Below are 57671 nucleotides of genomic sequence, written 5' to 3'. Positions count from 1 at the left end.
GGTACGTCGCAAAAGATCAGAGTTTTGTTCAACAGCCGTGAGCTTTCGGACGGAGCCTATACGATTGACGGCAAAACGTATGTGCCGATCCGCGAACTCGGCGGTATGGTCACTTACAATGATGATACAAAGACGGTCAAGTTCAACAAACCGAATGTGCACATTTTTTTATTCAAGGGGGATACCCCTTTTGGCAATGTAAATGTAGGGAAGCTGAAGTTTAATGTATTCTGCCAGATCGACAGCCTGACGACCGATATCAGTTCCATCAAGGTGGCGATTACCGCCCCTGACGGTTCCGTGAAGTCCATTCAATCCCAGGAAATTGGGAAAGACCAGAAGGATAATTTCTGGTTCCGGACCTCGGATTTCACTTATGAATTTCAAACGGCGGGAAAATATTCGGTCGGCTTTTATATGAAGGCCGCGGGAGACGACGATTATACGCTGATCTCGCAAAAAGTGATAACAGCCATAAATTAACCTGACTGAAAGGCCAGATCCGCACAGGGGAGCCCCACGTTGTTTAAATTGACCTCTATGTTGGAAAATGTTACGATACCATGGTAACGAAAGGCTGTTTAACAAATGACCGAAAGTAGGTAGAATCCATGAGCGATCACAATCATGTACACGGTGAGCATTGCGATCATGATCACGACCACGAACATGAAGAGTTCGTGTTAACTTTGACTGACGAAGAAGGCAACGACGTGGAAATGGTGCTGGTAGAAACGTTTGACGTAGGTGAAAACGTTTATGCCCTTTTGCTGGAACGCAACAACCCTGAAGCGGACGGCATCATCCTGCGCCTTGAAGAACAGGACGAAGAAATGGTCCTGACCAACATTGAAGACGAAGAAGAATGGGCACGCGTGGAAGAAGCTTACAACGAGCTTGTAGCCTCGCAGGACTAAGTTCATAATCGGTCGGGTTAACCCAACCAAGAAGAAAGGCTCCCCGGTCCGGGGAGCCTTTTTATATGGCAACTGCTTTCGCTTGATCTGCTGCTTTCGCCGGATCAGAAAATCGGGTCAGCTTCAATAATAACCTTCACGTTATTGATATAACGATCCTCCGGTCCTTTAACCGGCAAACCTACCTCTACGTGATCCACGATGTAATCGATATTTTCCTGGGTGATGACTTCGCCCGGCAGCAAAATCGGAATGCCCGGCGGGTAGACGTAAATGAATTCGGCAATGATGCGTCCGGCCGATTCTTTAAAGGGAATGACTTCCGTATCGGCATAAAAGGCATCGCGCGGAATGAGGGAGAGCTGCGGAATTTCCGGCGTTTTGACAACCAGCTCTTTGACTTCGCCTTTCTGATGGTAGGTTTCCGAGAGGTCCCGCAGCGCACGGAGCAGGGTGTCGATGGTTTCGCGCGAATCCCCCGTAGTTACCAGGCACAAAATGTTGTACATGTCCGAAAGCTCAACTTCAACGTTGTAATGTTCCCGGAGCCAGTTTTCCGTTTCATACCCCGTAATGCCAAGGTGGCGCACATGAATGGTCACTTTCGTCAGGTCCATTTCATAAGCTGCTTCGCTGCCTAAAATTTCTTTGCCGAACGAATATAGGCCGTCGATTTTGTTGACCTCGTCTCTGAGATAACCGGCCAGTCCAATGGCGTCAGTCAGCAAATCGTGGCCTTTCAGGGCCAGATTGCGCCGTGCCGCATCCAGGGAAGCCAGCAAAGGATAAGAAGTGGACGTCGTGGTCAGCATGCTGATGATCGTTTGCACGCGCTGCGGGTTGATCAAGCCGTTTCTGGCGTTAAGATTCAGCACGGAGCTCTGCGTCATGGAACCGCCCAGCTTGTGCACGCTTGTAGCGGCCATATCCGCGCCCGCCTGCATGGCGGAAACAGGGAGCTCCTCATGGAAATGAATATGCACTCCGTGCGCCTCGTCGACCAGCACCGGGATGCTGTGGTTGTGCGCGAGCTCGACGATTTCTTCCAGATGGGCGACTACCCCGAAATAGGTAGGATTGATGACGAGAACGGCTTTGGCGTCCGGATGGCGCTTGAGCGCCCGGGCGACCGATGAAGTCGTGATGCCGTGGTCAATGCCCAGGTTGTGGTCTTGAGCAGGCGAAACGAATACCGGTTTGGCGCCTGCAAAAATAATAGCGGACATAACGGATTTATGAATGTTCCGCGGCACAATGATTTTGTCGCCGGGAGAACATACCGACATGATCATCGTCATGATGGCACTGCTTGTCCCCTGTACGGAGAAAAAAGTATGCGTCGCGCCAAAGGCGTCGGCGGCGAGCTTTTGGGCTTCTTCGATTACACCCGTAGGCTGATGAAGGTCATCCAGGGGAGCGATGTTGATCAAGTCGATGGACAAGGCGTTATCGCCGATAAATTCACGGAATTCTTCGTCCATTCCAAGTCCTGTTTTGTGGCCCGGAATGTGAAATTGTACGGGCTTGCCGGCCGCATGGGCTTTCAATGCGGTGAAGAGCGGCGTGCGGTTGTGATCCATTATTGGCCGTCACTGCCTTTCTGAAATGAAATATAAACAAAGTTGAGTATAACAAAAAGAGTAGGGAATGCAAGGCCTAAGCTTGACTCCCTTTTTATGCCGGCCGCGGTTTTCCAAAAATAGGGGTTAAAATCCCTTGGCCGGGGGGCAGAATGATAATAAGGAAGGGCTTTTCATTTTACGCAGGCGGGAGTTGGACAGAAGATGCATATGAAGGTCAAAGGTTTGGGAAAAAAGGTTCTGACACCGACATTCATTTGTTTATGGCTGATTATGTTCCTGATCGAAGTCGTTAAAAGCGCACTTCTGGTCACTATTTTGCCCGTTTATATGGGAAGCGTGCTCGGGTTGTCGGCGTTTGCCATCGGGGTGTCCCTTTCGCTGCAATATATAGGAGACAATTTTTTTCGCAGTCCGGCGGGGTGGCTGGTCGAACGGATTGGCTTCCGGTTTACCATGCTGTCCGGGCTTGTCCTTTCTTTGGGCGCCGTGGGATTGATCGCCTGGGGGAGAGATGCGGTAATCATTGGCCTGGGCTGCACGCTGCTGGGGGTAGGAACAGCTCCTCTATGGCCGTGCGTCCTGATGGGAATTACGGAAATGACGCAGGGCAAACAGAATTTCAGCACGGCTATGGGCGTTATCCAGATGTCCACGCTGGGCGGAACCGGCGTTGGCCCCGTGGTCATTAACCTGTTTATCCGCAAATCTTACGGGCAAGTGTTCTGGATTTTGCTCGGCTGTCTTGCGGCGGCCCTGCTGCTGGCGTTTCTTCTTCCCGGCATCAGCCGGGAACGGAGACGGAAAGCGGAAGCCGGATTCGCTTCGGCCCCTCCTTCCCGGGAGTCACAATCCCTGTTGTCCGGAGGGATTCGCGGACTGGGGACCAATCTCAGACAAACCTTTGCGGAAATCCGAAACCATCTGCATGTCAGCAGGCTGCTTTATCCCGCTTTGTTTCTCCAGTCCTTTGCGGTCGGGCTGCTTACGCCGATCGTTACGCTTTATATTCGGACGGTGCTGATGCTTTCTCCGGCCATGTTCAGCGCGCTGCTGGTTACCGGCGGAGCGGTAACGGTGCTGGGCTTGATTCCGGTCGGCAGGCTGGCGGACAAATACGGAACACGCCTGTTCCTGAACACCGGTTTCCTGCTCGCCTTTCTCACTATATTAGGGCTGGCTTTGTTCCGGGATCTGCCTATGGTATGGGTTCTGGTGGTCTGCATCGGGGTGAGTTATGCCCTTATCCTTCCGACTTGGGATACGCTGATCGCCAAACAGCTGCCTGAAGGGGAAAAAGGCACGGTGTGGGGGTTGTTCCTGACGATACAGGGCTGCGGGATGGTGCTGGGGCCGATCATTTCCGGCAAACTTTGGGATCTTTTTGGCCCCTCGGCTCCGTTTTTCGTCAGCGCCGGGTCCATGGGGCTTCTGCTGGTTATCCATCTTTGGCTTTCCAGACCCGTGCCTGTTATAGAAAAAGAGCCCGCTGTCCGTCCGAAGACGGCAAGCGGAGCCCTAAACCGCAAAAGCGGGCCGAAGGCCCGCCTGCGCTGAGGTTCCCCAGATGGGGTTGTCCAAGGATCAGAAAGAAACTCTGTAAAGAGGAAGCAGCGTTTCGAAGGTGCTGCGGATCAAATCGGCAAGTCCATCGCCGTTTTCAAGTTGTCCGGACGTTCGCGGAAGGCTGAGACCGCACAGAATTTCCGATTTTTTTACCTTCTGAAGCTTCCTGCCCATTTCGGCCAGTTCTTCTTCGGTAATCTCGCTGTTCAGCTTGCCTCCCGGCGTCATGTGGTCCATGGACCAGTAGAATTCGCCCGGCACCCGGGATTTGGTTTCAGCGGCATGTTGCTCCAGATACCGCCCGATAATCTCTTTGTTGGAGCTTTCGTATATGACGGCAAATACGATGAACAGATGGGTAGAGAACAAGCCGACCTGAAAGTGGGGAAGCGCTTTGTAGCCGCGTTTGCTGCTGCTCCAGGCCACCCAGGTATCGTTTGGCGGATTAATTGTTCTCCGGGCATGTTTGGCGACGTGCGGAAACATTTCGTCTCCGGTCAGCGCGGACAGGAACGGTTTAATTTCGTTTCCGATTCCCTCCAGCTTCGGACGTACGTTAGCGATCAGGGCCTCCATGCGGGGCTCCAGCCCCGGGATGGCCATCGTATCGAAATCCTGCGTTGAAAAACCTGCTATTGACATGGGACTAGCCTCCTGAATGCGTAAAAAATCGGGCCCGGCTAATGCGGGGCTTATCCCGATTATAACATAAGCCCGCCGGGTTCCGGCCAGGCTTCTTCCATTTACAGGCGCTTTAAATGGGGATGCCCCCGTTTCGCCTGCGTCTGCGGGCCTTCAGCCGGGTAAAAATAATCATTAATCCAAGTTACCATCACATAGGATGGAGTATAAGATATTGTAAAAACCTGTTAAGGCTGTGAGGAAACCAAGTTTTGCGTCCATGCAAAACGCCAGAGGAGGGCGTGCCGTGAACAAGAGCTACGAGGTCGAGTACTGCAATCTGGATCTGCGTTTCGAGCGCCGGCACCTGCAGCAGTTGATCCGGGACCTGATTCAGGACGGATATTCGCTGTATTGGAGCGAAAACGATTCGATTTTCATCATTTCCGTTAGAACCGGCCGCAAGCTGACCAAGCTACGGTTTGAACGATTGGGTCAAGGGTATAAGCTTGTGGGGGATTACGTAATTAAAGACGCCAAGCTGGCGGAATGGCTGGAGAAGCTGATCGGGGACCTGCGGGGCCATGCCGTCGTTAAACGTTTCAAGGACAGACAAATCCTGATCGAAAATATCCTGTTCGGCGAAGTGATCCGCCAGGTCGAAATTTCCGGCATGGAGCACAAAGTGCTTTATCAGAAAGATCCGGTGCCCAGCATGGCGAAGATGACGAGAATGTTTAATTCCAGGCTGTCGGAGACGCGGACGGAGGAGCTTCTGGCCGCCATGGATGAACAGCTGGATAAGCTGCACGCGGCATTGGAGGCAGGCGATCAGGAGGAAGCGGAAGCGATCAAGAAAGTTCTGGAACGGATCCGGCGTAATCTTATGGAGCTGGAATGGAAATAATACCGGTTGAATCAGGTAAGGGGCAAATTTGGAAAATTGCAAGCATAAACACCTCGGAATTTAAATTCCAGGGGTGTTTTATGTTAATTTGATGAAGCCTGCCTCCCTTAAGTGGATATTACCATTTGAAGATGATAATATTGGAATCAAATTGGAACCAAAATCATGTCGCAAAGGATGGAGAAAAAATGTCTAAACAGCAAATTGGCGTTGTCGGACTAGCCGTAATGGGTAAAAACCTTGCGCTTAATATCGAAAGCAAAGGGTTCACCGTGTCGGTATTTAACCGTTCCCCTCAGAAGACACACGACCTGCTTGAAGAAGCAAAAGGCAAAAACCTGGTCGGCACTTTCTCGATTGAAGAGTTTGTCGCATCCCTGGAAACCCCGCGCAAAATTCTGATCATGGTACAAGCCGGTCCCGCTACTGACGCAACGATCGAACAGCTTGTTCCGCATCTGGATGAAGGCGATATTATCATAGACGGCGGCAATGCCTTTTTCCCGGATACGCAGCGCCGCAGCAAAGAGCTTGAAGCTAAAGGCCTCCGCTTTATCGGAACCGGCGTATCCGGCGGCGAAGAAGGAGCCCTGCACGGTCCTGCCATCATGCCAGGCGGTCAGGAAAGCGCCTATAAACTGGTTGAGCCGATTCTGACCGCTATTTCGGCCAAAGTGAACGGCGACCCTTGCTGTACATATATCGGTCCAGACGGCGCCGGCCATTATGTGAAAATGGTGCACAACGGCATCGAATACGGCGATATGCAGCTGATCGGCGAAGCTTACCATCTGCTCAAGGACGTGCTGGGTCTGGATGCCAAAGCCTTGCATGAAACGTTCTCTGAATGGAACAAAGGCGAGCTCGACAGCTACCTGATCGAAATTACCGCCGACATCTTCTCCAAATATGATGAAGAAACCGGCAAACCTATGGTGGATGTCATCCTGGATGCTGCGGGTCAAAAAGGTACCGGCAAATGGACAAGCCAAAGCGCGCTTGATCTCGGCGTTCCATTGTCCATGATTACCGAATCCGTATTTTCCCGTTTCCTGTCTGCCATGAAGGAAGAACGGGTCGCGGCTAGCAAAATTCTGAGCGGTCCGGCCGCTAAATCCTTTGACGGCGACAAGACGGAATTTATCGAAAATGTGCGCAAAGCGCTTTTTGCAAGTAAAATCGTTTCCTACGCCCAAGGGTTCGCGCAAATGCGCAGCGCCTCCGACGAATACGGCTGGGATTTGAAATACGGCAATATCGCCATGATTTTCCGCGGCGGCTGCATCATCCGTTCGCAGTTTCTGCAGAACATCAAAGACGCTTACGACCGCGATCCGCAGCTCAAAAACCTGCTGCTGGATTCCTATTTCAAAAACGTCGTGGAAAGCTACCAGGACGCTTGGCGCAAAGTAGTCGGCACAGCCGTTTCCTATGGCATTCCCGTACCTGGCTTCTCCAGCGCTTTGTCCTATTATGACAGCTACCGCACGGAACGTCTGCCGGCCAACCTGCTGCAGGCACAGCGCGACTATTTCGGCGCGCATACGTTCAAGCGGGTGGACAAAGAAGGCGTCTTCCACCATCACTGGTTCTAATCGTTCGCTGTGTCTCAAGCAGCGCAATAAGCGACCGTAACCGGTCCTGCTTCTTTACAGCAGCGGATAAAGCGTCAGGACGGCCTAAGGGCCGTTCGGGCGCTTTTTTTATAGACAAGCCAGCCGATATGCGGCCGAGAATTATAGGGCCAAAGGCGTTTGACTGCCGAAAGCAGTAAAAGGATGCCAGGTTTAAAGACTTTGTGATATGATATGAAAAATGTTAACAGCAGAAGGTAGGTGCGTCATATTGCCGGAGCAGGAAAACTGGATTCTTATCGGTATGATGGGAACCGGCAAATCCACGGTGGCGGAGCTGCTTGCGCATAAGACCGGCAAAAAGCTGGTCGATCTCGACGCGGAAATCGTCAAAACCGCAGGCTGCCCGATTCCCGAAATCTTTGAACGTCAGGGCGAAGCCGCGTTTCGTGAGCTGGAATCGGCCGTGCTTGCCCGCATTTTGGAGGACAAACCGGTCATCCTCGCCACAGGCGGCGGTGCGGTGCTGAACCCGGACAACTGCAAGCTGATGCTCGGCAAGGGCTGGGTGGTTGCGCTCAAGGCCGACGCCGAAACGATATTGAGGCGGGTGGGCGAAGACAGCAATCGTCCGCTTCTGGCCGGAGGAGCCAGGGAGAGAATCCTCCGTTTGCTGGAGGAGCGGAGGAATGCGTACGATTTTGCCCACTGCACCGTCGATACGTCCGCATTGGAGCCTGAACAAGTAGCGGCTCATATTTTAATGCTTCAACGCGTTTAATCATATTGGTGGAAGGGGCTTTTTTATTATGGATATGATCGTAAGGCCGACCCCGGAGCTTAAAGGGGAAATACAGGCGCTCTCATCTAAAAATTATACGACCAGATACCTGCTGGCGGCAGCGCTGGCGGAAGGAACAAGCATCGTCCGTTATCCGGCGCATAGTCAGGACAGCGACGCCATGCGGCGCTGTATTGCCGATTTGGGAGCCGTTCTGGAAGAAACCGATGAACAAATTGTCATTACCGGTATTGGCGGCAAGTTAAGTTCCGTTAAAGAGCTGAACGTAGGCAACGCCGGAGCCGTGCTCCGTTTTCTGATGGCGATCGCGGCGTTATCGCCGGAAATTACGTTTGTGAACACTTATCCGGACTCTCTGGGCAAACGTCCGCATGACGATCTGATCAAGGCGCTGGAGCAGATGAACGTCCAGGTTGAACATCAGAACGGGCGCCTGCCGATCACGATTCGCGGAGGCAAGCCGAAAGGCGGGAAAATCACCGTCTCCGGCGAAGTCAGTTCCCAGTATCTCAGCGCGCTGCTGTTCTTGACGCCGCTGCTTGAGGAAGACAGCGAGATTACCGTTACCGGCGATTTGAAATCCAGGGTTGTCGTCGGCCAAACGCTGGAGGTGCTGGAGCAGGCGGGCATTCAGGTGGACGCTGCGCCGGATTATACCTTGTTTAAAGTTCCGGGCAAACAGCGTTACCAGGCACGCACTTACGTCGTACAGGGCGATTATCCCGGATCGGCAGCCATTTTGGCGGCGGCTGCGGTTACCCGCTCAGACGTGACGGTACATCGTCTGGAGGAGCGGAGCAAGCAGGGCGAACGCGCCATTGTAGACGTGCTGCAGATGATGAACACGCCGCTGCGCCATGAGAACGGCAGCGTGCGCGTGCAGGGCAACCATCAGCTCCGCGCGGTGGAATTTGACGGCGACGCTGCAACGGATGCCGTACTTGCCATGGTTGCGGCTGCCGTATTCGCAGAAGGCACATCCCGTTTTTACAACGTCGAGAACTTGCGCTACAAGGAATGCGACCGCATTACCGATTTCGTCACGGAGCTGAGAAAAGCCGGGGCCGACGTCGAAGAGAAGCGGGACGAAATCATCGTACACGGCAAACCTTACGGGGTGGAAGGCGGAGCCACGATCGATGCCCATTTCGACCACAGGGTCATTATGGCGCTGACCGTAGTCGGCCTGCGCGCCCGTAATCCGATCGTCATCAAGGATGCCCACCATGTTGCCAAGTCGTACCCGCAGTTCTTTGAACATATTGCCGCGCTTGGCGGGTCTGTGGAATGGGTAAAAGAATAAGTAGGAAGATCAGTAGTTTGGAAGAGCAGTTGAAAGAACTGCAGGAAGCATTTACCCTGAAGCGGCCCAGGGGCCGCTTAAACAGGAAAGGCGGAATCCGTATGGCATTTGCAAACCCGGACAGGGAGCAGATTAAAACCTTGCTGGAACAGGCAGGCACCATTGCCGTCGTGGGATTGTCCGATAAGACGGACAGGACCTCCTATATGGTCGCCCAGGCGATGCAGGCGCGGGGGTACCGGATCATTCCCGTTAATCCCTCCGTGCAGGGAGAAATTTTGGGAGAACGGTGTTACCCTTCTTTAAGAGACGTCAAGGAGCCGATTGATATCGTTAACGTATTCAGGCGGAGCGAATTTACGCCGGACATCGCCAAAGAAGCGGTGGAGGTGGGCGCGACGACCCTCTGGCTGCAGCTTGGCATCGCGAATGAGCAGGCGGCTGAAATCGCACAGGAGGCCGGTCTGAACGTGATCATGGACCGCTGCATCAAGGTTGAAGACGCGATTCTGAAGCCAGAGCGCGGAGGGAAGGCCGGTCTTTAACGGACTTGAAAAAGACTCTTTATGCCAGGTGCTGACCAGGCCGAAAAGCGGAACCCTTTTATGAAAGAATCCTTCGGGATTCTTTTTTTTGTACTTTTTTGGGGGGCGGGTGGATAAACTACTTACGATCTCCATTACTTTTTCCTTTGACAATTGGGTGGTCGAAAGTTACCATAACTAGGGTAGAAAGAGAAAACATATAACAACTGCACACATGAAGGGGTCTGAGTGCATTATGATACAAGGGATTGGCGCTGCTGCTGGCGTAGCCATAGGCAGGGCTTTTGTGCTGCCCGCCTGGGAAATGGACGTTCAGGACCGGCAATTGGAGTCGATTGATCTCGGCAAGGAATTCGACCGTTTGCAGGAAGGCATCATTACCTCGAGACATGAGATTGAAGAAATTCGGAATGAAATTCAGCAGATGGTCGGCAAGGAAGAATCCACGATTTTTGATGCACATCTGGCGATTTTGGAAGATCCGGTCTTTATGAGTGAAATTCGCGGCATTATCGAACGGCAGTACAAAGCGGCCGAAGTTGCCGTCAAGGAAGCCATCGACCATTTTGTCACCATGTTCGATTTGCTGGACGATGAATATATGAAAGAACGGGCTTTGGATATCAAGGATGTAGGCAACCGCCTGCTAAAGCATTTATTGGGGACACCCGAGGTGACCTTGCCCAAAAATAATGAGCCTTACATATTGGTAGCCCATGAGCTGTCGCCCTCTCAATTGGTTCACCTGAATCCCAGCCATGTGCTGGGGATGGTGACGATGGTCGGCGGCAAATCGTCCCACTCGGCGATTATGGCCAGGGCGCTTGGCATTCCGCTTGTTTCCGGGTTCGAGAACCGGCTGGACCCGATTATTCAGACCGGCGATCTGCTGGTGATCGACGGCGGCAGCGGAGGTCTGTACATCAATCCGTCGCCGGAAATTATCGAACAGCATACGATCGTGGCCGAGAAGCTGCGGCGCAGGAAAGAGCAGCTGCAGCTGCTGGCCGAGGAAGACGCGGTTACGCTCGATGGCGCGCATTTTCACCTGGCGGGCAACATCAGCTCCTACAAGGAGTTTGAACTGGCGGTCAAACACGGGGCTGAGGGTGTCGGCCTGTTCCGGACCGAATTCATTTACATGGACCGGACGGAGCTGCCCGGCGAAGAGGAACAATACGAGATTTACCGCCGGGTGGTGGAGCATGCCGGTCCGCATCCCGTGGTGATCCGGACGCTCGATATCGGCGGCGACAAGCAGCTCGAATATTTTCCGCTGCCTGAAGAGGATAACCCGTTTCTTGGCTACCGGGCCATACGGATCAGTCTGGACCGCCGCGATCTGTTCAAGACGCAACTGACGGCCATTCTGAGAGCCAGCGCCCACGGCAGCGTAAAAATCATGTATCCGATGATCACCTCCGTGGAGGAGATCCGGGACGCCAACCTGATTCTCCAGGAAGCCATGGCGGATTTGGACCGCCGCGGGGTTGCGTACAGCCGGGAGATTCCGGTAGGCATTATGATCGAGGTGCCGGCTGCCGCCGCTTCTGCGGACCTGCTGGCCGCCGAATGCGATTTCTTCAGCATCGGAACCAACGATCTGGTGCAGTACGTGCTGGCCGTCGACCGCATGAACGAAAAAATCGCCCACCTCTACCGGCCTTTCCATCCGGCGGTGCTGCGCATGCTGAAAATGACCGTGGATGCGGCCCGCTTCCACAATATTCAGGTCAGCGTTTGCGGGGAAATGGCGGGGGATGAACGCTCGATCCCGATTTGGGCATATCTGGGTGTCAGCCATCTGAGCATGTCTCCCCAATCGCTGCTGCGCGTCAAACATTCCATCCTGAACATTTCCGCCGATGAGGAAGCGGACGTTGGCCGCAGATGTTTTGAATGCCGGACCTCTCAGGAAATCGAGGAACTGCTGTCCTCCCGGACCCATTTGGAAAACTGAAGCAGCAGCAAACATTTTTTCTTTTAAAAAAACAAAGGCTTGCCTCCTGACGGAAGGCAAGCCTTTTATTCGGGTGTTTCACCCGGTTTATTCATTTCCTGCGATTCTGCGCTAAGCGCCTTTGTGCCCGAATCCCGCGCTTAACGCCCGGTGCCGGCCAGCGCGTCGCAAAATGCTTTCCCGTAAGGCGGAAGGTCCGGCGGACGGCGGGCGGAGACGATATGCCCGTCCGTGACGACGGCTTCATCTTTCCAGATGGCGCCGGCATTTTCCATGTCGTCCTTAATGCCGGGCGTCGAGGTGACGGTAACGCCTTTCAGGATGCCGGCCGAGATGAGCACCCACCCCGCATGGCAGATTTGCCCAATCGGCTTTTTGGCCCCGTGCATGTCCCGTACAAGCTCCAAAGCCTTCGGATACCGGCGAATTTTGTCCGGCGCCCAGCCTCCGGGAACCAGGATTCCGTCGAAATCCTTGGCATTTAATTCCTCGTAGGCGGCATCGGATACGGCGGGTACGCCGTATTTTCCGATGTACTTTTTACCTTTTTCATATCCGGCCAGAATAACTTCGGCTCCTTCCTCCTTTACCCGGTATACCGGATACCAAAGCTCCAAGTCCTCAAACTCCTCGTCTACAAGCGCTATGATTCTTTTTCCAGTTAATCTCATTTCTGAATCCTCCTGTATAATTTATCTATTGACGAAATGTCATTTCAATTATTTAATTGTATCAAAAAGACTAGAACTGACACAAAGGATGAGGTGCACGATGGACGCCCCTTGCAACTGCGGACAATTCAAAAGTTTGGGATTCAGAACGGTTATTCATGGCAGAAAAACGAAAATTACCGGCGTTCCGGTTTGGGAATGCGAAAAGTGCGGACTTTATGAGCTGTTTCCCGGCATCAAACAGGATTTGCGCGAGCTCCTTAATCAGCTGAAGAACGAAGATAGAGTAAATGTACGATTTGGCGAATATAATGAATTGGCGGATGTCATGTATGAGGTCTACAAGGAAGCCCGTTTCCAGGAGACGGAGGCAGGCCGCTATCTAGCGGAAGTGGAGACGCGCTGCGAGGAGAGGATTAATCTGCTGCTCGATGTTTACGGCTATGCCAAACTAAACGAAGACCAGAACTGGATGAAGCAGCTGATGTTGCGCCTTTCCCAGCTTACTTTTACGCCGGCGGAAACTACATAAGAAAATTTTTTTTCCGGTCTTGAACGGCTTGATCTGTACAGTCCTACAAAAGATTTTGAAGGTTTATGAAAAATTTTCATGAAAATTGGCTTTTTTCTTTTCTTTTTGATAAAATAAGCTGAAAGTTCGCTTATTTATTCGTTTTATCCTTTCGGAAAGGGGTTCAATCCATGTCTGCATTGACAAAAATCACTTCTCCCGAACAACTTCAGGATGTATTAAACGCTTCCTCTCAGCAGCCTGTTTTGCTTTTCAAGCACAGCACGCGCTGCCCGATCAGCGCCCGCGCCAATCAGGAAGTGTTGAAATATTTGGGCGGCAAGCCTAATGAAAACGTAACCTACGGCTTGATTCATGTCGTGGAGGAACGGCCGGTTTCACTGCTGGCCGCCGACTTGCTGCAGGTGAAACACGAATCGCCTCAAGCGATTTTGGTGAAGGAAGGAAAAGCCGTCTGGCATACTTCCCATTCCGGAATTACGGCAAACGTATTGAAGGAAATTCTCCAAAAGTGAAGCGTTATCATTGCGGATTGATGGTTTTTGTCGTATCATAAAACCTAATTAAACTCCTTAAGAAAACCGAAGAACGAATGAAAATTTATTGGCAATGGAGAGAAGAATGTGACGGTTACCATTTATGATGTGGCACGCGAAGCAGGAGTCTCGATGGCCACGGTTTCCCGGGTGGTCAACAACAATCCGAACGTGAAACCGCAGACCCGTAAGAAAGTATACGAAGCAATTGAACGTTTGGGGTACCGTCCAAATGCGGTTGCTCGCGGTTTGGCAAGCAAGAAGACGACGACGGTAGGTGTGGTGATTCCCGATATCTCCAACTCGATTTTTGCGGAAATCGCACGCGGGATCGAAGATATCGCCAACATGTACCACTACAACATTATTTTGTGTAATGCCGATAAGAAGAAAGAGAAGGAAATCCGCGTCATCAACACGCTGCTCGAAAAGCAGGTGGACGGGCTCCTCTTCATGGGCGGCACGGTGACGGAAGAGCATATCCAGGCTTTCCAAACCTCCGCTGTGCCTATCGTGCTTTGTGCAACAAGCGACGAGAACGGTTTGATTCCTTCGGTTGATATTGATCATGAAGCCGCCGCATTCGACGCGGTAAGCACGCTGATTCGCCATGGACACCGTGAAATTGCCATGATCAGCGGTACGCTGCAGGATCCGGCAAACGGTTTCGCTCGTTTTCAGGGTTATAAGAAAGCGCTTGAGAAAGCGGGCATCCAATATCAGGAGGATCTCGTTCGTATCGGCAACTATCGTTATGAATCCGGCGTGGAAGCGATGAAATATTTCATCGGCTTGAAGAAACGCCCAACGGCTATATTTGCTGCTACGGATGAGATGGCGATCGGCGCGATCCACAGCATTCAAGACGAAGGGCTGAAGGTGCCTGACGACTTCTCGATCATCAGCGTGGATAACACCCGGATGGCTTCTATGGTGCGTCCTCAGCTGACGACGGTTGCGCAGCCGATGTACGACCTTGGTGCGGTAGCCATGCGTTTGCTCACCAAACTGATGAAGAAAGAAAATGTCGAGAATATGCGTGTTATTTTGCCGCATGAAACTATTCTCCGTTTGTCCGTAAGTCATTTGTAATTCAGTTGAATAGATTTCCTGGAAAAAGGCTCCTGCACAGGAGCTTTTTTTTGAGGGCTGAAACAAAATGCGATCATCCAAAAGATGAACCTCCATAACCGGAAAGGAGTTTAGAGAAAAAGATGGCTAATATCGGAATTTTGGGAGCGATGGATGAGGAAATCGAACTGCTGCTGCAGCAGATGGAAGAGAAAGAAACCGTCGTGAATGCCCGCCTTTCATTCGTGACCGGAACTTTGCTGGGACGCAGGGTAGTGGTAAGCAAGTCGGGAGTCGGCAAGGTCAACGCGGCTATTACGACCCAATATATGATTGACCGTTTTCAGGTTTCGTCCGTCTTGTTTACAGGCGTGGCAGGAGCCGTCAATCCCGAGCTTCAAATCGGCGACGTCGTGATCTCCTCTTCCTGTCAGCAGCATGACATGGACGTTACGCCTTTGGGTTTTGAACGGGGCGTCATTCCGTTTCAGGAGGTCTCGGATTTCCCGGCCGATCCGGAACTTGTCGAGTTAGCCAAGCAGGCCTGCGAACAAGTTTGCAAGGATCACCGGTTCCTTGTCGGCAAAGTGCTTTCGGGCGACCAGTTTGTGGCCGACCGCGCGTTTGTGCAGAACCTGTATGCCCGCATGAACGGGGCCTGCGTGGAAATGGAGGGCTCGGCGGTAGCCCAGGTCTGTTATATGAATGCCGTGCCTTACGTGGTGCTCCGCTCGATGAGCGATAAAGCGGACGGCTCTGCACATGTGAATTTTGCGGAGTTTACGGTTCAGGCGGCCAACCGCTCTTATGCGATTCTTAACGAAATGGTCGGGAAGATGAAGCAAGTCTAATCGGTTATTCTGTAAAAATAAAAGGCCTGACCGGAGCATGGCTTCGGTCGGGTCTGTTGTTTTTTATGGGGTGTTCACGCTCTGTTGAGCCTCAGGCTTTAGAAGGCCTTTAGTACATAAATCTTTGATGGAACCGGATGCGGTCGAACTGTTCCTTGGAAGAGAGCGGCACGTCATGACCTATGCGTACCATGAGGCAGTTGGCCGGATGGGAGCAAATTTCCGGGTCGTCCGTAGCGTACCAGACCATATCGACGGTCTGCATCAATTTCTCCATCATTTTCCGGTAATCCCAGACGGAGAGGCCGCTTTTTTTTAAATCCCAATGCCAGTAATATTCGGTCGTAAACACGATGTAAGATTCCAGCTGTTCCTGCTCAAAGGCGGTCCGCAGCATGGCGGAGCCGAGCCCGCAGGCACGGAATGCGTCCGCCACTTCAATGGCTCCGAGCTCCAGCAGGTCTTCCATGCGCCCTTCGGACCACCGCTCCAGTTCATCGGGATAATGGAAAGTGACGTACCCGAGAATGACGCCGCCTTGCCGGGCGATAATAATCCGTCCTTCCGGCAGTCCGGCGATTTCGATTAAAGCTTCGAGCTGCTGGGAAGGGGGCCGGAAGGCATCCAAATCCGGGTGCATGGCCAACCCGCGCAGCACGTGCGGGGCAACGGGACCTTCCACCACCGCATATTCCGCTTCCGCAGGCATTTCCGCCGAGTTTGCCGGGCGCTTTAAAGCTTTTTCGTGGCTGGCGTAAATTTTATAATGGATCACGTTTGCCCTGCCCCCCTTTCCTTTGACTCACTTATATCAGAAAAACGAATTTTTGAAAAGTTATAGCGCTTACATTTTGCCTGTGCTATAATGCTTTTGACATAAAAAGTTCACAATATTTGGTTAAATGATTTAGTTTATCGATGTTTTATGACACCCTTTAAATCTGTTTTCGAAAAATAACCGCAGCTCATTCCCAGCCACCATCAGCCTCTTTATTACACATCAGGTTCGACCCGTACTTACTTATTTTCTCCTTAAATTGTTGGATGTCCTTACAGAAAGCCGCCTGTTTTTTTCGGAAAGACCTTTGGCCTTCTGTGCTGCAATGATATGTTGTATCCGTTTTCAATTGAGAGCTTGCCTTGGCATAACGAACATTTGAGGAGGATGAGACCATGAATTCCATGCAGGGGGAACGCATTCCGGCAACGGATGCCCACACCAATCTGGGTGATTATGAAGAAGCCCGCGAACATTTTCAATGGGAGGAAGTCGAAAAACAATTCAGCTGGTACCAGACCGGCTTCATCAACATGGCTTATGAGGCGATCGACCGGCATGTGGCAGAGGGGCGCGGCAACAAAACGGCACTTATTTATTGCGACGCGGAGCGGGAGGAGACGTATACCTTCGGGGAGCTTCAATCCTGGTCGTCCCGGTTTGCCAACGTGCTTCGCAAGCATGGGGTAACCAAAGGGGACCGGGTTTTTGTGTTTATGCCCCGTTCTCCCGAATTGTATATCAGCATTTTAGGCGCCATTAAAGCGGGAGCGGTCGTCGGACCTTTGTTTGAAGCCTTTATGGAGACCGCTGTTAAAGACCGCCTGGAAGACAGCGGCGCTACCGTTCTCGTGACGACGCCGGCTCTTCTAAAACGCGTAAAACGCGAGGAGCTGCCGGACCTGCGGGCCATTTTTGTGGCCGGCGGCACACCGGAGGAAGCGGAGGCAAACGGCGTCTATCATTTTGAGCAGGAAGTCATTTCAGCCTCCGGCGATGCAGCCGTAGAATGGGTGGAGTTGGAGGATGGACTGATTTTGCATTATACCTCCGGTTCGACTGGCAAACCTAAAGGGGTTTACCATGTGCACAACGCCATGATCCAGCATTATTATACGGGGAAAATGGTTCTGGACCTGCGCGAAGACGATATTTACTGGTGTACGGCGGATCCGGGCTGGGTGACGGGGACATCGTACGGCATTTTTGCGCCGTGGTTGAACGGAGCCTGCAATTTGGTGCTTGGCGGACGTTTCGATCCGTCGGCGTGGTATAAAGCGATAGAGAAATTTAAGGTCACCGTCTGGTACAGCGCGCCTACGGCCTTCCGCATGCTGATGGGCGCAGGGGAAGAATTGGCCGGTCAATATGACCTGTCCAGTCTGCGGCATGTATTGTCCGTAGGCGAGCCGCTAAACCCGGAGGTTGTCCGCTGGGGACTCGCGACCTACAACAGGCGGATTCACGATACATGGTGGATGACCGAGACAGGCGGCCAGCTGATTTGCAATTATCCATCCATGGCGATCAAACCGGGTTCGATGGGCAAACCGCTGCCGGGGATTGAAGCCGCCATCATTGACGATCAGGGGAACGTGCTGCCGCCGAACCGGATGGGCAATCTGGCTATTCGTACGCCTTGGCCCTCCATGATGCGGACGATCTGGAACAACGAAGCGAAATACGAGGAATATTTCCGGATTCCGGGCTGGTATGTATCGGGAGATTCGGCTTACCAGGATGAAGAAGGATATTTCTGGTTCCAGGGACGGATCGACGATGTGATCAACTCGTCCGGCGAACGAATCGGCCCGTTTGAAGTGGAAAGCAAGCTGGTCGAACATCCGGCCGTTGCCGAAGCGGGCGTAATCGGTAAACCGGATGCGGTACGCGGCGAAATCATCAAAGCCTTTGTTGCGCTTAGAGACGGGTATGAGCCGACCGAGGAGCTGAAGGCGGAAATTGCCCGTTTCGTGAAGGAGGGCCTTTCCGCGCATGCGGCTCCGCGTGAGATCGAGTTCAAGGAGAAGCTGCCCAAAACCCGGTCCGGCAAGATCATGCGCCGCGTCCTTAAAGCCTGGGAGCTCCACCTGCCTACCGGTGATTTATCGACGATTGAGGATTAGTCTCCTGGCTTGAAATAAGCGAGTAGATATAAAAATATCCCCTTCAGCACGTCCGCTGAAGGGGATATTTTTTTGCTGCTGTCTTCCTGAGGCCCGGAACCCGGCCGCACCCGGCCGAATCCCGCAAGGCCTATTTCTTCTCAATCCGAAGCGGATTGGAAGGAGGGGATTCACCGGCGCTGTTGACGGCCGTGATCCGCACAAAACCGCTGATCGTTTTGCCTTGATAATCATATTGGGGTTGTTCAGTTGAACCTACCGGCACGTAATTGCCGTTCTCTTGGTCAGAGAAATAAATATTGTAACTGGTAACCTGTTCCTCAGCCGGATTAGGGCTCCAGTTGATCGTAACCCCGGATGTGGTTATAGCTCCCTGAGGCTGCGCTGGAGTCGTCGGAGCAGCCGTGGCGCCGGCCGGATCCGACGGATTTCCGTCGCCCGGATTTCCGGTGCCTAAAGGATCACCCGGAAGCCCAGGGAGGCCCGGTGCAAACGAGCCGTTTACGGTAACCGCATTGCTTGGCACGGATTCCTTGCCTGCGACGTCGACAGCCGTCACGTAGAAGGCGTAACTCGCATTTGAGGAAATCGGCACCGTAAACTGGGTGCCAGCGCCCAGCAGCTTGGATTGATCGTAGGCAAAGCCGCTTCCATTCTCTGATTTGTAGAGACGGTAGCCGACGATATCAGCTTCGCTGTTGTTGTTGAAGGAGATGGCAGCCTGCCCGGTCACGGAGCCGACAGCAACGCCCTGAGGCGCGGCAGGCGCGGTCCCGTCGTCCTTGCGGGGATCCACCTCATACGGCGCGTCTTCGCCCGCATCCTTCGGAATGTAATAGTCGATGGATTTATGATCGCCTTTCATATTCGCAAAGGCGTTCTCCAGCTGTTTAATCAGCTCGGAGATCGGCGGATCACGTTTCAGGACCACCTTCTCCTGCAGCATGTCGGCAGGCGTTCCGTCCTGCGGAATATAGTTGACATTGTTGTAAGTAATGTATTTGGCCCGAACAAGAACGTCATCCGGTTTAGTCGGTACATATTTCTCGTTAAAGATGTCCGTGTTCGTCTTGCCCGCCTGCTCGGTCAAAGCTGTAGGAAGCAGGCCGCTGTATCCGGAGACGGTCTTTTTGACGATGCCGTCCGGTTTGGCGAATTCCTTGGTTTTGAACAGCTCAGGTTTGGCCTCCGTTACTTCGTTCATGACCTGGGCCCAAACCTTGCGCGCGCGTGCCTTGCCGGCCGTGGAAAGGGTGTTCGCGGGTTCGGAATAACCGACCCAAATGCCAAGCGTAACGTCAGGGGAATACCCCTCAAACCAGACGTCGGCATAGTTTTGGGTCGTCCCGGTTTTGCCTACGACCGGAATTTCGCCGTATTTCTTGAAGTCGCTGGCAACCGAGTGGCCCGTCGATCCGCTGGCCGAAATGACGGTACGAAGCATATCCGTCATCAGATAAGCGGTCTGTTCGGAGAATACGCGTCTAGGCTCCGCTTGATGCTGATAGACGACATTGCCTTTGGAATCTTCGATTCTTTCAATCATATAAGCGTCGTTAAAAATACCCTGGTTGGCGATCGCGCCGTAAGCGTTGGTTAACTCTTCTACGCTGACGCCGTGTGCCAAACCGCCCAGCACGCCCGTCGTCGCCTGGTAATCGGAATCCTCGATCGTCGTAATGCCAAGATTTTTAACGAAAGCCCAGGCCTTGTCGATGCCGACCACGTTGTTGAAGAGCTTCAGGGCGGGAACGTTGCGGGACTCGTTTAGCGCGGTCCGCGCCGTTACCAGTCCTTTATAACCGCCGCTGGAGTTGACCGGAATGTGGTAGCCCTTCTGATAATCCTTGAGAATGATTGGCGAGTCGTCGATGATGCTGGCCGGCTGGATCAGTCCTTCCTCAAGAGCTGGAAGGTAGGCGGCCAAAGGTTTCATCGTGGAACCCGGCTGACGGACCATTTGCGTGGCATAGTTCATCTGCTCGGTATAGAAGTCCCGGCCTTCGATCATGCCCAGGATGGCGCCCGTTTTATGGTTGATCAACATGCCTGCGACCTGCTCAAGCCCTTTGGTTTTGCTTTCGGGCGAGAAATTGTCCTTGTTGTCGGACACCTTGTGCATGGCGTTGTACACTTTTTTGTCGATCGTCGTATAAATCCGGTAGCCGCCTGTTAACAGCTGCTGCCTTGCGTCCTCCAGCACCTGGGCGTTGTCCTTGCTGGTCAAATCTTCTTTGGTCAGCGTCGGATCCTTCAGCATAGCCAGGATTTGCGCGCCCTGCCGCTCCGTTTCGAGCATAAGGTAAGGATAAGTATCGTATGCTTTTTTAGTTGTTGGAGCAAGAGCCGACTTAATGTCAAACTTAAGAGCTTCGTCATATTGGGACTGGTCGATTTTGCCTTCTTCCATCATGCGCTGAAGCACGAGATGCTGCCTTTTTAGCGCACGGCTGAAGTTATCGGGATTAAATTCCCCTTTGCCGTTAAAAGCCGAATAAGAGCTTGGCAGCTGCGGCAGTCCGGCGAGATAAGCCGATTCGGCAATGTTCAGCTTGCTTAAATCGCTGATGCCGAAGATGCCTTTAGCGGCGGCTTTAATGCCGTAAAGATTATAACCGGTAGAACCGTTGCCGAAAGGAACCTTGTTCAGATAAGCGGTCAGGATTTCCTGCTTGGACAAGAAACGTTCCAAACGGAGCGCAAGCAGAATCTCCTTGAACTTGCGGTTGTCTGTCCGGTCAAGGCTCAGAAACACGCGTCTTGCAAGCTGCTGGGTCAGCGTGCTGCCGCCGGTCTGGACATTTTCTCTGAGTACGCGCTGTTTGACGGCGCGCAGGGTTCCGCTGATGTCGACGCCTTTGTGCTCGTAAAAGTTATTGTCTTCAATCGAGATCACCGCATCGATGACCGAGGAGGGGATTTCTTTATACTCCACAGGTCGTCGGTCCTCTTCAGACCGAAGCTGTCCGATAGCCGAAGCATCCCGGAAATAAGCAAAGGTGGTGATGTCATTGTGACTGATCTGCGCCTCGATGTCCGCGCGGGACCGGATCGGGTCGTCCTTGACGATAGCGGACACGTAACCGAACGCGGTGCCGAAAGTAAACAGGACCCCGGCAATGCCCGCAATAAACAGCCCTAAAAGAACTCTTAGAATGATTCGTCCGGCCCTTCTTCGTTTGGGCGGGGGGATTTGCTGTTCCGGACTGTTGTCTTTATCTAAAGCCATGAGCATCCTCCTTTTAACAAGCAACATTATAGCACAAAATGTGGGCTTTGAATCCTCAATTCGACCTAAATGAGGGGGTGCGGAAAGGGTTGGCCCTCTCCGTCCTTGACTTGCCGTTTTGTTCTGTGTTATAAAAAAGCTTAAAGTTGCATATTTGAAAAGCTGTGAAGGACAACAGTAAAAGGCGGATTTTCTGCTGCTCAGAGAAACGGTGGTTGGTGCGAACCGGAAAGCGAGCCCCTTTGAATTACAGTCCGGAGCTGTCCGGGGGAAAGCCTGTTTGCAAGTAGTCCGGTACCGGGGAACCGTTATGGAAATGAAGTGAAAACCGATGCCGCCGCAGGCGTTTTACATCGGTTTTAATTAGGGTGGTAACGCGAGCGCTCCTTCTCGTCCCTTGGGATGAGAAGGAGCTTTTTTGTGTTCCGGAACCCTGCACAGCGATTAAGCGGGTTTTGGAGCAAGCCTCGCCCGCGCTTTGTGAGGTTATTTTGCACCGTTTTTCGGATATTAATAGGTTTTAGGAGGCAAACAGGATGAAGTGGGATGAATTAACACTGCCGCAGCGTGAAGAAGTGGAACGCCAGCTGGCCATTTTGAACCGAGGAGTGGTGGAAACCGTTCCGGAGGAAGAGTTGAAGCAGAAAATCATGAAATCGGTGGCGACCCAAACGCCGCTGAAAGTGAAGCTGGGACTGGATCCTTCCGCTCCCGACATTCATATCGGCCACACGGTCGTTATGCAGAAGCTTCGCCAGTACCAGGAGCTTGGCCACCAGGTTCAGCTGATTATCGGCGATTTCACGGGGATGATCGGCGACCCTACGGGCAAATCGGAAACCCGCAAGCAGCTTACGAAGGAAGACGTGCTCCGCAACGCCGAAACGTACAAGAAGCAAATTTTCAAAATCCTGGATCCGGAAAAAACGCAGGTTTTCTTTAACTCCGAATGGCTTGGGCCGATGACTTTTGAAGACGTGGTCAAGCTTGCCGCCAAAGTCACCGTGGCCCGGATGCTGGAGCGCGACGACTTTACGAAACGTTACCAGAGCGGTCAGCCGATCAGCATTCATGAATTTTTCTACCCGTTGATGCAGGGGATGGATTCCGTTGCGCTGAAATGCGATGTTGAGCTTGGCGGAACGGATCAGAAGTTTAACCTGCTCATGGGCCGTACCCTGCAGAAGGAATACGACCAGGAGCCGCAGGTCATCATGATGACGCCGCTGCTGGAAGGTCTCGACGGCGAGAAGAAGATGAGCAAGAGCTTAAACAACTACATCGGCATTGACGAAGAACCGAATGAAATTTACGGAAAAGCGATGTCGGTTCCGGACGAACTGATGGTCAAGTACTACGAGCTGGTAACGGACCTGACGAACGAAGAACTGGAGGTGCTGAAGCAGGGGCTGAAGGAAGAAACGATGCACCCTCGCGACGCCAAAATGAAGCTGGCTTATACGCTGGTTCGTATGTACCACGGCGAAGAAGCGGCGGAAGGCGCCCAGGAGCATTTTGTGACGGTGTTCCAGCAGCGCGCGCTTCCGGACGATATCCAAGAGATGGAGATCGATTCGGCTGAATTTACGGACGGCAAAATCCGTCTGATCAAGCTGCTTACGCTGCTAGGTTTTGCAGCTTCCAACGGTGAAGCGAAACGCAGCATCCAGCAGGGCTCTTTAAAGATTAATGAAGAGAAGCTGACGGATTTCAACGGCGAAGCGGCTTTGCAAACCGGCGATATCGTCCAGGTCGGCAAACGGAAATTTGCCAAAGTGATCGTAAAATAAAAGGGTTACCGAGGCATCCCGGCGTCGAAACGCTGACGGGATGCCTTTTCGTTTTTCCGCGGATCGGATGACCGGAAACAGCAAACAAAAAAAGTCCCTCCGAAGAGGGACTTTTCGATTCCAACCTAATCTTAACGGTTGTAGAATTCGACGATTTGTTTTTCGTCGATGTCCTGGGACAACTCGGAACGCTCAGGAAGACGGATGTATTTGCCTTCTACAGCGCTGTCGTTGAATTCCAGGTAAGCTGGAAGATGCGTGCGGTTCTCGAGAGCTTCTTTGATGGAAGTCAAGGAACGGCTTCTTTCACGCAAACCGATGACGTCGCCAATGTTTACTTGGTAAGAAGCAATGTCGACTTTTTTACCGTTTACGGTAACGTGACCGTGGGCAACCAACTGACGGGCACCTGCACGGGAGTTAGCGAAACCAAGACGGTAAACCAGGTTGTCCAGGCGGCTTTCAAGCAGGAACATGAAGTTCTCGCCCGCGATACCGGACATTTTGTGCGCTCTGGAGAACAGAGTGCGGAATTGCTTCTCTCCCAAACCGTACATGTGGCGCAATTTTTGTTTCTCTTGAAGCTGCATGCCGTAGTTGCTGATTTTTCTGCGTTGGTTAGGACCATGTTGTCCCGGTGGGAAAGGACGTTTCAATTCTTTGCCAGTACCGCTCAGGGAGATGCCCAGACGGCGGCTGAGTTTAAATTTAGGACCAGTGTAACGTGCCATTGTATAAGTAGACTCCTTTAAAGTAATTTAGTTAGGGGGCTACACTATTTGCGCCGGTTTTGTATTGACGAACGGAAAGGATAGAAAAAAATCCGCTCTACTGCCAGGAAAGTTCAGCCGCTGTCCTGGCAGCAACAAAGCCGTGAGGGTGACACAATTCATTACGCCCAAACAAGACTCTATCCAGTCTTTTTCAACATTAAATAATATAGAACTGTTAACCTAAAGTCAAGTGGAGAGGTTTTGAAGAAAACGTAGAATTTTGTCGATAGGTCTTAGGAACTAAAAAAATGCCGAGAAATGGGTAAATTCTAGTGCAAATTGGTTATAGAAATAGTAGAATAAACGATAACCATTTAACTTATAGACGGAGAGTCATTTTGTTTGGCAGGGAATGCGGAGAACATATGCCGATGAAGCAGCGGCAAAAGGAGCTTTTCTATGGCTGAATACCTAAGGGAGAACCATACGGAACATTACATAAATGCTTGGCTGAGAGCAGGGGATCCGCAGACTGCCGGACAAGCTGTAGCGTGGCTGAATGAGATGGACCTGACTCGATACGACTTCCCTTATATAGAAGGGCTTCTGCAAAGGGCATATTCCGATTGGAAGGACGAGGCCCTTCCTGTTTTCGGTATGGAGGAAGCTTGCTGGTATCTGACCGATTCAACGGGAAAAAGGGTAGCCGGATCGCTTGGCGGACCGCAAGCGGCGATGGAGGCCATCGCCGAGGCGGCTGACCGGACGCTCCTGCTGGGAGAACCGGGAACGATAACTGGTTCCGGCTTTGAAGTTGCGGCAGTTCCGGTGAAGACGCGAAAGCAGGGGGAGATATTCGCGGTGCTGATCAGCCTTACGGCTTCGGGGTCTCCGAATTCCTCCAACTTGGCGTTTATTACCATGCAGTCAGCGAAGCATTTTAGGACCTGTTTCTATCATCAGCTTAACCACGTCTTTTTGAGCGATTTGTATAATCTGCGCAATCAGAATGAACGGGAAGCGGCCCGCTGGACGGCCTTGCTGCAGATTGTAAAGAGAATTCACGACAAGATCGATGTGGGCGCCGTATTAAATGAAGTTTTTGAAAGCATGAGCGACATTTATCCCGGTGCGCATCTGGAACTGCTGATGACCCAGGACTATCACAGCAGCAATATGCGGGTTAAACCGCTGCAGCTCCACGCGCGGCAAAGCGAAGATAAGCTGTGCTTGCGCGCCTATACGGAGAACATGATGTTGTCCCGGGAGAAGATTTCGGACAACGGGATAAGAACGCTGGAAATTGCGGTTCCTCTTAGCGGTAAGCAGGGGGTGTACGGGGTGTTCCATTTTTTGATTCCCGGGGAACTGGGCAAAGACATGGATTTGCAGCTGGTGGGCATGCTGGCGGACACGGCCGGCAATGCTTTTGAAAATGCCAAGCTTTATGAGCAGTCGAACCTGCTGATCCAGGAGCTCAGGCTGATCAATGACCTGTCCAGAGAGCTCAGTCAAAGCCTGCAGCCTGCCGAGGTGTTCGAGTTTGCTACCCGGGAGCTGCTGGAGATTTTTAAGGCGGATTACTGCTGCATTTCCGAGCTGACTCCGGGAGGCGATCAGTTCCGGATCATGTCTACCAATATCGAAGCATTGGATAAGAAGCCTTTTCCGGTTTCTTACGGCATATGCGGATTGGTGCACAGCACAAAGGAGCCCCTTATTTTATCCGACTACCACACGTTTACCGGGGTAAGATCCAAAATCATGGACTCGACCCATTCGAGATCGCTGATTGCGGCCCCGGTGATCCTTCGCGGCGAGGTCAGCGGTACTATTCTGCTGTCGCACAAGGAACCGCATTATTTTTCGTATGAAAATTATAAGCTGCTGCAGGTGCTGGCAACCCACATCGGGCTGGCTATCGCGAATGCTTCGCTCTATGATGCGGTCCAGCACATGGCCAACCGGGATATGCTTACCGGCCTTTATGCGCGGCATTATCTCAACAGCTGCGTGCAAAAAAAGCTGGCAAGCGACGCCGTTGGCTCCCTGCTTGTCGTGGATATCGACAAGTTTAAGCAGGTCAACGACAGCTACGGCCATCAGGTGGGAGACCGCATATTAAAGCAGGTATGCGACATCATTAAAAGCTCGATCCGCAGCGACGATATTGCCGCGCGTTGGGGCGGGGAAGAGCTGGCGATTTATTTTCCCTATATGACCGCCGAGGATTGCGTTAAAGTGGCAGAAAGGATCCGGGAGCGGGTCAAAGCGGAGACCGAACCGGGCGTTACCGTGTCCTGCGGCGTGGGCGGATGGCATTACGAACAGGAGAGAATCAGCGTGGAATCGTTGTTTTTTACCGCGGATATGGCTTTATATCGGGCCAAAAACGGTGGGCGCGACCGAACGGAGGTCGGCCGGTGCGACGGAACTACGGAATATGCAACCCCTTAATGGAGCTATGAAAGACATATGACATACAGAAGGAATGGAAAGGCGCTCTCGTGAGCGTCTTTTCTCTTTCCATGAATAAGGAAACAGGAACTGAACCGCTGTGCCGCCAAGGCTTTGAATAACGATAATTCCTCGGGAGAAGCTAAGAAAAGGCTAGCTGCAGAAAGCCGTTCCTTGTGGAGACGCTGGCGATAGCGGCATGGAACTTCATGAGCAAGCGGCTGTTCACTGTTCTCGGAGAAAAGCTAGCGCCTTTAAGGGAGGTAACGTTCATGAAGGTATTAAAGTCCCTTTTTACCGGTATTGGCTTGGGTGTTCTGATCTTGCTTTTATCAGGCTGCCAGCAGCAGCGTAGTCCGCAGCAGTGGTTCGATTTGACGTGGTCGGGCCTTGCGGGGGTGGACGCCTTTCATATTCGCGGCCAGGCGGAAGTAGCTCCCCTGGGCCCTTCGCAAAAAACGCAGACGTTTACTTACGAAGCTGAACTGGATCATCATACGCAGCTGTCCGTTAAAGCGGTTCCGGGGCAGCGGGGAATATCCGTGCTTGATGAGCCCGGGCTTAAATCAAAGTCGCGTGGAGCCAACATGGACGCAGGCAGCGGCCAGCCTGTCGCATTAACTTTGGAGGACGGGAACCGCTGGGTTATGCAGGAGGACGGCCACCCGGCCGACGCCTGGACTTCCGCTGCAGCCGGCCGGGTAAATCCGCTGGCCGCCATTGAAGGGCTTCGTCTAATGAAGAAAAACATCAAGCTGGAGCATGGCGCAGCACGGGGAACGCAGGTTTTAAGAATCGAACCGGATTCGGAACAAGAGCTGCTCAGGCTGAAAAATGACCTGGATTTGGAGATGAACCGGATTGAGGCCGGATGGAGCAGTCAAACCGCCGCCGTCAAATCTTTGGATAAAAACGGCACCGCGGCCGTGGAAGAAGGCCATACGCTTATTACCAGAAGCAAAGCGCAATTGGCACAGCTGTTGAATACGGCCAAAGTGAACACGGTCTACCATCTAACCGTCGATAAACAGACCAATTTGCCTACGAGGCTTACCTCGGAAACCCGGATTTCATATACGGATGCCGAGGGAAAGGCAAGAAGCGAGTCGCTGTGGAATGACGCGCATTTTTCAAATTACCGCTGATCGTTAAGCCAGTCCCTATGGTCTGTAAATGCAGGCAACGGAAAAAAGCAAAGACGGCCTGGCTTTGATCATCGCTGACTTTCTTGCTCAAGCATGCTACAATGGGACAGAAATTTGCTTTGCACCCGCTGCCGCGGCGGCTTGTTTCCGGGCAGCGCAGCATAAGGAGGAGTAAGGAGTCATGAAAGATCCAAGAATGCAAAAGCTGGCTCAAAGCCTTGTCGGTTATTCCGTCAACGTGCAGCCGGGAGAAAACGTCCTGATCGAAATGATCGGCAGCGAACGCGATCTGATTAACGCGATTGTCGAGGAAGTGGCCAAAGCGGGCGGGCATCCGTTTGTGCAGTTGACTGACAAAACGACGCAGCGCGCCATGCTGATGAATGCGACCGAAGAGCAGATCAAAACCTGGGCGGCCATAGATTTGAACCGGATGAAGCAGATGCAGGCTTACATCGGGATTCGTGCGGGAGAAAACGTCAATGATCTGTCCGACGTGCCCGAGAAAAACATGAAAATGTACAACGCTTTATACAACCATCCTGTACATAGCGAACAACGTATTAAACATACGAAATGGGTTGTGCTCCGTTATCCGAACGCAAGCATGGCACAGCTCGCCAATACGAGCACGGAAGCTTTCGAAAACTTCTATTTTGATGTCTGCAACCTGGACTACGCAAAAATGGACCGGGCTCAGGATGCTTTGGCCGATTTGATGAAGCGTACCGATAAAGTCCGCGTTACCGGGCCGGGAACCGACCTCAAATTCTCCATTAAAGGCATTGGCGCCATTAAATGCTCCGGCCAGGCCAATATTCCGGACGGGGAGGTCTACACCGCTCCGGTTCGGGATTCCGTGAACGGGGTAATCAGCTATAACGCGGCTTCCTTGTACAACGGCGTGACGTTCGAGAACGTGGTTTTCCACTTCGAAAACGGCAAAATCGTGAAGGCTTCCAGCAATAATAACGAACGCATTAACGAAATTCTGAATTCGGACGAAGGTGCCCGCTATATCGGCGAATTTGCCATCGGGTTTAACCCCTACATTCTTCATCCGATGAAGGATATTTTGTTTGACGAAAAAATTGCGGGCAGCCTGCACTTCACGCCGGGTCAGGCCTATGAGACCGCCGACAACGGCAACCGCTCCTCCATCCACTGGGATCTGGTATTGATCCAGCGCCCGGAGTATGGCGGCGGGGAGATTTATTTCGACGACGTTCTGATCCGCAAGGACGGCATTTTTGTCCTGCCGGAGCTTGAGCCTCTGAACCCGGAGAACTTGAAATAATCCCCATAATGGTCTTGCTAGGAAAGCGGATTCATTGTATGATTAAAACGTCAATTCATAGCTGAATTCGGAGGGATTTTAAAATGGCTACGAACAATCAGGCGGTTGTTGAGATTGCCCAAACGGCATCAAAGTTTTCATCTTCCATCGTACTGCAAGCCGAAAACAAATACATCGATGTGAAGAGTATCTTGGGGCTTTTCACAACTTTAGTAAGCGGCCATAGTTATGAGCTTCATGTACATGGACCGGACGCTGACGAAGCGAAAGCGGCAATGACAGAAGTATTTGAGAAACATGGACTGAATGTAAACCTTGTTTCCGAGTAAATGCTAACCCCGAAGCACCCTCTCCGTCAGGAGAGGGTGTTTTTAAAATAAAAAACTGCAGGTTTATGAGAACCCTGGGGGAAGGAAGGGCTTCAAATAGCAGCTGGCGTTAATTCGGGGCGGCTGGACGATTCATCGAGGAGCGGAAAGCCCCAAATGGCTATATCGGGCGGGTCTGAAAAGAAGGTTAGCCTTTTCCCGGTTATTTCTGCGAAGTCTTGTATTGCGAAGCATTATCGACTAATATTAAAGGTAAACAGGTGGACTTGGGTCACTGACACAGAGAGGGGGAGAAGATACATGACTTCATCTGATTTGCAGGAACAGCTGAATTTAAAAGCGTTAAATCTGCTGCAGGAAGACGCTTATAAAATAGAAAAGTTAATTGAAGTGCAGATGGAGAACTTGGCCACACGCTACTGCCCACTCTATGAGGAAGTGCTGGATACGCAAATGTTCGGGTTTTCCAAGGAAGTTGATTTTGCGGTAAGAGCCGGTCTTGTAAATGAACTGGTCGGCAAGCAGATTCTTAGTAAATTGGAGCGGAATCTGGCTCTTCTCTACGAAGCGTTGAACCAAAAGGCGAATCAGTCCGAAGAGGGAACCTTATAGATAGCCAAATTGAAGGGGACGGACCCGGGTCAGCATCCAAGCTGAACGGGGTCCGTCCCCTTTTTTGAAAGTTTAAATTAGACGAGATAAAAGGAAACGCCGAGAATGATATAGACGCCTAATAAGAGCAGGCCCTCATACCAGTTGGTCGATCCGTCCTGCGTGATCGATTTGGCGATAAAGACGGCTACGCCGATTGCGGCAAGCTCAATGACCGTAAAGACGATATCCATAGGTCCGGAAGCGAACAGGTGGCTGACAAAAACGAGAACGGGAGCCACAAACAAGGCGATCTGCAGACTGCTGCCCACCGCAATTTCCACGGCTGCGCCGATCTTGTTTTTTAAGGCCAGCATTACGGCTGCGGAATGTTCGGCGGCGTTGCCCACAATGGCTACGACAAACGCACCGACGAAAATTTCGGATAAGCCGAATTTTTCCGTAATCGGATCCAGCGTGTGCACCAGCCATTCACTGACAAAAGCGACCATAACTGTGGCGATGACCAAATAGAGGATGGATCTTCCTTTGGACCATACGGCTTCTTCGTGCTCCACGTCGGAAGGTCCGCCATCCGAAACATCGGCCAGGTAATCCTTATGCGTGATCATTGAGAAGACAAGCCACAGCAGATAAGCCGCGATCAAAACACCGGAAACGATTAGGCTGAGCAGGTTGGTATCCGTCGATTCGATCGCTTCGGTATGTAGAAAGATAGCCGGGACGAACAAGGCAATAATTGCCAGGATCATCAGCGAGCCGTTCAGGCCGGCCAAAGAAACGTTATAATTTTGAATTTTGTACTTGATGCCGCCAGCCAGCACGCTAAGCCCAAGCACAAGGAGCAGATTGCCGATGATGGAGCCGGTGATGCTGGCTTTTACCATATCGAAATGCCCTTCTTTGACCAGCAAAATCCCGATGATCAGCTCGGCGGCATTGCCGAACGTGGCGTTGAGGAATCCCCCGAGCCGCTGACCCGCATGGTGGGCGACGCTTTCTGTGGCTTTACCCAGAAATCCGGCTACAAAGATGACCGAAATGGACGAAATGATAAACTCCAGCGTGTAGGGGAAGCCGGCATAATGTCCGATAGCGCTAAGGATAAAGCTGATGATGAGTACAGTAGGAAACCACAACTTCTTCAATAAACACACCTCTTTTTCTTGTTTGAAGCCGGGAGATACCAGTTCCCGACAAAACATTACAAAATCAATATAACCAATATGAGGAAAATTATAAACGAAAATTTTAAAGCAAGTCTACATTTGCTTTCCTTCGCGGTTGGAATTACAATTGTAAATAAATAAGCTTGTGGCGGACGTTTTGCAAAAAGTGTCGTCGACAAGGTAAGGGAGGAATAGCCATGACCGAGCAACTGGGGCTCGCAACAGGCGCAATTCGAATCGCGGATGACGTGGTTGCCAAGATAGCAGGAATGGCTGCCCTTGAAACACCGGGGATTGCTGCAATGTCCGGAGGTTTATCGGAAGGTTGGGCCAAACGTCTTAGCGGTAAAAATATGCAAAAAGGCGTTACGGTAGAAGTCGGCCAGCTGGAAGCGGCCATCGATTTGCGCATTTTGGTTTTGTACGAAACCCCCATTCATGAGGTTTGCCGGATGCTCCAGCAGAACGTGCGGGAAGCCGTTGAAAGCATGACAGGGCTCAAAGTGGTCGAGGTGAACGTGAAGGTGGAAGGCGTAGCGTTCAAGAACGACGAACTTTAAGGCAAGGAGCAAGGAAAGAAGGGGCGAGCAGCCCGGATACATATCCTTTTCCCTGCGCAGCGCTGTTAGTCCGCGTGAAAAAATTCCTTTAAGAGGGAACAGCAAAAAAGTCCGGCCCAGATATTCTGGCCGGACTTTTTTGCTGTTCTTTTTCATCTCTTATCGCGTTTCATAACGCCCGTACCGTCTGCGCCGCCCGTTCAATTCGTCTTCGCGCACGACCACCGATTTGGTGACCTCGCGTTTCTGCACGATGACGGAAGAACGGGAGATGCTGAGCACGATCCCCATGCTTGCCATCATCACCAGCAGGGAAGAGCCCCCGTAGCTGATGAACGGCAGCGTAACCCCGGTGATCGGAATCGTCCGGGTGACCCCGCCGATATTGACGAAAGCCTGGATGGCGATCAGTCCCATAATGCCGACGCCAACCAGAGTGCCAAATGTATCCTGGCAGCGGAGGGAGACAAGCAGTCCGCGCCAAATGAAGTATACATACACCAGCAGGAACAGGAGGGTTCCGATGAAGCCGAACTCTTCGCCGATGACCGAGAAGATAAAGTCGTTATAAGGGTTCGGCAAATAATGCAGCTTCTGGATGCTTTGCCCAAAGCCGGTTCCCGTCATGCCGCCGTGCCCGATCGCCGTCAGCGATTGAAGCAGGTTCCAGCCGTAGCCTTTCGGATCCTTAAACGGATCGATGAAGGCCTGAAACCGTCCGGCTTTGTAGCCGGATGTGAGCGAATCCGCGGCTCCGGAAGCATGCAGACTGTCGATCAGGGCTTTGGCTCCGAGCACCAGGCCGACCCCCAGCGCCAAAAGCACCAGCGATGCCATGATGTGTTTAAGATTGGCACCGCCGGCAAAAATAATCAGTCCCGAGGTTGCCACCAAAATGAGACAGGAGCCGAAGTCGGGCTGAAGCATGATCAAACCCGCAACAAATCCGACGATCATGGTCACAGGGATATAGCCGGACCGCAGATCCCGGAACCGTTCCCCTTTTTTCGTTATGAGCGCCGACAGATATAAAATGATCGTGATTTTAGCGAACTCCGTAGGCTGGATACTGATCGGACCAAGGATCAGCCAGCTTCGGGAGCCGTTGCGCAACGAGCCGATAAACGGCATAAGCAGCAAAATGATGATGACCAGAATAAAAACCGGCACAAACAGCTTTTTATACCGCTGAAACGGAATGTTCATCGTAATAAACATGGCGATTACGCCGCCTATGGCGAACAGCAGCTGTTTTTTGACGAAATACATCGAATCATTATTGAAATCACTGTTGATAACAGCGATGCTGGAGCTTGAACTGAACACCATCACCAAGCCGAACCCGACGAGCAGCAGCGTTAAAATCAGCAGCTGAAAATCAGGTGTTCCCCGCTTGGATCCGTTTTGCTGTTCCTGCTTATCTTTAGTGCCGGAGTTGACGTCAGACCGCCTCATGGACTTGTCCGCCCGAAGGAAGACATCGTCCGGCCGGCGCCGGCGGCTTCAGCGGGGCAAACCCGCGCAGCCATAAAGAAAGGGAGCGGGAACAGGCCCCCGGAATGTTCATTACCGGTCAAGCGGCCCGCATGTAAGCCGCGCAGCGGATCGGTAGTGCTGATGCCGTTAGCTTCGATTTTGCCTGAACCTCCGTTCCCGTTATCCACGTGCATGAACATCCTCCTAACTATTAAACTAGCAAATGCCATAAGTTTTCATTAATTACCATGATAGTATGTTTACTAGGCTTGCGCAAGCAGGAACGGCGCCGGATGAAGCGGCTGGCTGAGGCGCAGCGGCGCAGTAATTTTGCACGCCTGTCCTATTGCTTCGGATTTCTGTTACAATATGAGAAAAAAGCCGGGCCGATAACGGCCGGCAGCCAAGCGGAGGTAAAGAGCCATGGGACGGGGAGACATCGAACACTTGTATCCGGTGATGGTGGAACGAAGACGTTATTTGCACCGTCATCCCGAGTTATCTTATCAGGAACAGGCGACTTCGGCCTATATAGCGGACGTGCTGAAAAAGGCTGGCATTGAATACAGAACACAGGTCGGCGGCAACGGCGTAGTCGGTGTTATCAAAGGCAGTCAGCCCGGCCCGGTGGTCGCTTTAAGGGCCGACATGGACGCCCTGCCGATTCAGGATGAAAAAGAAGTGGAATATAAATCCGAAGTAGAGGGCGTCATGCATGCCTGCGGTCATGATGGGCATACGGCAACGCTTTTGGGCATTGCCGAATATTTTGCGGGCCGCAAAGAGCAGATTCGCGGCGAGATCCGGCTTCTGTTCCAGCCGGCGGAAGAGGTATGTCCGGGCGGGGCGCTGCCGATGATCCAGGACGGCGCTTTGGACGGGGTGGACGTCATTTACGGCGTGCATTTGTGGACGCCGATCCCTGTGGGCACCGCCGCTTCGCTCCCAGGGCCGATGATGGCTTCGACCGATGAATTTTTCGTCAACATCCATGGCCGAGGCGGGCACGGCGGAATGCCCCATAAAACCGTAGACAGCGTGGTGGTAGGTTCGGCGCTGGTTATGCAGCTGCAAAGCGTCGTCAGCCGTTCGGTCAATCCGCTTGATCCGGCCGTGGTGACCATCGGTTCGTTCCGTGCGGGAACCGTGCAGAACGTAATAGCCGAACGGGGACGGCTGGCCGGGACGGTAAGATGTTTTAATGAAACGACAAGGAAGCTTATCCAGGACCGGATAGCCTCCGTCGTGGCGCATACGGCGGAAACCTACGGTGCGAAGGCGGAGCTGGAGTATATTCCGGGTTACCCAACGCTGGTTAACGACGAGGCGGAGACGGCAAGATTTTTTAAGGTGGCCGGCCACCTCGAAGGAATAAAGGCGGTATCGCCCGAACCGATTATGCCTGCCGAAGATTTTGCTTATTATTTGCAGAAGGTGCCGGGCTGCTTTATTCTGGTCGGCGCAGGAAACCCTGAGAAAGGCGCGGAATATCCGCACCATCATCCGAAGTTCGATCTGGATGAAGAGGGAATGGCGCATGCGGCCCAAATCCTGATCGCTTTGGCTGAGAACTATATGGAGGAATGGCGGTAGCCCCGAACCGGACAAGATTTTATGCCTATGCCCATACTTATGAATGTCCGCGGCAAAATTGGGAAACTCTACTAATCAGGGCAAACGGTTTGTTTGAAGTTTACGAAGGGTGCCGGAAAAACCGGCATTCGGCATGGAAAGCCCCCGCTTGAAGCGGCCGGGCTTTTTTTGCATGTATGCGTGTGCATGTAAGTTTTTTGGTTATGGAGAAAAAATCAGGGTTCATCATAAAGAGCCAAACGCCGGGAGGAACGGAAAATTGAATGGACAAGGCGCATGTATTGTACAGAACGATCACACCGTTCTGCTTGAGACGGCCCATCCGGAATTCGAGAACGCTCGGGAAATGCTTGGACAGATGGCAGAGCTGGTGAAAATGCCTTCGGCGTTTCACACCTACAAGCTGACCCCGCTTTCGCTCTGGAACGCCGCAGCTTTAGGCGAGACGGCCGCAGGAGCGGTTGAGAAGCTGCGGATCTTGTCCCGCTGGCCGGTTCCAGCCAAGGTCGAAGAAAACGTGGCGGCATGGGCAGGAAGATATGGACAGCTGGTGCTTAAGCCTGCTCAGGATCGAGAAGGCGAGGTGGCTGCAGAGCTGGAGCTGGGATTCAGGAAAGGCGCTGCGGAGGAGTTTGAACGACTGCTGCAAACCTCCTCCCTCCAAAACCTGGGACTGGTCCGAACGCGAGCAGGCGCGGTACGGGTCAAAGCGGAATACCGGGGACTTCTGAAGCAGGAGCTGACAAGGCTGGGATATCCCGTGCTTGACGAGGTCGGCTACCGGAAGGGGGCTTCTTTGGTTTTTAATTGGAATTCCCTGCTGCCGGAGGGAGGGCTTTTCCAGCTTAGGGATTACCAGCAGAGCTGCGTCGAGGCTTTTGCGGGCATCTTTGCAGGAAATGGCAGCTCAGCTGGAAGCGGGGTGCTGGTGCTGCCGTGCGGCGCAGGAAAGACGGTCATCGGTATCGGAGCGATGCAGCGGCTGCAGTGCGAAACGCTCATTCTTACCTCCAATATAACTTCGGTCCGGCAGTGGATAAGGGAACTGCAGCAAAAAACGAGCCTTAAGCCGGAGCAGATCGGCGAGTATTCGGGAGAACGCAAGGAAGTCCGGCCCGTCACTGTCTCCACCTATCAGATTTTGACCCACCGGACGAGAAAGGAAGAGGGATTTAAGCATTTGCCTCTCCTGAACGGCAGGGATTGGGGGCTGATTATTTATGATGAGGTGCATCTGCTGCCAGCGCCTGTGTTTCGGGCGACGGCCGATATCCAGGCGACAAGAAGGCTGGGACTGACGGCCACGCTCGTCAGGGAAGACGGCTGCGAGCAGGACGTTTTTTCGTTGATCGGACCTAAGCAGAAGGAGGTGGGCTGGAAAGCCCTCGAGCAGCAGGGATGGATCGCCGAGGCTCAATGCCGCGAAATCCGGATTTTAATGCCGGCCGAAGCCCGCAGACTTTACGAGCAGGCGGGGAATAAGGGGAAATACAGGTTGGCTGCAGAGAATCCGAACAAAACGGCTGTCGTGCGCCGGCTAATCGATCTTCACCTCGGGCGGCAGATTCTGATTATCGGACAGTATGTCGATCAACTGGTCAAGCTGGCGGCGCAGCTGGAGATTCCTTTGATCACCGGGGCGACCTCCCAGGAGCAGCGAAAGGGTTTATATGCCGAATTCCGGGCGGGACGTCTCCGCGTGCTTGCCGTTTCCAAAGTCGCCAATTTTGCGGTGGACCTGCCCGATGCTTCTGTGGCGATCCAGATTTCCGGCAGCTACGGCTCGAGGCAGGAAGAAGCCCAGCGGCTCGGCAGGATTCTGCGGCCCAAGCAAGGGGATAACCGCGCATTTTTCTACAGTCTGGTCTCCGATCAGACCCGGGAAGAAGAGTTTGCAAGAAAACGGCAGCTGTTTCTGGTCGAGCAGGGCTACGAATACTCGATCGAAAAAATGGACAGCCAGACGATCTCCGTCATGCCGCCGGGCAGCGAACAGGAGGCTGAAGTGAAACTAGAACAAAAACAGGAAATAAAGGAGGCATAAACATAAACCGTGGAATCCTTTTTGGAAAATCATAATGAAAATGAAAACGAATTTGGCGGCCTGCCTTCCTGGCTCCTTTCTGAACGGCCGGGGAGCCTGGAAGCACGTACGCTGGAGGTTCTTTTTATCCGATTTGCCCTGCAGCCTTTTTCGCTGGAGCAGCTTGAGAGCCAGGCAACGGCTTATTTCTCCGCGGCGGAGCTTGTTTACGGCCTTCAGCTGCTCCGGCGGGTGGGGGGCGTGCAAACCGTAAGCAGGGGCTGGTCAGAACAGCTTTATGCGCTTTCGCCTGAGGCCTTTTTTTTCATCCAGCCACGAGAGTTTGTCCTCCTGCGGGCGGACCGCAGCAAAAGCGGGCACCTGCAGGGCCGGGTTACTCTGCTGAAGGAAGCGAAGCCGGCACTGGCTCATCATCTGCTGCGGGTCTTGTCGGGCATTGCGAAAGGCGCTTTGCCCCTGACCGCCCAAGGCCGGGTTCACCAGCGTTCGATGAGCAGGTTCCTGGCGGGGATAAGCCTGACGGATGAAGATCTGGACGGGCTTCGGCTGAGTTATCCGGAACAGGAACATTATCCTCCGGCCGCCGCCGTATTGCTTGATTTGGCTTTGTCTCTGGGTTTGATTCGCAAAAGGGAGAAAACGTGGGCCGTTAACGAACCGCAGCTGGTCCGCTGGCTCGGGCAGTCGGAAGCCGAGATGAACGGCCGTCTGATGGCGGAGCTTATTGTCCGGTACGTTCCGTCCAGCCCTTTTCTGCAACATGCCGTTTGCGCGATGCTGCATCCGGCTTCCCGACCAGGCGAGTGGGACAGCGTTGAAGGCATCCTTCGGCAGCTGCGCGCCAAAGGAATTGGAGGAGGCCGCACGGCTGCTTCCGGGAACCGGATGCTGACAGAAGCTGATGAGCTGGCGTGGCTGTACGGCTGGCTTAAGGCGCTTTGCGGATTCGGCTGGCTCGAACTCGGCTATGCGGCTTCAGAAGACATGCATGAGCAGGGGCAAAGCCAAGGGGGAGAGGTTGAGGGGCCGAAAGGGGGGCCGGAAGAGCTCGCTGCATGGTTTAACGAAAAAAAACGTTCGACAACGGACGTGCCGGGGGCGGCCGGGCTCATGTTCCGTTGGCTGAGCAAACCGGATCCCCGACAAGGATTTGCCGAAAGATTCGGCGGGACCGGATCCGATTCCGGTTCCGGGGTTTTGGCTAATCCGGCAGGCGACGTGTCTTCTCCGGGGACCGGCGGCGTGTTCGTTCAGCCCGACTTCGAAATTCTGGTCCCGCCGGATACCTCTTATGCAGTCCGCTGGGAGCTGGAGCTTTGCTGCCAGCTCACGGCTGCCGATGTCATGACCACCTACCGTCTGACCCGTGAATCCGTGGAAACCGCGCTTACAAGCGGGAGAAGCATGGAGGAACTTTTGGGTTTCCTGGAGAGCCACGCTTTAACGGGGGTGCCGGACTCTCTTGCGATGACGCTCCGGCAATGGGGGGACGAGCTTGGACGAACCGCCTTCTCCAAAGCAGTGCTTTTGCACTGCGCGGATGAAGAGACGGCTGCGCGGATTGCGGCTGAAGCTGCCGTTGAAGCAACGCTGGAACAAATCGGTCCACGCTACTTTATTGTCGCGGCGGGCGCTGTCGGACGGGTCTACCGGGAGCTGGAGCGGCTTGGCCTTGCGCCCCTGAATCCGCCGGAGGATCTCTCTGCGGGGGAGGCGGCCGATTATCCCCGTAAGGAGGAGTTCCCCGAGGCCTGGATCTATTCGGGCAAACCTTTTCGTGCTCTTCCGGCCGGTTCTCCCATCCCCGATTATGAAGAGCTGTTTCCGGGACTGCGAAAGGTTCCGGGATCCTGGACGCGCGAGATGAAATCCTATCACGCCTCCACGGTGAGGCTGCTGTTTCAGCAGGCGCTGGACTGGAAGACAAGGGTGGAGCTCCGTTTGAAAGGCGGCACTTATACCGCCATGCCCAAATGGATTAAAGGCGGAGGAGAGTGGAAAGCCGGGGCGGATCTGGCGGTGGAGGCCGGAGACAACGGTGTGTTCCGGGCAGGAACCTACCGGGAGCTGAACCCGGCCGATATTGAGGGCATCCGCATTCTGCTGCCCGCCAAAACTTAAGTTCCATAGGGCAGCTAAGCTCCTTTCTGGGCGGATTTTCTGCTGTAAGCTCACCCCAGTAAACCCAAAAGCTGATTTTATCTTCTTCTCCGGACGGGTTTATGATATGATGAAAAGGTCTACTGACCGGCGAACGGAGTAGAACATTTTACAGAATAGAGATGAATGTTCATGAGCGTAGCTGAATCGCGAACGGTCGATATGGCCCAAATGCTGACATACGCCTATGAATTGGGCGACATGATCAACCATTCGGCCTGCGTGACCGACTATTTATATTGGAAACAGGCAGTGGAGAGCGACGAGCAGATTCAAAGCTGCGTCCGCAAACTCGCTTCCAAGAAAGAGCTTTTCGAGGAAACCCAGCGTTTCGGGCATTTCCACCCCAACTATCATGAGGCCAAAGATAAAGTGGCTGAGGTGGAACGGGAGCTTGAGGAGTTTGAAGCGGTGAGAAGGTTTAAGCTTGCCGAGAAGGAACTGGACGACATGCTTCACGAAATGTCGGAAATGATTGCCTACTCCGTTTCACAATCGATCAAGGTGCCAAGCAATGATCCGAATCCGAAGGGCGGCTGCGGAGGCGGCGGTTCCTGCGGCTGCGGCGGCTAGAACCGCCGGGATTTATACAAGAAAGCGGGGGAAGCGGCGGACATGTTTCCGGAACGGGCAGGATTTATTATTTGGGTCAGCGATTTGAAAGCGGCCAGAAATCTGGATAAATACGGAAACGTCTTGTATTTGTCCAGAAGAATGCATTACGTGGTGATGTACGTAAATGCCGATCGTGCAGAGGATATTATGAAAAATGTCCGCAAACTCTCGTATGTACGGAAGATCGAAAGATCGTACCGGAATGAGATTAAAACCGAATACAACAAAAATGTGCCTGACAAAACCCAATATTACGGTCTTTAGAGGCGCATGAGTTAGGAATTCCAAATTCCGCTTCGAAAGAAGGAACGGCAGCGCCGTTTCTTCTTTCTTTTTTAGAGGAGATTATTTCTTCCCGCGTCCTGCGAAAATAGCAGGCATAATTCTTTAAAACGGTTAATAGATTCAGATTAGAGAGACTTGTAAAAGAGACTTGCATGAGACTTGCGCATCAAATCGGGATATTATACTATTATAGGAATAAATGCTTAGCCAATTGGTACTATAGCTAAATCTGGAACCTGGGGAGGGTGGGTAGCCTTGAAGGACAGAGCTACGCAGCGTTGGAATACGTATGAATCTTTTTATATCGCGCTTGGCGAATACAAGGTTGCCGATGTTGTAGTCACCCATCATGCTGTGCTCCGATTTAGGGAAAGAATTGGCGCGCCGGCTTCCCAAAATGAGGCCATTGCGGTTTATCTGTGGGACTGCCTCAAGCAAGGCCGGATCACGAAATACTACCGGAACGAAGAGGATGTATACCTGATCGATCAGGACCTTGTTTTTGTGGCGGAATTTGCCGAACTGGCCGGAGAAACGGATTTGCTTGGTCAGCCGCTGTATAAAATGATCATCGTCACTTTCCTCGGGAAAATGTCTGAAACGATGGAACTGAGAGATCTGAAAACCTACTATTCCTGGCTGCGGCATTCCAGGAGAACGACGCTCCTGAAGAACAGCCGCAAACGCAAATAAGAACACGGCTTTTACAGCATGCGCCGCCGGTGAGCGGGCATGCTTTTTTTGTTGTCCGGCAACGGAGGACGGCTCCTGAGTTTTAAATGGTAAACCGGTTTAAACAGCGGCCGCGACATGGTATTGTAAAGGTATAGGAAGGAATGGATCAGGATGGCGCTTAATTATCATCAGCTTCATATTTTTTATACCGTGGCCGAACTCGGGAGTTTCTCCGCTGCCGCCCAAGCGCTGCATATGACCCAACCGGCCGTCACCATGCAAATGCAGTCCCTGGAAGAACACTTTGGCAGCAAGCTGCTGATCCGTTCAACCAGACGGGTCGAACTGACGGAAGCGGGACAGGCGCTGCTGCCGTTTGCCGTGCGCAGTCTCGAGCTGATGAGGGAAACGGAGGACGCCATGTCCCGGTTTACCCACCAGCTCGAAGGGCGGCTGCAGCTTGGCGCCAGCCTGACGATCGGCGAATATGTGCTGCCAAGACTGCTGGGCCCTTTCGGCCATCAATACCCGCATATTCAAATTATGCTGAAGGTCATGAATACCTCGCAGATTGTGGAATACATTCTGCAGCATCAGCTTACGTTCGGACTGGTGGAGGCTCCGGTCGACCATCCCGATATTGAAATAGAACCGGTCATGGAAGACGAATTAATGCTGGTTGTTCCGGCAGGACATGAGCTGGATCAACCGGAAGGCGTGGATTTGGAGGAGGCAGCCAAACATCCTTTTGTGCTCCGTGAGAAGGGCTCGGGAACGAGACAGGTCATGGAAGAGGAAATCCAGCGCCGCGGAATCCGGCTTGAAGATTTAAACGTCGTGATGGAGCTGGGCAGTACCGGCGCGGTGAAATCGGCGGTGGAAGCGGGGTTTGGCGTTACGATGCTGTCTCCGTCCTCCGTCAAGCATGAACTGGCGTTAGGGCTGCTTCGAACGGTTCCTATCCGCAATGCCTCTTTTAAGAGAAGGTTTTTCTCCATTCATTTAAAATCGACTCTGCTGCCTATTTCGGCAGTCACTTTCCTGAACTTCATCAAGCAGCCAAAAGCTAAGGAGGAGCATTTATGATTTTGCGGCAGGGACAAGCCGATTTGCATACGCATTCGACGGCTTCGGACGGGCTGAATTCGCCTGCGGATAACGTAAGAATGGCGAAGGAACAAGGATTGACCGCAATTGCGATCACTGATCACGACACGGTATCGGGAATCGACGAAGCGCTTGAAGCCGGGCGGAAGCTGGATATTCTGGTGGTTCCCGGCATAGAAATCAGCACCCGGGCGGAGGATGCGGACATTCATGTGCTCGGCTATTTTCTGAACCATCGGGATCCGGTGCTTGAGGCAAGGCTGAGCGGGCTGAGAAATGCGAGGGAGCAGCGAAACGAAGTGATTCTGAGCCATCTAAGGAAGCTGGGCGTCCAGATCGGCATGGAGGATGTGCTAAAGGAGCTGGGGCGGGTGCTTCAGGAGGGAGAAAGCCTGGGCCGGCCTCATATCGCTGCCGCTTTAGTGGCCAAAGGTTATGCCTCCGACATCCGTGACGCCTTTGACCGATATTTGGCTGAAGGAGCCGCGGCTTATGCGTCCGTATCGAAAGTAACGCCGCAGGAGGCGTTTGCCTGGATCCGGGAGGCGGGGGGCGCTCCCGTTATAGCCCACCCCGGCATCTATGGCCGGGATTCGTTAATCCTGTCTCTGCTGGAGAGCGGGAAACCGGCCGGGCTGGAGGTCTATCATCCGGATCATTCGCAGGAGGATGAAGCCCGCTACGGAGAATGGGCGGACCGCTACGGGCTGATCGCTACGGGAGGATCCGATTTCCACGGATCGCGGAACGGTGCCGTTTTTCATGGAGAGCTCGGCAGCCGAACCGTATTCTGGCAAGTTGTCCAACAATTAAAGGAGGTATAACCGTTGGAGGAGCACTTGCATCTCGAAGATCCCGAGGCGTTCCTGACTGCATCAGAGTTCATGAAAGCCGTTGAACGAATGGGAATCGGGTTGATTATTACGGACCCTAATTTGCCGGATAACCCGGTTATTTACGTCAATCAAGGATTTACCCTTATGACAGGTTATGAAGCGGAAGAAATTCTGATGCAGAACTGCCGCTGCCTGCAGGGGCCGGATACCAGCGCCGAAGCTCTCATGATTATTAAACGTGCCCAGCTGGACCAGAGTGCAGAGACGGTTACCCTGAAAAATTACCGCAAAGACGGCACGCCCTTCTGGAATCAGCTCACCATCAGCCCGGTCTTCGGGGAAGCCGGAGAACTGCTTTATTTTATCGGTCTGCAGTTTGATATGACGAAAGAAGTCGAGGAGCGGGAAAAATCGTCCCGACGCATCGAGGAGCTTGCTTTCTTTGACTCGCTTACCGGGCTGCTGAACCTAAGCCGTTTTAAGCTGGAGCTGGAGAATGAACTGCGGAAAGGTCGTCCCTGTGCCATCATCCGGATAAATATCGACCGATTCCGCTACCTTAACGAAAGCTACGGGGACAAGACCGGGGACAGTCTGCTGCTGGAAGCTGCGGAACGGATGAAACGTCTGCTGGATGAAGAAGGCATTTTGTGCCGGAGTTTTGCAGACGACTTTATCGTCTTGCTTAAACCCCAGGAAGGCTCCCGTTATGCTATTCATAATCAGGCGCTGATGTTATCGGAGGCCCTTCATAAACCTTATTATGCCAAAAACGAAGAAATCAGGCTGAATTTCAGTTTTGGCATCAGCATGTATCCCGATCATGGGGAAGAAGGGCCGCTGTTACTCAATTATGCCGACTTGGCCTTAAAAAAAAGCAAACAGGAAAATGTCGGCGAGCCTTATTGGTTTCATTACGCTTTGCTGGATCAGATCCATAAACGGATCGAAATCGAGAAGAAATTGCCCAAAGCTTTGGAGAACGGGGAATTCGAGCTGTTTTTCCAGCCGAAAGGAAACCTGGACCCGGTCCCGTCCCTGGTCGGCTTGGAGGTCCTGCTGCGCTGGAACGATCCGGGGCGGGGAATGATTCCGCCGATGGAGTTTATTCCGGTAGCGGAGGAGAACGGGTTTATCATCCGGCTCGGCGAGTGGGTTCTGCGGGAAAGCTGCCGGCTCGCCAAACTTTGGCAGGACGAGGGTTATCCGAAAGTGACGATATCCGTCAACGTTTCGGCCATACAGTTCAGGCATCCTCAATTTCTGGACGTTGTCGACAACGCGTTGTTGGATTCCGGCTTGGAGCCGTGTTATCTGGAGCTGGAAGTTACGGAGACGATGCTGAACGATCCGGTGATGATCAAAGAGAAGCTCGAAAGGCTCAGAAGCAAAGGCATTAAAATTTCCATCGACGATTTCGGAACCGGTTATTCTTCTATTCATTATTTAAAAACGCTCCCCATCGATATTTTAAAAATCGACAAGTCGTTTGTTCAGGCCACACCGCTGTCCGAACAAGACAGCACGCTGCTGGTGTCCATCATTCAGCTGGGCAAATCGTTTGGCCTTACCGTTCTTGCCGAAGGTGTGGAATCGAAGTCGCAGCTCGAATTTCTGGCAGGCAGCGGCTGCGACCTGATTCAGGGCTATTATTACAGCCGCCCGCTGAGCCGTGCCGCCATGGAGCAAATGTTCAGAGACGACATGAGCGTCGGGCTGGAAAGGGAAAAATAAAGCAAGAGCCGCCGCAACCCGGGAAAACCGGCAGCGGCGGCTCTTTTTCTTGATGCCTGCCTCTTCTTATTTAATGGTGCTCGGCAGCGCTTTTACAAGCTGCGCATCCGGCGTAACGAATAACGTGCGCTGGTGGTCGTAAATTACGAACCCTGGTTTGGCGCCGTTAGGCTTGCGCACGTGGCGGATCAGCGTGCAATCCACGGGAACGCTGCTGGATTCCTTCGCCTGGCTGAAATAAGCGGCAAGCTGCGCGGCTTCTTCCAGCGTAGCGTCCGAGAAAGAATGCGCGCGGATCAGCACATGTGACCCCGGGATGTCCTTGGTATGGAGCCAGGTGTCATTCGGCGTGCCAAGACGGTTGGTGATGTATTCATTTTGCAGATTATTTTTGCCGACGACCAGCTCGATGCCTTCCGAAGAAGTATAAACGTGGAGGGTGGGCCGGTTGTCTTTTTTCTTCTTTTTCCCGTTTTTCCGGCCTCTGTCGCGCAAATAGCCTTGCGAAGTCAGCTCCTCGCGAATTTCCTCGATGTCGTTCATGCTGGCAAAGGACAGCTGCTGCAGGAGCTCATCCATATAGGCGATTTCCTCATGGGTGATTTTCAGCTGTTCATGGATTACCGCCAGGCTGTTCTTGAACTTGTTGTACTTTTTAAAATAACGCTGCGCATTTTCCGAAGGGGTCAGAAGGGGATCCAAAGGAATGGTGATCATTCCCTGATCTTCATCGTAATAATTGATCAGCTCTACCTCGTTTTGCCCCTTGGTAATCAAATGAAGGGAAGGCAGCAGCAGTTCGCCCCAGATTTTGTATTTCTCCGCATCATCGGCTTCCTCCAGATCTTTCTGCAGGTTGGACAGCTTTTTGATGTTTTTGCTCCGCTCGTTCTGCAGGAAGCGCAGCAGGTCGCTGACTTTTTGCTTCACCGTATCCCGTTCGGCTTTGTCGCCGTAATAATCCTCCATGCAGATGCTGATCGTCTCATAGCTGCGTTTCGTTTCCGGTTTGATGATCGTAAGATCCACGGCCGAAAAAATGCTTTTGCCTTTGGCGTTTTCCCCGGAAGTCGGCTGGAAAGCGCCGCTGCGCACCTGGGCCATCATTTCTGAAAAAGCCTTCCACAGGCTTTCTTCGAAAGAAGAACCGTCTGCTGCCGCGGACTGTCGCTCCAGTGCCGCCCGGTTGAGCAGCTCCCCGGCAAGCAGCGGGCTTAAACCGCTGTACGTTTCGACCAGCCAATGGGGTTCGGCCGGTTCGGCCGCCTGACGGAGGCGCTCCAGAAACTCGGCTTCCCCTGCTTCAAGCGGATCCAGCTTGTTCTGCTGGGGCGGTTCGGTGTAGGAGAAGCCGGGCATGACGACCCTGTAGCTGCTGATGGACGGGGTAACATGGTGTATGCCGTCCAGCTGCGTGCCTGTCGCCGGGTCAAGCAAAATGATATTGCTGTGCCTGCCCATCAGCTCGATTACGATTTTTTTCTGGGATGTGTCCCCAAGCTCGTCTCTCTGCTTAAGATCAATGTGAATAATCCGTTCCATGCCTACCTGGGTGACCCGTTCGATGATCCCGCTCTCGCAGTGTTTGCGGAGCAGCATGCAGAACATTGGGGCTTCCTGCGGATTCAGAAAGGTCGACTCGGTAAAATGCACGCGCGGGTAGGTCGGATTGGCGGAAAGCATCAGCCTCTGGTTGCCGCCGCGGGTTCTTAAATGCATCACAATGTCGTTGTCCGAGGGTTGATGAATTTTATTAATACGGGCGCCGATGCAAGCCTGAAGCTCATGCACGATAGCGCGGGTTACGATGCCGTCGAGTGCCATAGTTAAAAATTCTCCTAATGTCCATGTATTGTCTTCCTTCCCTATGATGCCATACTTGGAGCAAAAACTTAAGTGGCTGTGATATTTCGGGACTGGCCTGAATACATTTACCCTAGGTGGAAAAGCCTTCACGCGGTCAGGAACGCAGAAATAACGGGAGGGAAGAAGGAGCATGGAACAAAAAAGTTGGCACCGCCTAGAACCAAAAGAACTGCTGGAATGGTTTCAGGTGAAGCGGGATCAGGGGCTGTCCGCCGATGAGGCGGACAAGTGGCGGGAGACGGCAGGCTGGAACGAGCTGCAGGAAGCCAAAAAGGTATCGCCGCTGCTGCTGTTTTTAAATCAATTTAAAGACTTTATGATGCTGGTGCTGATGGGAGCCACTCTCATTTCGGGACTGCTCGGCGAATATCTGGACGCCATAACCATTGTTGCGATCATTGTGCTGAACGGGTTCCTTGGGTTTATTCAGGAGTTCCGGGCGGAGCGGTCGCTGCGGGCGCTCAAGCAGCTGTCGGCTCCAAGCGCAAGCGTGCTGCGCGGCGGCAAGGAAATCGTCATTCCCGCCAGGGAAATCGTTCCGGGCGATATAGTTCTGCTGGAGAGCGGCGACCGGATCCCCGCCGATATCCGCTGGCTGGATACGACCGGCTGCGACGTGGAGGAATCCGCTTTGACGGGCGAATCCCATCCGGTGGGCAAATTTTCGCAGGCCATTCCGGAGGAGGAAGTGCCGCTCGGCGACCAGAAAAACATCGGTTTTATGGGTACCATGGTCACCCGGGGCAGCGGCAAAGGCATTGTTATCCGCACCGGCATGAATACGGAAATGGGCAAAATCGCCGATCTGATTCAAAATACGGAAAGCCAGGAGACCCCGCTTCAGCGGAGACTCGAGCAGCTTGGGAAAATTCTGATCGTCGTAGCGCTGGCTTTGACGGTGGTCGTCGTTTTGGCCGGCATTTTGCATGGACAGCCTCCGGGCAATATGTTTTTTGCCGGGGTCAGCCTTGCGGTGGCTGCTATTCCGGAAGGGCTTCCGGCTATCGTCACCATTGCGCTGGCGCTTGGCGTTCAGCGGATGATCAAACGCAGGGCGATCGTGCGCAAGCTGCCGTCCGTCGAAACCTTGGGCTGCGCGTCGGTCATTTGCTCGGACAAGACGGGAACGCTCACCCAGAATAAAATGACGGTCACGAAGGTTTGGGCCGAAGGCCGGGAATTTAAAGTGACGGGGGAAGGCTACGAACCCCGCGGCGACATTTGGGACGGCGGACGTCCGGTCGACCTGCGCAAGGAGCAGGGGCTGCGCCGGCTGCTGCAGATCAGCGCCTTGTGCAGCAATGCGGAGATTCTGGAAACCGAGGAAGAGGAGAACTCAAATGCGGGCCGCAAGCGTTCCGGCGGCGAAGAAAAAGAATCCAGATGGATTCTGAAAGGCGATCCTACGGAAGGCGCGCTTGTAGCGCTGGCTTCCAAAATGGATCATTCTCCCGCCGTGCTGTCCGCCCTGTATACGAAGGAAAAAGAATTTCCGTTTGACGCCAAACGCAAACGCATGTCCGTTCTCGTCTCCCACCAGGGAGGACGGCTTTTGTTTGTCAAAGGCGCGCCGGATATGCTGCTGGACCGCTGCTCCTACATTTTGTGGGACGGCAAGGTGATGCCGCTGACCGGTACGCTCCGTCAGAAGGTAGCGGCGGCCAACGAACAAATGGCGCGCGGCGCGCTGCGGGTTTTGGGGGTCGCCTACCGCGATCTGCGGCCGCATGACAGCGTAAAAGACGAAGAATCCGCGGAATCGCAGCTGATTTTTGTCGGGCTGACCGGCATGATCGATCCGCCGCGCCGCGAAGCGCGCGATGCCATCGCCACCTGCCGCCGCGCCGGCATCAAAACGGTCATGATTACCGGCGACCATGGTCTTACGGCCGAAGCGATCGCCCATGAGCTGGGCATCATTCCCCGCGGCGGCCGAGTGATGAGCGGCCAGCAGCTGGGTGTCTTAAGCGACGAGGAACTGGACAAGGTAAGCGATGAAATTTACGTATACTCCAGAGTTTCGCCCGAGCATAAGCTGCGGATCGTCAAATCGCTGCAGCGCAGGGGGCATGTCGTCGCCATGACCGGAGACGGCGTGAACGACGCGCCGGCGATCAAAGCGGCCGACATCGGTATCGCCATGGGCATTACCGGTACGGATGTTTCCAAAGAAGCGTCCTCGCTGATTCTGAGCGACGACAACTTCTCGACCATCGTGTCCGCTATTGAAGAGGGCCGCAATATCTATGAAAATATCCGCAAATTTATCCGGTATTTGCTCGCTTCCAACGTCGGCGAAATTTTAACGATGTTTTTCGCCATGCTGGCGGGCCTGCCGCTGCCGCTGCTGCCGATCCAGATTTTATGGGTCAATCTGGTGACGGACGGACTTCCGGCCATGGCGCTGGGCGTCGACCAGCCGGAAAAGGATCTGATGGAGCACAAGCCGCGTGGTGCGAAGGAAAACATCTTCGCGCGCAGGCTCGGCTGGAAAATTCTCAGCCGCGGGCTGCTGATCGGCGTTTGTACGCTGGGCGCCTTCTGGCTCACGCTGAATATTTCGCCGGACGATCAGGGGCAGCTGATGAAAGCCCAGTCGGTCGCTTTCGTTACCCTGGTTATGGCGCAGCTGATCCACGTGTTCGACTGCCGCAGCTCCCGTTCCATTTTTCACCGGAACGCGCTGCAGAACAAATTCCTGGTGCTGGCCGTATTGTCCTCGGTGGTCATGACGCTTGCGGTTATGTATATCGAACCTTTGCAGCCGATCTTTAAAACGGTGCCGCTTGGCTTCCGCGAATGGGCGATTTCCCTTGTGGCCGCGGGCATTCCGACCTTCCTGATGGGCGCCGGAAGCGTCTGGTCGGGCAACCGGCGGCGTTCCGCGGGGTCCGGAGGCCGGCCAAGAGCGGTGAATAGTACAAATATTCGTGCATAAAGTGAATAGCCATCCGGGTTTGCAAAGCATACACTATTCGTTACAATGAGGGTAACAGTACATGCTTTGAGGAGTGTAAGCGGATGGAATTTACGAAAATGCACGGCCTCGGCAACGATTTTCTTGTTTTTTACGGTTTGGAGCAGCTTCCGGACCGCGTCGCCGAGCTTGCCGTTCGATATTGCGACAGACATTTTGGCGTAGGAGCCGACGGCTTGGTGTTTATTCTTCCGTCCGCCCGGGCGGATTTCCGGATGGTCATCATCAACTCGGACGGCAGCGAAGCGGAGCAGTGCGGGAACGCCATCCGCTGCGCGGCGAAATACGTTTATGATGGCGGCCACACGGACAGCAGGGAAATCACGATCGAAACGCTCGGGGCCGGCATACAGCCGGTCACGCTGACCGTAGAGAACGGCAAAGTCCAAACGGTAAGAGTGGATATGGGGGCTCCGACTCTTGAAGGCCGTTTGATTCCGACAACGCTGGACGGCGATGCTGTCATAGACCAGCCGATAGAAGCGGACGGGGAAACGTTCCGGTTTACCGGCGTTTCGATGGGAAATCCCCATGCGGTCATTTATGTGGAGGATGCCCCTTCCTATGATCTCCGCACTTGGGGGCCTAAGTTGGAGACGCATCCGCTGTTTCCGCGAAAAACCAATGTAGAATTTGCGACCGTCACCGGCCCGGAGCGTATTGAAATGCGCGTTTGGGAACGCGGGGCGGGACCGACGTTAGCCTGCGGAACCGGAGCCTGCGCGACGCTGGTTTCATCCGTGCTGAACGGATTGACGGAACGGACGGCCTGGGTAGGGCTTGCCGGGGGCGACCTGTTTATTGAATGGAACGCCGACGACAATCACGTATATATGACGGGACCTGCGGAGACGGTTTATAGAGGCGTGCTGAATCCAGAATAAAGGTTGAAAATGTTCATCTTTAAGGTCCGGCAGTCAGGGCAGCCTGATGGCCGGACGTTTTTTTGTATTCAAACTCCGGCTCTTCTTAAGATAAGTCTTATTTTTCGATCGAATTTATGTTACATTAAATGAAATTTTAGCCCGGAAGAAAGAGGGGAGTTTATGACGGATCTGCGCAAGGCGCTCGAGAGCAAAATCTTAATAGGCGATGGGGCCATGGGCACATATTTATCCCAATTGGGTCATCCCGTCGGCATATCCTACGATGAATTGAACCTGGTTTCCCCGGAAGCGATCCGGGAAGTCCATGCCCAATATATTCAAGCAGGGGCCAACGTCATTGAAACGAACACGTTCTCCGCAAATGCCTATAAATTGTCCAAGTTCGGACTTGAAGCCAAAACGGCCGAAATCAACCGCGCCGGGGTCCGCATTGCCAGGGAGGCCGCTGCAGGCACCTCCGCTTATGTAGTCGGGGCTGTAGGCTCTATACGCAGCGGACGCCGGATCAACGTTTCGGCTCGCGAGCTCGGCGTGTATTTCGGACAGCAGATTGACGCGCTGCTGGAGGAAGGCGTGGACGGGATTTTGCTGGAAACCTTTTTTGATCTGGAAGAAATGGAGATTGCCGTCAAAAGCGTGCGTGAACGCAGCGGCGTTCCGATCATTGCCCAGTTCGCCGTAGATCAGGTCGGCCGTACGCTGGACGGTTACTCGATCGCCGATGCCTTCAGCATTTTGAAGCAGGAAGGCGTGGATGTGGTCGGGTTCAACTGTCATTCCGGCCCTCAAGGCATCATGAGCGTGATTCAGCAGCTCCCCGTGCCGCTGGAAATTCCTTTGTCGGTCTTCCCGAATGCGGGTTTGGCGAGCTTTGTGGATGGAAAATATGTATACCGTGCGACGCCCGCTTATTTTGGCGAACGGGCCAGAGATTTTGCCGATGCCGGCGTCAGGCTGATCGGCGGTTGCTGCGGAACAACGCCGGAGCATGTCGCCGAAATGGCGAAAGCCCTGGCCGATTATAAGCCGCGTCCGCTTGCGGCGGCGCCTAAGCTGTCGCGTGAATCCGTGTCCGCGATCCGTCAGCTCAACGGCAAAGAAGAAGAGGCCGGCCGTGCGGGCGGTGCCGGTGCTCCGACGCTCGTGGATCTGGTCAGACAGCGTCATACGCTGATCGTGGAACTGGATCCGCCCCGCGATCTGGACATCACCAAATTTATGGAGGGAGCCGCCGCCTTGAAGGAGGCCGGCGTGGATGCCGTCACCATGGCGGACAACTCCCTCGCCGTGGCGCGGATGAGCAACATGGCGCTCGGCCATCTGGTGCAGGAGCGCATCGGGCTGCGAACGCTGGCGCACATCGCCTGCCGTGACCGCAATCTGATCGGCACCCAGTCGCACATGATGGGCTTTGACGCCCTGGGCATTAACCATGTGCTCGCCGTGACGGGCGATCCTTCGCGGTTCGGCGATCTGCCGGACGCGAGTTCGGTTTATGATTTGACCTCGTTCCAGATCATTAAAATGATCAAGCAGCTCAACGAGGGCATCGCCTTTTCGGGCAAACCCCTGAAGCATAAAGCCAAATTTGTTGTGGGAGCGGCTTTTAACCCGAACGTCAAACATTTGGACAAGGCGGTTCAGCGTCTGGAGAAGAAGATCGCCTCGGGAGCGGATTATGTCATGACCCAGCCGGTCTATGATCCGGAGCTGATCGCCAGAATCAAGGAAGCGACGGCTCACCTTGATATTCCTATTTTTATCGGGATCATGCCGCTGGCCAGCGGGAAAAACGCGGAATACCTGCACAACGAGGTGCCGGGCATCGAACTTCCGGAGTCCATCCGGATGCGGATGAACGGACTGGCCGGAGAGCAGGGCCGGCTGGAAGGCGTCGAGATCGCTAAGGAGCTGATTGACGCGGCCATGGAGCATTTTAACGGAATTTATCTGATGACCCCGTTTTTGTTTTACGAAATGAGTGTGGCTTTGGCAAAATATGTGCAGGAGAAGTCGAAAGAGGGCGCGGCCCACTTGTTTCACTCCTGATTTTCAATTACAATAGTGTAACGGATGTGATGCCGATGTCATTGAGTATGACCGGATTCGGTCAATCCGTTCTGCATGTTGGCGGCTATGTCATTCAATGCGAAGTCAAATCTGTTAACCACCGGTATTGCGAGATCGTATTCCGCATGCCGAGAGAGTGGACGTGTCATGAAGACGGATTGCGTCGGTTGGTGCAGGGCCGGATCAAACGGGGACGGATTGATGTTTTTATTAGCAAGGAAAGGGAAGATGAGAGCTCTGCATCCCAGAAGCTCAATCTTTCTGCGGCCCGGGATTATGTGCAATCCGCGAAAGAATTAATGGAAGCCTTCGGATTAGAGGGCATGCCGACGGCTGCCCAGCTTTTGACGATGCCAGGCGTTATGGTTCCCGCCGAACAGGCGGAGGATCATGGGGCCGGCAGTCAAGAGGAATGGGAAGCCGTTCTTCGTCAGGCGCTGGGACAAGCGCTTGACGGCCTTTCGGCCATGCGCTCCAAGGAAGGAAGCCATCTTGCGGAAGATTTGTCGCAGCGCTTCGGTCGGCTCGAAACGTTTCATGCTGAATTGGTCAAATTGGCCCCAAACGTGGTGGAAGAATATCGGAGCAGGCTGAGAAGCCGGCTTACTGAACTTCTGGACGGTCCCTTTGATGATCAAAGGTTCGGCATGGAAGTAGCGGTTTTTGCCGACAAATCCAACGTAGATGAAGAGTTGACAAGGCTGAGCAGCCATTTGACCCAATGCAGGGGGCTGCTGTCCGGGAGCGAGCCTGCCGGAAGAAAGCTTGATTTCCTGATCCAGGAAATGAACCGGGAAGTGAATACGATTGGTTCTAAAGCCAATCATCTAGCAATCGTTAACCTTGTCGTCGAGATGAAAGCCGAGCTTGAGAAGATCCGCGAACAGGCGGCAAATCTGGAGTAGCTTTCAGGCACGCGGCACTAAATTAGGGGGAACAACCTGTACATGGCAATCAAACTTATTAATATTGGCTTCGGCAATATCGTGTCAGCCAATCGTATCATTTCCATCGTAAGTCCCGAATCAGCGCCGATTAAACGGATCATTCAGGAAGCCAGAGACCGGCATATGCTGATTGATGCTACATACGGCCGCAGAACGCGGGCGGTAATTATTACGGACAGCGATCACGTGATTTTGTCGGCGGTCCAGCCGGAAACCGTGGCGCATCGTCTGTCTACCAAAGACGACGACAATGACGAGTAAAATGGAGAGAACAATGTCTAAAGGGTTATTAATTGTATTATCCGGTCCGTCCGGTGTAGGAAAAGGCACGGTGTGCAAAGAGCTGCGCCAGCGCATGCCCGAGCTCGTATACTCCGTTTCGGCAACGACACGCCAGCCGCGGGTGGGCGAGGAGCATGGCGTGAATTATTTTTTTAAAACGCATGAGCAATTCCAGAAAATGATCGCAGGTGACCAGCTGCTGGAGTATGCCTGTTATGTCGATAACTATTATGGCACTCCGCGGGATTTCGTGGAGCAGACAATCAACAGCGGCAAAGACATCATTCTTGAAATTGAAGTGCAGGGCGCGCTCAAGGTCAAGGAGAAATTTCCGGAAGGCGTATTCGTATTCCTGCTGCCTCCTTCCATGGAGGAATTGAAGGACCGGATCGTGGGCCGCGGCACGGAAAATCAGGCGACGATCGATCACCGGCTGTCGGTGGCGGTTGATGAAATCGGTTTGCTTGAGTATTATGATTATGCTGTGGTCAACGATCAAATTGATCTGGCGTGCAAGCGAATAGAAAGCATCATTGTCGCCGAACATTGTAAAGTGCATAAATAAAAGGGCGGAAGGCGCTGCCCGAAGAAGAGGTGTAGAGAGTGCTGTATCCATCTATTGATAAAATGCTCGAGAAAGTTGACAGCAAATATTCGCTGGTCGTTGCGGCTTCGCGCAGAGCCAGACAGCTCAGAGAAGGCGAAAAGTCCGAGCTTAAGGGACCTAAATCCCACAAGCAGGTCGGCGTTGCCCTTGAAGAAATCTACGGTGATTTTGTGAAAATCAAACGCGACGGAAACGAGTTTTCCGAAGACGGAAACGAACAGGAATAGCCTGCAGCTTTGCTGATAATGACAACCGAAAGGTTGTTATTTTTTTAAAAGGGAAGCGAGCATAAGCCATACACCCTCAAAGAAGGAACGCGGTAACTCCGGTTAGGCCGGGTGCGGCGTTTCTTCCTGTCTGTAGGGGTTTTTGCCTGGGAATTCCGGATATCCAGTTTGAAAGCGGGGGAAAAAAGATGTTGAACGGCAAAAAAATCGTCCTCGGCGTTACAGGAGGCATTGCGGCGTTTAAAGCCGCGTCCCTGTGCAGCAAACTTGTCAAGCAAGGGGCCGAGGTGCGGGTGATCATGACCGAGTCGGCCAAGAAATTTATCGGGGAGCTTACCTTTCTGGCTTTGTCCAAAGCCCCGGTCTATACCGATACCTTTGATGAAAAAGACCCTTCGGTCATTGCGCACATCGATCTCGCCGATTGGGCGGATTTGGTGCTTGTCGCGCCTGCAACGGCCAATGTGATCGGGAAAATGGCGGCGGGGCTGGCGGATGACATGCTGTCCACTACGCTGCTTGCTACCGAAGCGCCGATTATGGTCGCGCCTGCAATGAATGTGCATATGTACCAGCATCCCGCAGTCGTTCGCAACATGAACGAGCTTGTGCAGCGCGGGGTTATGTTTGTGGAGCCCGGCAGCGGGCTGCTGGCGTGCGGATATGTCGGGAAAGGCCGGCTGGAAGAACCCGAGGAGATCGTGGCGGTTGTGCAGCGTTTCTTTGATCAGGAAGAAGCCCAAACCGCAGGGCCTTTAGCGGGGAAAAAGGTAGTTGTTACCGCGGGAGGAACCGTCGAGCGCATCGACCCGGTCCGTTATATCACCAACGATTCTTCGGGGAAAATGGGCTTCGCTCTTGCGGAAGCCGCCCGTGAGCTTGGCGCCGAAGTGGTGCTGATTGCAGGAAACACGCAAACCCAGCCTCCGGCCGTAAAAGGGATCGAGCTGGAGCGCGTCCAGTCCGCCCAAAATATGTACGAAGCCGTCATGCGGCATTTTGACGCTAGCGACATCATCATTAAAGCGGCGGCCGTCGCCGATTACCGCCCGGCGGTTCAGGCGGACCGCAAGATCAAAAAAAGCGGGGACACGCTGACCCTTGAGCTGGTCAAAAACATCGATATCTTGGAGCAGCTCGGACAGAACAAAACGAAGCAGCTGCTGATCGGCTTTGCGGCCGAAACCCATGATGTTGAACAGTACGCCTTGGACAAGCTGCGCCGGAAAAATTGCGACCTGATCGTGGCCAACGACGTCACCTCGGAGGGGGCGGGTTTCGGCACCGATACGAATATCGTTCATATTTATGATGCGGACGGGCTGGTGGAGCATCTGCCGCTGCTGTCCAAGCTGCAGACCGCCCGCCGGATTCTTGAATTGGCGGCAGGGCGATTGCCGGGAGCGCAGGGCTAATGTATAAGATCGCCAAAGTAATTGTTGACGTGCCGAGTAGGGACACCGACCGGCCCTTCGACTACCGCATTCCTCCGGAAATGGCCGGTTGGATTGAGATCGGGAGCCGGGTTGGCGTGCCGTTTGGCCGAAGAACCCTACAAGGTTTTGTAGTGGGCCTGGAGCAGCAGTCGGACATGGACCCGGCGCGGATCAAGCCGATTCAGGAGCTGCTGGACCATCTGCCTCCGCTGTCGCCGGATTTGGTGGAGCTGGCGGGCTGGATGAGCCGCAAATATGCCTGTACGGCCATTTCGGCGCTGCAGGTTATGATTCCTTCGGCATTAAAAGGCAAGGCGGAGCGTTATGTCAGCGTATCCGATCCGGAGATGGAATTTAGCGGTGCCGGGGAGGAGCCGGCCGAAGTGGACCGGCCTTCGGGATCTGCGGGATCGGAGGTTCTTCAGCCGGAGGGCTCAGGCGAGCAGGGGGCGTTATTTGCCGTAACGGCAGCTTTGCCTCCGCAGGCGCGCGCCATTTGGGAGTTTGTCAGAAATGCGGGACAGGTGCCATTGTCGACCCTGGGCAAGCGGTATCCCGAAGAGGGGGAAACGGTCAAAAACCTGCTCCACCAGGGAATGCTCACCGAATCCCAGCAAATTAAAGACCAGATGCGCAGAAAAACCGTCAAAACGGTAGCCGCAGCTATATCCGGCGAAGAGGCGGCAGCGGCGCTGGTTTCTTTTACGGCTCAGGCCCGCCGCCAGAAAGAAGTGCTGGAGTTTCTGCTGGAGGTCGGCATTCCGATTTCCCAGCAGGAGCTGCTGTCGACCCTCGGGGTCACGGCAAGTACCGTCAAGAAGCTGGCGGAAAAAGGGTATGCGGTCATTGAAGACGTCGAGGTTTACCGCGACCCCTACGCCGACCGCCGTTTTAAGCCTACGGCTCCGCTGGAGCTGACCGAGGAGCAAAGCTACGTATTTAGCAAAATCAACGGAGCCCTTCAGGCCCGTGTTCATGATACTTTCCTGCTGCACGGCGTAACGGGCAGCGGAAAAACCGAGGTTTACCTGCAGACGATTGAACGGTGTATCGCCCAGGACCGGCAGGCGATTGTGCTTGTGCCGGAAATTTCCCTTACCCCACAGATGGTCGAGCGGTTTAAGGGACGGTTCGGCAACAAGGTGGCGATTTTGCACAGCCGGTTATCGGGCGGGGAACGTTATGATGAATGGCGCAAAATCCGCGAAGGCAAGGTACAGGTGGCGATCGGCGCGCGTTCGGCCGTTTTTGCTCCTTTTGAACGGCTGGGCCTGATCGTGATGGACGAAGAGCATGAAACCTCCTACAAGCAGGAGGATACGCCCAAATATCATGCGCGGGATGTCGCCGTCCGAAGAGCGCGGCAGCACGGCGCCGTTGTGATTTTGGGCTCGGCAACGCCTTCCCTGGAGAGCTACCATGCAGCCCGGTCCCAGTCCGATGACGAGTTTGCGCCGATGCTGCTGGAAATGCGGAACCGCCCTTTAGGCAGCAGCCTGCCCAAGGTGCATATCGTGGATATGCGGGAGGAACTGAAGGAAGGCAATCGTTCCATGTTCAGCCGTCCGCTGCATCAGGCGATTGCCGACAGGCTCGAAAGGAAGGAGCAATCGGTATTATTCCTTAACCGCCGGGGGTTCTCGACCTTTGTCATGTGCCGCAGCTGCGGTTATGTGGCCAATTGCCCGGACTGCGACATTTCGCTGACCTTCCATGAAAAGTCCAACAATCTCCGCTGCCATTACTGCGGCCATGCGGAGCCGGCACCTTCCGTCTGTCCGGAATGCGGGAGCGAGCACATCCGTTATTTCGGAACGGGGACTCAGCGTGTTGAAGGGGAGCTGGCCAAGCTCTTCCCGGGGATCCGGGTTATCCGGATGGACGTTGACACCACAACGGAAAAAGGCTCGCACGAACGTCTGCTGCAGGCGTTCCGCGAACAAAAAGGCGACGTTCTGCTCGGCACGCAGATGGTCGCGAAAGGCCTGGACTTTCCGAACGTCACCCTCGTGGGAGCGATTGCGGCGGATTCGGCTTTGAATCTCCCCGACTTCCGGGCCGCTGAAAAAACGTTCCAGCTGCTGACGCAGGTCGCAGGACGGGCGGGACGGCACCAGCTTCCGGGCGAGGTTTATATCCAATCCTATATGCCCGAGCATTATTCAATTGTCCATGCCAGCAGGCATGATTATTTATCGTTTGTCCG

At 53.4% G+C, this 57671-nt stretch carries 49 protein-coding genes and 1 other annotated feature (2 of these 50 cut by a window edge); of the genes, 39 read left to right on the top strand and 10 right to left on the bottom strand.

Annotated features, from left to right (window positions below):
* On the top strand, positions 1-483 hold the 3' portion of the coding sequence (locus AC3ZPD_RS06135) for a stalk domain-containing protein (RefSeq protein ID WP_490983375.1). It extends 72 nt beyond the left edge of the window; the window shows 483 of its 555 coding nt (coding positions 73-555); its start codon lies beyond the left edge, outside the window; it ends in the stop codon at positions 481-483.
* Between the two features lie 128 nt (positions 484-611).
* Entirely contained in the window at positions 612-917 is a 306-nt protein-coding gene (locus tag AC3ZPD_RS06130) for a DUF1292 domain-containing protein (protein ID WP_490983374.1), read from the top strand.
* A 104-nt stretch (positions 918-1021) separates the two neighbouring features.
* Here the strand turns inward: AC3ZPD_RS06130 and AC3ZPD_RS06125 are convergent, their stop codons facing one another.
* Positions 1022-2497 (bottom strand): aminotransferase class I/II-fold pyridoxal phosphate-dependent enzyme, encoded by a 1476-nt coding sequence (locus AC3ZPD_RS06125; RefSeq protein WP_490983373.1) that lies wholly within the window; start codon positions 2495-2497, stop codon positions 1022-1024.
* Positions 2498-2701: 204 nt separating this feature from the next.
* Between AC3ZPD_RS06125 and AC3ZPD_RS06120 the strand changes: the two genes are divergently transcribed.
* Entirely contained in the window at positions 2702-4054 is a 1353-nt protein-coding gene (locus tag AC3ZPD_RS06120; protein WP_490983372.1) for an MFS transporter, read from the top strand.
* A gap of 27 nt (positions 4055-4081) precedes the next feature.
* Here the strand turns inward: AC3ZPD_RS06120 and AC3ZPD_RS06115 are convergent, their stop codons facing one another.
* Positions 4082-4705 (bottom strand): DUF1054 domain-containing protein, encoded by a 624-nt coding sequence (locus tag AC3ZPD_RS06115; RefSeq protein WP_490983371.1) that lies wholly within the window; start codon positions 4703-4705, stop codon positions 4082-4084.
* A 286-nt stretch (positions 4706-4991) separates the two neighbouring features.
* Between AC3ZPD_RS06115 and AC3ZPD_RS06110 the strand changes: the two genes are divergently transcribed.
* From AC3ZPD_RS06110 to ptsP, 6 genes are all read left to right on the top strand, one after another.
* Positions 4992-5591: a YkzI domain-containing protein gene (locus AC3ZPD_RS06110; protein WP_490983370.1), complete on the top strand. Its 600-nt coding sequence runs from the start codon at positions 4992-4994 to the stop codon at positions 5589-5591.
* A 188-nt stretch (positions 5592-5779) separates the two neighbouring features.
* Positions 5780-7186, top strand: a complete 1407-nt coding sequence (gene gnd, locus AC3ZPD_RS06105) for an NADP-dependent phosphogluconate dehydrogenase (protein ID WP_490983369.1) — start codon at positions 5780-5782, stop codon at positions 7184-7186.
* Positions 7187-7436: 250 nt separating this feature from the next.
* On the top strand, positions 7437-7946 hold the full coding sequence (locus AC3ZPD_RS06100) for a shikimate kinase (RefSeq protein ID WP_490983368.1): 510 nt from the start codon (positions 7437-7439) through the stop codon (positions 7944-7946).
* A gap of 28 nt (positions 7947-7974) precedes the next feature.
* Positions 7975-9270 carry a 3-phosphoshikimate 1-carboxyvinyltransferase gene (gene aroA / locus AC3ZPD_RS06095; protein ID WP_490983367.1) on the top strand — a complete coding sequence of 432 codons (1296 nt, stop codon included), beginning with the start codon at positions 7975-7977 and terminating at the stop codon, positions 9268-9270.
* Between the two features lie 101 nt (positions 9271-9371).
* Entirely contained in the window at positions 9372-9815 is a 444-nt protein-coding gene (locus tag AC3ZPD_RS06090) for a CoA-binding protein (protein WP_490983366.1), read from the top strand.
* Positions 9816-10050: 235 nt separating this feature from the next.
* On the top strand, positions 10051-11775 hold the full coding sequence (ptsP, locus tag AC3ZPD_RS06085) for a phosphoenolpyruvate--protein phosphotransferase (protein WP_490983365.1): 1725 nt from the start codon (positions 10051-10053) through the stop codon (positions 11773-11775).
* Positions 11776-11915: 140 nt separating this feature from the next.
* Here ptsP and AC3ZPD_RS06080 read toward each other — a convergent pair whose 3' ends face one another.
* Positions 11916-12446, bottom strand: a complete 531-nt coding sequence (locus tag AC3ZPD_RS06080; protein WP_490983364.1) for a type 1 glutamine amidotransferase domain-containing protein — start codon at positions 12444-12446, stop codon at positions 11916-11918.
* Between the two features lie 100 nt (positions 12447-12546).
* On the opposite strand from AC3ZPD_RS06080, the gene AC3ZPD_RS06075 reads away from it, so the two are divergent.
* From AC3ZPD_RS06075 to AC3ZPD_RS06060, 4 genes are all read left to right on the top strand, one after another.
* Positions 12547-12978: a hypothetical protein gene (locus AC3ZPD_RS06075; RefSeq protein WP_490983363.1), complete on the top strand. Its 432-nt coding sequence runs from the start codon at positions 12547-12549 to the stop codon at positions 12976-12978.
* A 170-nt stretch (positions 12979-13148) separates the two neighbouring features.
* Positions 13149-13493: a bacillithiol system redox-active protein YtxJ gene (gene ytxJ / locus AC3ZPD_RS06070; protein ID WP_490983362.1), complete on the top strand. Its 345-nt coding sequence runs from the start codon at positions 13149-13151 to the stop codon at positions 13491-13493.
* A 108-nt stretch (positions 13494-13601) separates the two neighbouring features.
* Positions 13602-14606, top strand: a complete 1005-nt coding sequence (gene ccpA, locus AC3ZPD_RS06065; RefSeq protein ID WP_068696276.1) for a catabolite control protein A — start codon at positions 13602-13604, stop codon at positions 14604-14606.
* A gap of 122 nt (positions 14607-14728) precedes the next feature.
* Positions 14729-15436: a 5'-methylthioadenosine/adenosylhomocysteine nucleosidase gene (locus AC3ZPD_RS06060; protein ID WP_490983361.1), complete on the top strand. Its 708-nt coding sequence runs from the start codon at positions 14729-14731 to the stop codon at positions 15434-15436.
* Between the two features lie 109 nt (positions 15437-15545).
* Here AC3ZPD_RS06060 and AC3ZPD_RS06055 read toward each other — a convergent pair whose 3' ends face one another.
* Positions 15546-16211 (bottom strand): GNAT family N-acetyltransferase, encoded by a 666-nt coding sequence (locus AC3ZPD_RS06055; RefSeq protein ID WP_490983360.1) that lies wholly within the window; start codon positions 16209-16211, stop codon positions 15546-15548.
* Positions 16212-16609: 398 nt separating this feature from the next.
* On the opposite strand from AC3ZPD_RS06055, the gene acsA reads away from it, so the two are divergent.
* Positions 16610-18340: an acetate--CoA ligase gene (gene acsA / locus AC3ZPD_RS06050; RefSeq protein WP_490983359.1), complete on the top strand. Its 1731-nt coding sequence runs from the start codon at positions 16610-16612 to the stop codon at positions 18338-18340.
* 130 nt (positions 18341-18470) lie between these two features.
* Here the strand turns inward: acsA and AC3ZPD_RS06045 are convergent, their stop codons facing one another.
* A complete protein-coding gene (locus tag AC3ZPD_RS06045) occupies positions 18471-21569 on the bottom strand; it encodes a transglycosylase domain-containing protein (RefSeq protein ID WP_490983358.1) in 3099 nt (1032 codons plus the stop codon).
* A gap of 155 nt (positions 21570-21724) precedes the next feature.
* Positions 21725-21970 (top strand) — a binding site (T-box leader).
* 135 nt (positions 21971-22105) lie between these two features.
* Here AC3ZPD_RS06045 and tyrS point away from each other — a divergent pair.
* Positions 22106-23359: a tyrosine--tRNA ligase gene (tyrS, locus tag AC3ZPD_RS06040; protein ID WP_490983357.1), complete on the top strand. Its 1254-nt coding sequence runs from the start codon at positions 22106-22108 to the stop codon at positions 23357-23359.
* 131 nt (positions 23360-23490) lie between these two features.
* Here the strand turns inward: tyrS and rpsD are convergent, their stop codons facing one another.
* Positions 23491-24090, bottom strand: a complete 600-nt coding sequence (rpsD, locus tag AC3ZPD_RS06035) for a 30S ribosomal protein S4 (protein WP_490983356.1) — start codon at positions 24088-24090, stop codon at positions 23491-23493.
* A 441-nt stretch (positions 24091-24531) separates the two neighbouring features.
* On the opposite strand from rpsD, the gene AC3ZPD_RS06030 reads away from it, so the two are divergent.
* The 5 genes from AC3ZPD_RS06030 to AC3ZPD_RS06010 all read left to right on the top strand — a co-directional run bounded on the left by AC3ZPD_RS06030 (position 24532) and on the right by AC3ZPD_RS06010 (position 29912).
* Complete coding sequence (locus AC3ZPD_RS06030; protein ID WP_490983355.1) at positions 24532-26529, top strand: sensor domain-containing diguanylate cyclase; 1998 nt, start codon at positions 24532-24534, stop codon at positions 26527-26529.
* Positions 26530-26801: 272 nt separating this feature from the next.
* Positions 26802-27674, top strand: coding sequence for a hypothetical protein (locus AC3ZPD_RS06025; protein WP_490983354.1), 873 nt, complete (start codon positions 26802-26804; stop codon positions 27672-27674).
* A 181-nt stretch (positions 27675-27855) separates the two neighbouring features.
* Positions 27856-28971: an aminopeptidase gene (locus AC3ZPD_RS06020; protein WP_490983353.1), complete on the top strand. Its 1116-nt coding sequence runs from the start codon at positions 27856-27858 to the stop codon at positions 28969-28971.
* Between the two features lie 83 nt (positions 28972-29054).
* On the top strand, positions 29055-29300 hold the full coding sequence (locus AC3ZPD_RS06015; protein WP_490983352.1) for an HPr family phosphocarrier protein: 246 nt from the start codon (positions 29055-29057) through the stop codon (positions 29298-29300).
* 300 nt (positions 29301-29600) lie between these two features.
* Positions 29601-29912, top strand: a complete 312-nt coding sequence (locus tag AC3ZPD_RS06010) for an Fpa/YlaN family protein (protein WP_490983351.1) — start codon at positions 29601-29603, stop codon at positions 29910-29912.
* Positions 29913-29989: 77 nt separating this feature from the next.
* Here AC3ZPD_RS06010 and cax read toward each other — a convergent pair whose 3' ends face one another.
* Positions 29990-31060 carry a calcium/proton exchanger gene (gene cax / locus AC3ZPD_RS06005; RefSeq protein ID WP_490983350.1) on the bottom strand — a complete coding sequence of 357 codons (1071 nt, stop codon included), beginning with the start codon at positions 31058-31060 and terminating at the stop codon, positions 29990-29992.
* Positions 31061-31278: 218 nt separating this feature from the next.
* Here cax and AC3ZPD_RS06000 point away from each other — a divergent pair, with 218 nt between their 5' ends.
* Positions 31279-31641 carry an Asp23/Gls24 family envelope stress response protein gene (locus tag AC3ZPD_RS06000; RefSeq protein ID WP_490983349.1) on the top strand — a complete coding sequence of 121 codons (363 nt, stop codon included), beginning with the start codon at positions 31279-31281 and terminating at the stop codon, positions 31639-31641.
* A gap of 159 nt (positions 31642-31800) precedes the next feature.
* On the opposite strand, the gene ftsW is transcribed toward AC3ZPD_RS06000, so the two are convergent.
* Entirely contained in the window at positions 31801-33096 is a 1296-nt protein-coding gene (ftsW, locus tag AC3ZPD_RS05995) for a putative lipid II flippase FtsW (protein ID WP_490983348.1), read from the bottom strand.
* Positions 33093-33311: a hypothetical protein gene (locus AC3ZPD_RS05990; protein ID WP_490983347.1), complete on the bottom strand. Its 219-nt coding sequence runs from the start codon at positions 33309-33311 to the stop codon at positions 33093-33095. The genes ftsW and AC3ZPD_RS05990 overlap by 4 nt, the downstream gene beginning before the upstream one ends.
* Before the next feature lie 229 nt (positions 33312-33540).
* On the opposite strand from AC3ZPD_RS05990, the gene AC3ZPD_RS05985 reads away from it, so the two are divergent.
* The 9 genes from AC3ZPD_RS05985 to AC3ZPD_RS05945 all read left to right on the top strand — a co-directional run bounded on the left by AC3ZPD_RS05985 (position 33541) and on the right by AC3ZPD_RS05945 (position 44166).
* Positions 33541-34710, top strand: coding sequence for an amidohydrolase (locus AC3ZPD_RS05985; protein ID WP_490983346.1), 1170 nt, complete (start codon positions 33541-33543; stop codon positions 34708-34710).
* A gap of 259 nt (positions 34711-34969) precedes the next feature.
* A complete protein-coding gene (locus AC3ZPD_RS05980; RefSeq protein ID WP_490983345.1) occupies positions 34970-36754 on the top strand; it encodes a DNA repair helicase XPB in 1785 nt (594 codons plus the stop codon).
* A 9-nt stretch (positions 36755-36763) separates the two neighbouring features.
* A complete protein-coding gene (locus AC3ZPD_RS05975; RefSeq protein WP_490983344.1) occupies positions 36764-38875 on the top strand; it encodes a helicase-associated domain-containing protein in 2112 nt (703 codons plus the stop codon).
* A 171-nt stretch (positions 38876-39046) separates the two neighbouring features.
* Positions 39047-39487, top strand: coding sequence for a YlbF/YmcA family competence regulator (locus tag AC3ZPD_RS05970; RefSeq protein WP_490983343.1), 441 nt, complete (start codon positions 39047-39049; stop codon positions 39485-39487).
* A 42-nt stretch (positions 39488-39529) separates the two neighbouring features.
* The gene (locus tag AC3ZPD_RS05965) at positions 39530-39793 is read left to right on the top strand and encodes a YlbG family protein (RefSeq protein WP_094096168.1); all 264 of its coding nucleotides are present in this window, start codon (positions 39530-39532) and stop codon (positions 39791-39793) included.
* A 276-nt stretch (positions 39794-40069) separates the two neighbouring features.
* Complete coding sequence (locus AC3ZPD_RS05960; protein WP_490983342.1) at positions 40070-40507, top strand: hypothetical protein; 438 nt, start codon at positions 40070-40072, stop codon at positions 40505-40507.
* Between the two features lie 153 nt (positions 40508-40660).
* On the top strand, positions 40661-41575 hold the full coding sequence (locus AC3ZPD_RS05955; RefSeq protein ID WP_490983341.1) for a selenium metabolism-associated LysR family transcriptional regulator: 915 nt from the start codon (positions 40661-40663) through the stop codon (positions 41573-41575).
* On the top strand, positions 41572-42420 hold the full coding sequence (locus tag AC3ZPD_RS05950) for a PHP domain-containing protein (RefSeq protein WP_490983340.1): 849 nt from the start codon (positions 41572-41574) through the stop codon (positions 42418-42420). Before AC3ZPD_RS05955 ends, AC3ZPD_RS05950 begins: the two co-directional genes overlap by 4 nt.
* A 3-nt stretch (positions 42421-42423) precedes the next feature.
* Complete coding sequence (locus AC3ZPD_RS05945; protein WP_490983339.1) at positions 42424-44166, top strand: putative bifunctional diguanylate cyclase/phosphodiesterase; 1743 nt, start codon at positions 42424-42426, stop codon at positions 44164-44166.
* A 66-nt stretch (positions 44167-44232) separates the two neighbouring features.
* Here AC3ZPD_RS05945 and AC3ZPD_RS05940 read toward each other — a convergent pair whose 3' ends face one another.
* Positions 44233-45990: an Rqc2 family fibronectin-binding protein gene (locus AC3ZPD_RS05940; protein WP_490983338.1), complete on the bottom strand. Its 1758-nt coding sequence runs from the start codon at positions 45988-45990 to the stop codon at positions 44233-44235.
* Between the two features lie 172 nt (positions 45991-46162).
* Here AC3ZPD_RS05940 and AC3ZPD_RS05935 point away from each other — a divergent pair, with 172 nt between their 5' ends.
* The 9 genes from AC3ZPD_RS05935 to priA all read left to right on the top strand — a co-directional run.
* The gene (locus AC3ZPD_RS05935) at positions 46163-48970 is read left to right on the top strand and encodes a calcium-translocating P-type ATPase, SERCA-type (protein ID WP_490983337.1); all 2808 of its coding nucleotides are present in this window, start codon (positions 46163-46165) and stop codon (positions 48968-48970) included.
* 83 nt (positions 48971-49053) lie between these two features.
* Positions 49054-49893, top strand: coding sequence for a diaminopimelate epimerase (gene dapF, locus AC3ZPD_RS05930; RefSeq protein ID WP_490983336.1), 840 nt, complete (start codon positions 49054-49056; stop codon positions 49891-49893).
* A gap of 162 nt (positions 49894-50055) precedes the next feature.
* Positions 50056-51945, top strand: coding sequence for a bifunctional homocysteine S-methyltransferase/methylenetetrahydrofolate reductase (locus tag AC3ZPD_RS05925; protein ID WP_490983335.1), 1890 nt, complete (start codon positions 50056-50058; stop codon positions 51943-51945).
* Between the two features lie 35 nt (positions 51946-51980).
* Positions 51981-52871 carry a YicC/YloC family endoribonuclease gene (locus tag AC3ZPD_RS05920; RefSeq protein WP_490983334.1) on the top strand — a complete coding sequence of 297 codons (891 nt, stop codon included), beginning with the start codon at positions 51981-51983 and terminating at the stop codon, positions 52869-52871.
* 42 nt (positions 52872-52913) lie between these two features.
* Positions 52914-53174, top strand: coding sequence for an extracellular matrix/biofilm regulator RemA (gene remA / locus AC3ZPD_RS05915; RefSeq protein ID WP_005548256.1), 261 nt, complete (start codon positions 52914-52916; stop codon positions 53172-53174).
* Positions 53175-53187: 13 nt separating this feature from the next.
* The gene (gene gmk / locus AC3ZPD_RS05910) at positions 53188-53760 is read left to right on the top strand and encodes a guanylate kinase (protein ID WP_490983333.1); all 573 of its coding nucleotides are present in this window, start codon (positions 53188-53190) and stop codon (positions 53758-53760) included.
* A 38-nt stretch (positions 53761-53798) separates the two neighbouring features.
* Positions 53799-54029, top strand: coding sequence for a DNA-directed RNA polymerase subunit omega (gene rpoZ / locus AC3ZPD_RS05905; protein WP_094093469.1), 231 nt, complete (start codon positions 53799-53801; stop codon positions 54027-54029).
* A 188-nt stretch (positions 54030-54217) separates the two neighbouring features.
* The gene (coaBC, locus tag AC3ZPD_RS05900) at positions 54218-55444 is read left to right on the top strand and encodes a bifunctional phosphopantothenoylcysteine decarboxylase/phosphopantothenate--cysteine ligase CoaBC (protein ID WP_490983332.1); all 1227 of its coding nucleotides are present in this window, start codon (positions 54218-54220) and stop codon (positions 55442-55444) included.
* Positions 55444-57671, top strand: partial view of a primosomal protein N' gene (gene priA, locus AC3ZPD_RS05895; protein WP_490983331.1) — the 5' portion only. Its footprint extends 379 nt past the window's final position; the window shows 2228 of its 2607 coding nt (coding positions 1-2228); the start codon lies at positions 55444-55446; its stop codon lies off the right edge, out of view. The genes coaBC and priA overlap by 1 nt, the downstream gene beginning before the upstream one ends.

The organism is Paenibacillus mobilis (assembly GCF_058267595.1).
The sequence above is the reverse complement of the archived record's forward strand: the minus strand, read 5'-3'. Positions and strand labels throughout refer to the sequence as shown.

Excerpts from the sequence above, each read along its gene's own strand:
- gmk (WP_490983333.1), top strand. The coding sequence starts at position 53,188 with ATGTCTAAAGGGTTATTAATTGTATTATCCGGTCCGTCCGGTGTAGGA.
- AC3ZPD_RS05925 (WP_490983335.1), top strand. The coding sequence starts at position 50,056 with ATGACGGATCTGCGCAAGGCGCTCGAGAGCAAAATCTTAATAGGCGAT.
- AC3ZPD_RS05950 (WP_490983340.1), top strand. The coding sequence starts at position 41,572 with ATGATTTTGCGGCAGGGACAAGCCGATTTGCATACGCATTCGACGGCT.
- AC3ZPD_RS06045 (WP_490983358.1), bottom strand. The coding sequence starts at position 21,569 with ATGGCTTTAGATAAAGACAACAGTCCGGAACAGCAAATCCCCCCGCCC.
- coaBC (WP_490983332.1), top strand. The coding sequence starts at position 54,218 with ATGTTGAACGGCAAAAAAATCGTCCTCGGCGTTACAGGAGGCATTGCG.
- AC3ZPD_RS05955 (WP_490983341.1), top strand. The coding sequence starts at position 40,661 with ATGGCGCTTAATTATCATCAGCTTCATATTTTTTATACCGTGGCCGAA.
- AC3ZPD_RS06000 (WP_490983349.1), top strand. The coding sequence starts at position 31,279 with ATGACCGAGCAACTGGGGCTCGCAACAGGCGCAATTCGAATCGCGGAT.
- AC3ZPD_RS06125 (WP_490983373.1), bottom strand. The coding sequence starts at position 2,497 with ATGGATCACAACCGCACGCCGCTCTTCACCGCATTGAAAGCCCATGCG.
- AC3ZPD_RS06120 (WP_490983372.1), top strand. The coding sequence starts at position 2,702 with ATGCATATGAAGGTCAAAGGTTTGGGAAAAAAGGTTCTGACACCGACA.
- AC3ZPD_RS05920 (WP_490983334.1), top strand. The coding sequence starts at position 51,981 with ATGTCATTGAGTATGACCGGATTCGGTCAATCCGTTCTGCATGTTGGC.
- aroA (WP_490983367.1), top strand. The coding sequence starts at position 7,975 with ATGGATATGATCGTAAGGCCGACCCCGGAGCTTAAAGGGGAAATACAG.
- gnd (WP_490983369.1), top strand. The coding sequence starts at position 5,780 with ATGTCTAAACAGCAAATTGGCGTTGTCGGACTAGCCGTAATGGGTAAA.
- AC3ZPD_RS06075 (WP_490983363.1), top strand. The coding sequence starts at position 12,547 with ATGGACGCCCCTTGCAACTGCGGACAATTCAAAAGTTTGGGATTCAGA.
- AC3ZPD_RS05985 (WP_490983346.1), top strand. The coding sequence starts at position 33,541 with ATGGGACGGGGAGACATCGAACACTTGTATCCGGTGATGGTGGAACGA.
- ftsW (WP_490983348.1), bottom strand. The coding sequence starts at position 33,096 with ATGAGGCGGTCTGACGTCAACTCCGGCACTAAAGATAAGCAGGAACAG.
- AC3ZPD_RS06010 (WP_490983351.1), top strand. The coding sequence starts at position 29,601 with ATGACTTCATCTGATTTGCAGGAACAGCTGAATTTAAAAGCGTTAAAT.
- AC3ZPD_RS05940 (WP_490983338.1), bottom strand. The coding sequence starts at position 45,990 with ATGGCACTCGACGGCATCGTAACCCGCGCTATCGTGCATGAGCTTCAG.
- AC3ZPD_RS05935 (WP_490983337.1), top strand. The coding sequence starts at position 46,163 with ATGGAACAAAAAAGTTGGCACCGCCTAGAACCAAAAGAACTGCTGGAA.
- ytxJ (WP_490983362.1), top strand. The coding sequence starts at position 13,149 with ATGTCTGCATTGACAAAAATCACTTCTCCCGAACAACTTCAGGATGTA.
- ptsP (WP_490983365.1), top strand. The coding sequence starts at position 10,051 with ATGATACAAGGGATTGGCGCTGCTGCTGGCGTAGCCATAGGCAGGGCT.
- remA (WP_005548256.1), top strand. The coding sequence starts at position 52,914 with ATGGCAATCAAACTTATTAATATTGGCTTCGGCAATATCGTGTCAGCC.
- tyrS (WP_490983357.1), top strand. The coding sequence starts at position 22,106 with ATGAAGTGGGATGAATTAACACTGCCGCAGCGTGAAGAAGTGGAACGC.
- dapF (WP_490983336.1), top strand. The coding sequence starts at position 49,054 with ATGGAATTTACGAAAATGCACGGCCTCGGCAACGATTTTCTTGTTTTT.
- AC3ZPD_RS06015 (WP_490983352.1), top strand. The coding sequence starts at position 29,055 with ATGGCTACGAACAATCAGGCGGTTGTTGAGATTGCCCAAACGGCATCA.
- rpsD (WP_490983356.1), bottom strand. The coding sequence starts at position 24,090 with ATGGCACGTTACACTGGTCCTAAATTTAAACTCAGCCGCCGTCTGGGC.
- AC3ZPD_RS06025 (WP_490983354.1), top strand. The coding sequence starts at position 26,802 with ATGAAGGTATTAAAGTCCCTTTTTACCGGTATTGGCTTGGGTGTTCTG.
- AC3ZPD_RS06115 (WP_490983371.1), bottom strand. The coding sequence starts at position 4,705 with ATGTCAATAGCAGGTTTTTCAACGCAGGATTTCGATACGATGGCCATC.
- AC3ZPD_RS05970 (WP_490983343.1), top strand. The coding sequence starts at position 39,047 with ATGAGCGTAGCTGAATCGCGAACGGTCGATATGGCCCAAATGCTGACA.
- AC3ZPD_RS06030 (WP_490983355.1), top strand. The coding sequence starts at position 24,532 with ATGGCTGAATACCTAAGGGAGAACCATACGGAACATTACATAAATGCT.
- AC3ZPD_RS06080 (WP_490983364.1), bottom strand. The coding sequence starts at position 12,446 with ATGAGATTAACTGGAAAAAGAATCATAGCGCTTGTAGACGAGGAGTTT.
- AC3ZPD_RS05990 (WP_490983347.1), bottom strand. The coding sequence starts at position 33,311 with ATGCACGTGGATAACGGGAACGGAGGTTCAGGCAAAATCGAAGCTAAC.
- AC3ZPD_RS06060 (WP_490983361.1), top strand. The coding sequence starts at position 14,729 with ATGGCTAATATCGGAATTTTGGGAGCGATGGATGAGGAAATCGAACTG.
- AC3ZPD_RS06020 (WP_490983353.1), top strand. The coding sequence starts at position 27,856 with ATGAAAGATCCAAGAATGCAAAAGCTGGCTCAAAGCCTTGTCGGTTAT.
- AC3ZPD_RS05965 (WP_094096168.1), top strand. The coding sequence starts at position 39,530 with ATGTTTCCGGAACGGGCAGGATTTATTATTTGGGTCAGCGATTTGAAA.
- AC3ZPD_RS06090 (WP_490983366.1), top strand. The coding sequence starts at position 9,372 with ATGGCATTTGCAAACCCGGACAGGGAGCAGATTAAAACCTTGCTGGAA.
- acsA (WP_490983359.1), top strand. The coding sequence starts at position 16,610 with ATGAATTCCATGCAGGGGGAACGCATTCCGGCAACGGATGCCCACACC.
- AC3ZPD_RS06130 (WP_490983374.1), top strand. The coding sequence starts at position 612 with ATGAGCGATCACAATCATGTACACGGTGAGCATTGCGATCATGATCAC.